The sequence below is a fragment of the Halomonas sp. TH-94 genome (genome assembly GCF_057473365.1).
The window spans coordinates 1-56,235 of record NZ_JBYCKL010000082.1 but is presented as its reverse complement, the minus strand read 5'-3'; the positions used below and the strand labels follow the sequence as shown (position 1 = coordinate 56,235).

54 protein-coding genes, 1 tRNA gene and 1 pseudogene (1 of these 56 only partly in view) are annotated in these 56,235 nt (G+C 62.2%); 43 read left to right on the top strand and 13 right to left on the bottom strand.

Annotation, left to right across the window (positions count from 1 at the left end):
• Both AC2VNO_RS15780 and AC2VNO_RS15775 read left to right on the top strand, forming a co-directional pair.
• Positions 1-324, top strand: part of the annotated coding region (locus tag AC2VNO_RS15780) for a preprotein translocase subunit SecA (RefSeq protein WP_486935013.1) (this coding region is incomplete at its 5' end). The annotated region extends 1,337 nt beyond the left edge of the window; 324 of its 1,661 annotated nt are in view.
• Positions 325-376: 52 nt separating this feature from the next.
• Complete coding sequence (locus AC2VNO_RS15775; RefSeq protein WP_486935012.1) at positions 377-1,138, top strand: efflux RND transporter periplasmic adaptor subunit; 762 nt, start codon at positions 377-379, stop codon at positions 1,136-1,138.
• 441 nt (positions 1,139-1,579) lie between these two features.
• Here AC2VNO_RS15775 and AC2VNO_RS15770 read toward each other — a convergent pair whose 3' ends face one another.
• The 4 genes from AC2VNO_RS15770 to AC2VNO_RS15755 form a co-directional block, all read right to left on the bottom strand.
• Positions 1,580-2,101, bottom strand: a complete 522-nt coding sequence (locus AC2VNO_RS15770) for a CAP domain-containing protein (protein WP_486935011.1) — start codon at positions 2,099-2,101, stop codon at positions 1,580-1,582.
• A 373-nt stretch (positions 2,102-2,474) separates the two neighbouring features.
• A complete protein-coding gene (locus AC2VNO_RS15765; RefSeq protein ID WP_486935010.1) occupies positions 2,475-2,648 on the bottom strand; it encodes a YqaE/Pmp3 family membrane protein in 174 nt (57 codons plus the stop codon).
• Positions 2,649-3,150: 502 nt separating this feature from the next.
• Positions 3,151-3,227 (bottom strand) — tRNA-Pro (locus tag AC2VNO_RS15760).
• A 170-nt stretch (positions 3,228-3,397) separates the two neighbouring features.
• Positions 3,398-3,751, bottom strand: coding sequence for a hypothetical protein (locus AC2VNO_RS15755; RefSeq protein WP_486935009.1), 354 nt, complete (start codon positions 3,749-3,751; stop codon positions 3,398-3,400).
• A 223-nt stretch (positions 3,752-3,974) separates the two neighbouring features.
• Here AC2VNO_RS15755 and AC2VNO_RS15750 point away from each other — a divergent pair, with 223 nt between their 5' ends.
• The 5 genes from AC2VNO_RS15750 (at position 3,975) to AC2VNO_RS15730 (ending at position 8,673) form a co-directional block, all read left to right on the top strand.
• A complete protein-coding gene (locus AC2VNO_RS15750) occupies positions 3,975-4,148 on the top strand; it encodes a DUF2970 domain-containing protein (RefSeq protein ID WP_486935008.1) in 174 nt (57 codons plus the stop codon).
• A gap of 183 nt (positions 4,149-4,331) precedes the next feature.
• Positions 4,332-5,447 carry a cytochrome c oxidase subunit II gene (gene coxB, locus AC2VNO_RS15745; RefSeq protein ID WP_486935007.1) on the top strand — a complete coding sequence of 372 codons (1,116 nt, stop codon included), beginning with the start codon at positions 4,332-4,334 and terminating at the stop codon, positions 5,445-5,447.
• Positions 5,448-5,531: 84 nt separating this feature from the next.
• A complete protein-coding gene (gene ctaD, locus AC2VNO_RS15740) occupies positions 5,532-7,169 on the top strand; it encodes a cytochrome c oxidase subunit I (RefSeq protein WP_486935006.1) in 1,638 nt (545 codons plus the stop codon).
• Positions 7,170-7,222: 53 nt separating this feature from the next.
• On the top strand, positions 7,223-7,816 hold the full coding sequence (locus tag AC2VNO_RS15735; protein WP_486935005.1) for a cytochrome c oxidase assembly protein: 594 nt from the start codon (positions 7,223-7,225) through the stop codon (positions 7,814-7,816).
• Complete coding sequence (locus tag AC2VNO_RS15730; protein ID WP_486935004.1) at positions 7,813-8,673, top strand: cytochrome c oxidase subunit 3; 861 nt, start codon at positions 7,813-7,815, stop codon at positions 8,671-8,673. Before AC2VNO_RS15735 ends, AC2VNO_RS15730 begins: the two co-directional genes overlap by 4 nt.
• Before the next feature lie 44 nt (positions 8,674-8,717).
• On the opposite strand, the gene AC2VNO_RS15725 is transcribed toward AC2VNO_RS15730, so the two are convergent.
• Positions 8,718-8,915, bottom strand: coding sequence for a DUF2909 family protein (locus AC2VNO_RS15725; protein WP_486935003.1), 198 nt, complete (start codon positions 8,913-8,915; stop codon positions 8,718-8,720).
• On the opposite strand from AC2VNO_RS15725, the gene AC2VNO_RS15720 reads away from it, so the two are divergent.
• The 14 genes from AC2VNO_RS15720 (at position 8,914) to AC2VNO_RS15655 (ending at position 22,063) form a co-directional block, all read left to right on the top strand.
• Positions 8,914-9,669: an SURF1 family protein gene (locus AC2VNO_RS15720; RefSeq protein WP_486935002.1), complete on the top strand. Its 756-nt coding sequence runs from the start codon at positions 8,914-8,916 to the stop codon at positions 9,667-9,669. The two genes, AC2VNO_RS15725 and AC2VNO_RS15720, sit on opposite strands and share 2 nt — an antisense overlap.
• Complete coding sequence (locus AC2VNO_RS15715) at positions 9,654-10,181, top strand: hypothetical protein (RefSeq protein WP_486935001.1); 528 nt, start codon at positions 9,654-9,656, stop codon at positions 10,179-10,181. Before AC2VNO_RS15720 ends, AC2VNO_RS15715 begins: the two co-directional genes overlap by 16 nt.
• A gap of 79 nt (positions 10,182-10,260) precedes the next feature.
• Complete coding sequence (locus tag AC2VNO_RS15710; protein WP_486935000.1) at positions 10,261-11,325, top strand: COX15/CtaA family protein; 1,065 nt, start codon at positions 10,261-10,263, stop codon at positions 11,323-11,325.
• A complete protein-coding gene (cyoE, locus tag AC2VNO_RS15705; protein WP_486934999.1) occupies positions 11,318-12,256 on the top strand; it encodes a heme o synthase in 939 nt (312 codons plus the stop codon). The genes AC2VNO_RS15710 and cyoE overlap by 8 nt, the downstream gene beginning before the upstream one ends.
• Positions 12,257-12,372: 116 nt before the next feature.
• Complete coding sequence (gene cysQ, locus AC2VNO_RS15700) at positions 12,373-13,134, top strand: 3'(2'),5'-bisphosphate nucleotidase CysQ (protein WP_486934998.1); 762 nt, start codon at positions 12,373-12,375, stop codon at positions 13,132-13,134.
• Positions 13,135-13,206: 72 nt separating this feature from the next.
• Positions 13,207-13,674, top strand: a complete 468-nt coding sequence (locus AC2VNO_RS15695) for a DUF2489 domain-containing protein (RefSeq protein ID WP_486934997.1) — start codon at positions 13,207-13,209, stop codon at positions 13,672-13,674.
• A gap of 251 nt (positions 13,675-13,925) precedes the next feature.
• Positions 13,926-14,627: an OmpA family protein gene (locus AC2VNO_RS15690; protein ID WP_486934996.1), complete on the top strand. Its 702-nt coding sequence runs from the start codon at positions 13,926-13,928 to the stop codon at positions 14,625-14,627.
• A 277-nt stretch (positions 14,628-14,904) separates the two neighbouring features.
• The gene (gene thrS / locus AC2VNO_RS15685; RefSeq protein WP_486934995.1) at positions 14,905-16,803 is read left to right on the top strand and encodes a threonine--tRNA ligase; all 1,899 of its coding nucleotides are present in this window, start codon (positions 14,905-14,907) and stop codon (positions 16,801-16,803) included.
• A gap of 32 nt (positions 16,804-16,835) precedes the next feature.
• Entirely contained in the window at positions 16,836-17,405 is a 570-nt protein-coding gene (infC, locus tag AC2VNO_RS15680) for a translation initiation factor IF-3 (protein ID WP_486935016.1), read from the top strand.
• Positions 17,406-17,489: 84 nt separating this feature from the next.
• Complete coding sequence (gene rpmI, locus AC2VNO_RS15675; RefSeq protein WP_010628692.1) at positions 17,490-17,684, top strand: 50S ribosomal protein L35; 195 nt, start codon at positions 17,490-17,492, stop codon at positions 17,682-17,684.
• 36 nt (positions 17,685-17,720) lie between these two features.
• Positions 17,721-18,074 (top strand): 50S ribosomal protein L20, encoded by a 354-nt coding sequence (gene rplT / locus AC2VNO_RS15670; protein WP_159552283.1) that lies wholly within the window; start codon positions 17,721-17,723, stop codon positions 18,072-18,074.
• Positions 18,075-18,223: 149 nt separating this feature from the next.
• Complete coding sequence (gene pheS / locus AC2VNO_RS15665; protein WP_228573606.1) at positions 18,224-19,243, top strand: phenylalanine--tRNA ligase subunit alpha; 1,020 nt, start codon at positions 18,224-18,226, stop codon at positions 19,241-19,243.
• 56 nt (positions 19,244-19,299) lie between these two features.
• Positions 19,300-21,696 (top strand): phenylalanine--tRNA ligase subunit beta, encoded by a 2,397-nt coding sequence (gene pheT / locus AC2VNO_RS15660; RefSeq protein ID WP_486934994.1) that lies wholly within the window; start codon positions 19,300-19,302, stop codon positions 21,694-21,696.
• Positions 21,697-21,757: 61 nt separating this feature from the next.
• Positions 21,758-22,063 carry an integration host factor subunit alpha gene (locus tag AC2VNO_RS15655; protein WP_228573608.1) on the top strand — a complete coding sequence of 102 codons (306 nt, stop codon included), beginning with the start codon at positions 21,758-21,760 and terminating at the stop codon, positions 22,061-22,063.
• 59 nt (positions 22,064-22,122) lie between these two features.
• On the opposite strand, the gene AC2VNO_RS15650 is transcribed toward AC2VNO_RS15655, so the two are convergent.
• Positions 22,123-22,335: a DUF2788 domain-containing protein gene (locus AC2VNO_RS15650; RefSeq protein ID WP_228573609.1), complete on the bottom strand. Its 213-nt coding sequence runs from the start codon at positions 22,333-22,335 to the stop codon at positions 22,123-22,125.
• A 165-nt stretch (positions 22,336-22,500) separates the two neighbouring features.
• Here AC2VNO_RS15650 and AC2VNO_RS15645 point away from each other — a divergent pair, with 165 nt between their 5' ends.
• Together AC2VNO_RS15645 and AC2VNO_RS15640 are read left to right on the top strand one after the other, a co-directional pair.
• A complete protein-coding gene (locus AC2VNO_RS15645; RefSeq protein ID WP_486934993.1) occupies positions 22,501-22,965 on the top strand; it encodes a flavodoxin domain-containing protein in 465 nt (154 codons plus the stop codon).
• Between the two features lies 1 nt (position 22,966).
• A complete protein-coding gene (locus AC2VNO_RS15640) occupies positions 22,967-23,335 on the top strand; it encodes a hypothetical protein (RefSeq protein ID WP_486934992.1) in 369 nt (122 codons plus the stop codon).
• Positions 23,336-23,381: 46 nt separating this feature from the next.
• Here the strand turns inward: AC2VNO_RS15640 and ppnN are convergent, their stop codons facing one another.
• Positions 23,382-24,746: a nucleotide 5'-monophosphate nucleosidase PpnN gene (ppnN, locus tag AC2VNO_RS15635; RefSeq protein ID WP_486934991.1), complete on the bottom strand. Its 1,365-nt coding sequence runs from the start codon at positions 24,744-24,746 to the stop codon at positions 23,382-23,384.
• A 205-nt stretch (positions 24,747-24,951) separates the two neighbouring features.
• On the opposite strand from ppnN, the gene AC2VNO_RS15630 reads away from it, so the two are divergent.
• Entirely contained in the window at positions 24,952-25,875 is a 924-nt protein-coding gene (locus AC2VNO_RS15630) for a LysR family transcriptional regulator (RefSeq protein WP_486934990.1), read from the top strand.
• A 75-nt stretch (positions 25,876-25,950) separates the two neighbouring features.
• On the opposite strand, the gene gcvP is transcribed toward AC2VNO_RS15630, so the two are convergent.
• Together gcvP and gcvH are read right to left on the bottom strand one after the other, a co-directional pair.
• Positions 25,951-28,845: an aminomethyl-transferring glycine dehydrogenase gene (gcvP, locus tag AC2VNO_RS15625; protein WP_486934989.1), complete on the bottom strand. Its 2,895-nt coding sequence runs from the start codon at positions 28,843-28,845 to the stop codon at positions 25,951-25,953.
• Between the two features lie 80 nt (positions 28,846-28,925).
• Positions 28,926-29,318: a glycine cleavage system protein GcvH gene (gcvH, locus tag AC2VNO_RS15620; protein WP_486934988.1), complete on the bottom strand. Its 393-nt coding sequence runs from the start codon at positions 29,316-29,318 to the stop codon at positions 28,926-28,928.
• Positions 29,319-29,802: 484 nt separating this feature from the next.
• On the opposite strand from gcvH, the gene AC2VNO_RS15615 reads away from it, so the two are divergent.
• Positions 29,803-31,206 carry an alanine/glycine:cation symporter family protein gene (locus AC2VNO_RS15615; protein ID WP_486934987.1) on the top strand — a complete coding sequence of 468 codons (1,404 nt, stop codon included), beginning with the start codon at positions 29,803-29,805 and terminating at the stop codon, positions 31,204-31,206.
• An 83-nt stretch (positions 31,207-31,289) separates the two neighbouring features.
• Positions 31,290-32,405, top strand: a complete 1,116-nt coding sequence (gene gcvT, locus AC2VNO_RS15610; RefSeq protein WP_486934986.1) for a glycine cleavage system aminomethyltransferase GcvT — start codon at positions 31,290-31,292, stop codon at positions 32,403-32,405.
• A 112-nt stretch (positions 32,406-32,517) separates the two neighbouring features.
• Here the strand turns inward: gcvT and AC2VNO_RS15605 are convergent, their stop codons facing one another.
• From AC2VNO_RS15605 to AC2VNO_RS15590, 4 genes are all read right to left on the bottom strand, one after another.
• Positions 32,518-34,629: a YjbH domain-containing protein gene (locus tag AC2VNO_RS15605; RefSeq protein WP_486934985.1), complete on the bottom strand. Its 2,112-nt coding sequence runs from the start codon at positions 34,627-34,629 to the stop codon at positions 32,518-32,520.
• Entirely contained in the window at positions 34,626-35,447 is an 822-nt protein-coding gene (locus AC2VNO_RS15600) for a capsule biosynthesis GfcC family protein (protein ID WP_486934984.1), read from the bottom strand. The genes AC2VNO_RS15605 and AC2VNO_RS15600 overlap by 4 nt, the downstream gene beginning before the upstream one ends.
• 14 nt (positions 35,448-35,461) lie before the next feature.
• A complete protein-coding gene (locus AC2VNO_RS15595) occupies positions 35,462-36,076 on the bottom strand; it encodes a YjbF family lipoprotein (RefSeq protein WP_486934983.1) in 615 nt (204 codons plus the stop codon).
• 137 nt (positions 36,077-36,213) lie between these two features.
• Positions 36,214-36,543, bottom strand: coding sequence for a hypothetical protein (locus tag AC2VNO_RS15590; RefSeq protein ID WP_486934982.1), 330 nt, complete (start codon positions 36,541-36,543; stop codon positions 36,214-36,216).
• A 796-nt stretch (positions 36,544-37,339) separates the two neighbouring features.
• Between AC2VNO_RS15590 and AC2VNO_RS15585 the strand changes: the two genes are divergently transcribed.
• The 17 genes and pseudogenes from AC2VNO_RS15585 to AC2VNO_RS15505 all read left to right on the top strand — a co-directional run.
• Positions 37,340-38,476, top strand: coding sequence for a polysaccharide export protein (locus AC2VNO_RS15585; protein WP_486934981.1), 1,137 nt, complete (start codon positions 37,340-37,342; stop codon positions 38,474-38,476).
• 9 nt (positions 38,477-38,485) lie between these two features.
• On the top strand, positions 38,486-38,944 hold the full coding sequence (locus AC2VNO_RS15580; protein ID WP_486934980.1) for a low molecular weight protein-tyrosine-phosphatase: 459 nt from the start codon (positions 38,486-38,488) through the stop codon (positions 38,942-38,944).
• Positions 38,945-38,982: 38 nt separating this feature from the next.
• Complete coding sequence (locus tag AC2VNO_RS15575; protein ID WP_486934979.1) at positions 38,983-41,181, top strand: polysaccharide biosynthesis tyrosine autokinase; 2,199 nt, start codon at positions 38,983-38,985, stop codon at positions 41,179-41,181.
• Between the two features lie 133 nt (positions 41,182-41,314).
• A complete protein-coding gene (locus AC2VNO_RS15570) occupies positions 41,315-42,631 on the top strand; it encodes a nucleotide sugar dehydrogenase (RefSeq protein WP_486934978.1) in 1,317 nt (438 codons plus the stop codon).
• Positions 42,632-42,659: 28 nt separating this feature from the next.
• A complete protein-coding gene (locus tag AC2VNO_RS15565) occupies positions 42,660-43,610 on the top strand; it encodes a Gfo/Idh/MocA family protein (protein WP_486934977.1) in 951 nt (316 codons plus the stop codon).
• Between the two features lie 8 nt (positions 43,611-43,618).
• Positions 43,619-44,215, top strand: a pseudogene (locus AC2VNO_RS15560) (acyltransferase); the annotation flags it as partial.
• A 51-nt stretch (positions 44,216-44,266) separates the two neighbouring features.
• Positions 44,267-45,352: a DegT/DnrJ/EryC1/StrS family aminotransferase gene (locus AC2VNO_RS15555; RefSeq protein WP_486935015.1), complete on the top strand. Its 1,086-nt coding sequence runs from the start codon at positions 44,267-44,269 to the stop codon at positions 45,350-45,352.
• A gap of 23 nt (positions 45,353-45,375) precedes the next feature.
• On the top strand, positions 45,376-46,821 hold the full coding sequence (locus AC2VNO_RS15550) for a lipopolysaccharide biosynthesis protein (protein ID WP_486934976.1): 1,446 nt from the start codon (positions 45,376-45,378) through the stop codon (positions 46,819-46,821).
• Positions 46,818-48,443 (top strand): asparagine synthase-related protein, encoded by a 1,626-nt coding sequence (locus tag AC2VNO_RS15545; protein ID WP_486934975.1) that lies wholly within the window; start codon positions 46,818-46,820, stop codon positions 48,441-48,443. The genes AC2VNO_RS15550 and AC2VNO_RS15545 overlap by 4 nt, the downstream gene beginning before the upstream one ends.
• 3 nt (positions 48,444-48,446) lie before the next feature.
• Positions 48,447-49,070: a GNAT family N-acetyltransferase gene (locus AC2VNO_RS15540; protein ID WP_486934974.1), complete on the top strand. Its 624-nt coding sequence runs from the start codon at positions 48,447-48,449 to the stop codon at positions 49,068-49,070.
• A gap of 27 nt (positions 49,071-49,097) precedes the next feature.
• Entirely contained in the window at positions 49,098-50,024 is a 927-nt protein-coding gene (locus tag AC2VNO_RS15535; protein WP_486934973.1) for a GNAT family N-acetyltransferase, read from the top strand.
• A gap of 5 nt (positions 50,025-50,029) precedes the next feature.
• Complete coding sequence (locus tag AC2VNO_RS15530) at positions 50,030-51,469, top strand: polysaccharide deacetylase family protein (protein WP_486935014.1); 1,440 nt, start codon at positions 50,030-50,032, stop codon at positions 51,467-51,469.
• A 20-nt stretch (positions 51,470-51,489) separates the two neighbouring features.
• The gene (locus tag AC2VNO_RS15525) at positions 51,490-52,797 is read left to right on the top strand and encodes a hypothetical protein (protein WP_486934972.1); all 1,308 of its coding nucleotides are present in this window, start codon (positions 51,490-51,492) and stop codon (positions 52,795-52,797) included.
• Positions 52,757-53,875, top strand: a complete 1,119-nt coding sequence (locus AC2VNO_RS15520) for a glycosyltransferase family 4 protein (protein WP_486934971.1) — start codon at positions 52,757-52,759, stop codon at positions 53,873-53,875. Before AC2VNO_RS15525 ends, AC2VNO_RS15520 begins: the two co-directional genes overlap by 41 nt.
• 11 nt (positions 53,876-53,886) lie before the next feature.
• Positions 53,887-55,137 (top strand): glycosyltransferase family 4 protein, encoded by a 1,251-nt coding sequence (locus AC2VNO_RS15515; RefSeq protein ID WP_486934970.1) that lies wholly within the window; start codon positions 53,887-53,889, stop codon positions 55,135-55,137.
• A complete protein-coding gene (locus AC2VNO_RS15510) occupies positions 55,134-55,730 on the top strand; it encodes a sugar transferase (protein ID WP_486934969.1) in 597 nt (198 codons plus the stop codon). Before AC2VNO_RS15515 ends, AC2VNO_RS15510 begins: the two co-directional genes overlap by 4 nt.
• Positions 55,723-56,235: PglD-related sugar-binding protein (locus AC2VNO_RS15505; protein WP_486934968.1), on the top strand; the 513-nt coding region annotated here is incomplete at its 3' end. The genes AC2VNO_RS15510 and AC2VNO_RS15505, both read left to right, overlap by 8 nt.

Here is a 56,235-nt window from a genome sequence, read left to right as displayed (position 1 = left end):
ATTTCGCTCGACGATGAGGTCAAGGCGGCGGGGGGGCTGCATGTCATCATTGCCGGCCATCACGATGCCTCGCGTGTAGACCGTCAGATAGCCGGCCGCTGCGCTCGTCAGGGCGATCCGGGCAGCGTGGAATTCGTCGTCAGTGAAGAGGATGCGCTGCTTGATGAGCTGGAGGGCTGGCAACGCCTACTGGGCCAGCTGCCGGCCCGCTTGAAACGAGCGCAGCGTCGCCGAGAGGCACGTCATGCCCGTGAGCGTGGGCGGCTACTCGATGCCGACTGGCGTGAAGACGAACAACTCGGCTTCAGTGGTAAAGCCGAATGAATAGAATCCCCAACGATATAGACGGCATGGCGCGTCACGACGAGGAAACCCTATGAGTCCGCTTGTTCATCGCAGTATCGCACTGCCGCTGTGCCTTGCCGCTACACTCGGGGCTGTGACGCTCCCGGCCCTGGGTCAGGATGTGGTCGAGCATGGTTTCGGGGAATTGAGTTGTCTGGTCGAGCCGGGCAGGCAGGCGACCCTCTCGAGCCAGGTTCCCGGCGTCATAGACGCCATTCAGGTCGAGCCCGGCGATGAGGTCGGTTCAGGCGACACGCTGTTCACGCTGAGGCGGGAGGTGGAATTGGCCAGTGTGGCGCTGGAGCGCGCTCGGGCCGACTATGCCGACCGTCGCGTACAGCGCAACCAGCGCATGATCGAGCGAGGTATGCTCAGTGAGAGCGAGCGTGACGAAATCGATACGGAAATGCGCCTTGCGCGTATGCAGGTCAACCTGGCCAATGCCCGGCTGGAACAGATGACCCTGCGTGCACCTTTTGCCGGTCTCGTCACCCAGCGCTGGGCGGAAGAGGGGGAGTACATCGATGCTACGCCGGTGTTGGAACTGGTGCAGCTCGACCCGCTTCGGATCGAAGCGGTCATGCCGCTGACGGCATACGGGGCCGTTGCCGTGGGGGATCGACTGACGATTCGATTGCTGGCGCCGATAGAGGAAGAAGCCGTGGCGCGCGTACAGCGCGTAGACAGCGTGATCGATGCCTCGAGCGGCACATTTGCCATCGGTTTGGCGCTGGACAACCCGAATGGTCAGATCCCGGCGGGCATCAATTGTCGGCTGGGGCTTGTCAACTGACCGTTTGCGCAGATTGGTGTGGGTGGTTCCGCGCACTGGAATGAGGCTGTAAGCGTTTTCCATGCTGCGATGCAGGGCTGAGCCGTGTTCCGTGACACGTGACACCCTTTCTTTGCCCTTATCGGGCAAAGTGTCGTGACAGAGGTGAAATGTCGACATGTCTGCGGCATTATGTTTCTGGAAGTGACAAAGGAGAAACCTCATGCCAACTCAACAGAACGCTGCGGGTCCCGCCTGTGAAGTGCTGAACCATTGGGTATCTCATGCCCTGGCTCAACAAGCGGCACAGGACGCCTTGGCGGCTTACATTCCCTGACGGTATCTATTTGGTAATTGGGCCAGGGAGGGTCCAGCTCTACTCCTCTCCAAGACCAGACTCCAAGACCAGTGACTTCTCGCTTTCCTGCCTCTGCTTTTCCTTCACTTACTTTTTAACCGCTGTCATCGCGGCCTGGCGAATACCTGCGTCCAGAAGGGCGAGTAGCGTGACTCTTCAGTTTCGTAGGAAGCCGCACCCATCTGGGTGAAGTTATCGCTCATGATATTGACACAGTGCCCGGGGCTTTCCAGCCAGCCTTCCATTGCACGCGCCACATCGGGCGGCCCGGCAGCGATATTTTCACCGACCGCCTGCCACTCATATCCGGTGTCGCTCACCCGCGCATCGACCCCTTCGTCCTCGGCATCGGTATGGCTGAAAAATTGATTTTCCGCCATGTTGCGCGAATGGTCGTGCGCGGCTTCGGCCAGGCGGCAGCTCCATTCCAGCGCTTCAACGGCAGTGAGCTCCTCATCGCCGCATTGACGCGCTTCGCTACGCGCCTCATTGACGCGCTCGAGCATTTCGCGCTGTGCGTCGTTGAGTTCGCATTCCGCAGCCGCAAGATGCGGTAGGGCTCCAAGGCCCAGCACGGCGATGACGTAAAGGGGGCAGTGCGTTGCATCGGGCCTTCCTCGTGGCACAGGATGTTCCATCACTGTAGTAGCAGGAACAGTAAGTATGAGGCATTGAGGCGCCGGGCCAACGCAGACCGCTCGGTTATCGTCGCGATCATTGCCCATGACAATGCCGATGAGGGCTGAGCGGGCAGGGTTCAAACAGACGAGGAGATATTGTCGTTGCGCTCGTCAGCGTCTTGTATGGCTTCGTGCTCGATTCCATGGCGTGCGACTACGACTAGGCCTGCTTTTTCCTCGGCCTCGCTCATGTCAACGACCCACCATTCCGGCGGCTGGTCAGAGGCTTCGTTGACTTGTACGGCTCTATAAACCCGATACCTCATGCGGTGCGCTCCTGTTGGCTGGTAGCTGAGAGGTAGAGCGTTCATGCAACCGGCTAGTGTTTCAGGATCACATAGAAGGCGTGGATGATCCCCGGTATGAAGCCCAGCATCGTCAGCAGTATATTCAGCCAGAAGTGTGGTTTCAGGCCTACTTCAAGAAAGACGCCGACCGGAGGCAGCAGAATGGCAAAGATCATCTTGATGGGGTCTGTCGCGGTGAAAGCCATGGCATTTTCTCCTTGAAAGTGACGCTCCCTATCGTGGCTTCAGTCTAGCTACATCAGGCGCGGTCCGCCCAAACTGGTTTTCAGCAAAGGCTCTGAACCGTACCGGCTTTCTCGGAGACCCGCTGGGTCTCTACCTTTTTGATGAATGCTGATTTTTATACAGCCTATTTAAGTGATCTCGTCGCATCTGTAAGCTATAGCCCACAATGTTTATGGGAAAAAGCTTACAAAATCCATCTGCCAACAAAAGGCGCAGCGTGGCAATCTTGATATGCGTCAGGGAGAGGTGCACAGGGAGCGGTGTGCCAGGGAGAGATGCAGCGGGATGAGGCCCGGCCGGGCAATCGGTCGGGCTTTCTGCTTTACGTAATCACTGAAAATGATCTGTGCAGTGGCCAACACTCGTAGTGTTGAGGTCCAGGCAGTTTGTTACCAGTGTTTACCATCAACGAAAAACCGCCACCCGGCATGACCCGTGAGTGGCGGCTTCTCTTGAATCCAATGGTCGGAGCGACAGGATTCGAACCTGCGACCTCTGCAACCCCATTGCAGCGCGCTACCAAGCTGCGCCACGCTCCGACTGTTCTTCAGGCCTGGGCCTTGAGAACGAGGCGTATACTAGCGCGTTCGGGTGCAAATGAAAAGCCTCTTTTGTACTTTCCTTTCAATCGCTTGCCATTATCGATGAGGACGCCTCTTTTCGTAACCGATGATGAAACGGGTTGTCGCTTTGAGCCGGCATGCCGCGATCAGATCTCTTCCCATATACGGCGACGGAACTCATGGGGCAGGGCGGCCACCTGCTTCATGCGCTCCAGGTTGTGTTCGGCGACTTCTCGGGCGACATCTTCATAACACTCCTTCATTTTTTCCGGATCGGCGCCGTGGGTCTCGTAGCAGCGGGCGATCTGCTGTCCGGCTTGTGAAAGAGCGGCGATAAAGTTGGCTTCCTGCAGCATCAGGTCCGATACGCTTTCCATCCAGGCCAACTGAAGTCGTGACATGGGTGCGACTCCCTGCAGCCACTGTTGCGACCACCATTGCAACATCGGTTGAGAGGCGTCGAGCGCCGGGTTGGGATGGGTGGGGGTTGTGCTGGCCATGGCGGTCTCCTCTAATACGTCGAAGTGAGTGTATGGGGCGGGCAGGCTGAACGGGGTTACTTCCAGTCTAGTCCAGCGGTGGTGGTGCTCCCACGTTTATTCGCTGCGTTGCGGTATGAATTTCGGCGATATTTTTTTGCTGTCGGAGAGCCGTTGCTCACCGGTCGTAGCCGGGATATGTCATGCTCTACGGCCGGTCGGAAATTCAAGGGGAAGCAGGACGATGTGGGATGTCATCAAGTCAGTGTTGGCCGCCTTCTTCGGCGTACAGCGCGACCAGCGGCGTCGTGAGGATTTCGAGAAGGGGAATGCGCTAGCTTTCATCGTCACGGGGATCGTCATGGGGCTGCTGCTGGTGGGGGTGCTGGCCCTGATCGCGATACAGGTAGCCGGCTGAACGAAGCGGTGGCGAACGTTGTTAAGCGCGTTAGCCTTAAGGTGAACGTTTGGCGAGTGACTTTCTAAACGTGTCTCCATATACTCGCTAGAAGAAGCGGCTAATGTTCTCAGGATGAGAACCCCTCACCCTGACTCCTGGGGGCGCCGTTATCGATACAACTACAAACATCGGGAGGCGTCGATGCGCACTCTGCTCGTCTGGTTGGCAGGGGGCTTGACCCTTGTCGGCTCGAGCCAGGTGGCTCTGGCTAGCGGTTGGAACATGCCGGTCGGGGTTACTGACCTCAGTAGTGAGATCTACAGTCTGCACATGCTGATCTTCTGGATCTGTGTGGTCATCGGCGTGCTCGTATTCGGGGTGATGTTCTATTCCCTGTTTCGCTATCGCCACTCCAAGGGTGCCAAGGCTGCCAATTTCCACGAAAACACCACCGTCGAGATCATCTGGACGGCGATCCCGTTGTTGATACTCATTGGTATGGCGGTACCCGCTACCGCGACGCTGAAGAAAATCTACGACCCTTCCGGTGCCGAGCTGGATGTCATGGTCACCGGCCAGCAGTGGCGCTGGCGCTACGAGTACTTGGGCGAAGACGTCGCCTTCAATTCCAATTTGGCCACACCTCGCGCGCAAATTCGCGGCGACGAGGAGCGCGGTGAGCACTATCTTCTCGAAGTCGATGAGCCGCTCGTGCTGCCGATCAATCGCAAGGTTCGCTTCCTGTTCACTTCCGATGACGTCATTCACGCCTGGTGGGTGCCCGAGTTTGCCGTAAAACAGGACACGGTACCCGGCTTCATCACCGAGAACTGGGTGCGCATCAACGAACCGGGTATCTATCGTGGGCAGTGCGCCGAGCTGTGTGGGGTCGACCATGCCTTCATGCCCATCGTCGTGCATGCCGTCGAGGAAGATGAGTTCGATACCTGGCTGGCCGAGCGTCAGGAGATGGCTGCGGAAGAGGCCATGGGCATCGATCGCGAATGGGAGTTCGACGAGCTGATGGAGCGGGGCGAGGGCGTTTACGGCAGCATTTGCGCTTCGTGCCACCAGCCTGAGGGGCAGGGGTCGCCGCCGGCCTTCCCGGCCCTGGCCGGCAACGAACAGATGCTCGCCGATGTCGAGTGGCACAAGGATGTCATCATCAATGGGGTGTCCGGAACTGCCATGCCGTCGTTCCGTACGACGCTCAACCCGGTCGAGCTGGCAGCGGTCATCACTTATACCCGTAACGCCTGGGGCAATGAGTCCGGCGATGCGGTGCAGCCGGCCGAAATCGCCGAGCGACTGCAATGATGATCGCCCTCACGGTGCCGGTGCACCGTGAGGGGCACCGACGAGCAGCGATATACAACAAGACAATGAATCTGGAGTATTCCGATGGCCCCTAAGGTACCTCCTCAGCCGACTCTCGAGCAGAGCGCCACCGCCGCGGAAGCGGGGCATGGACATGCCCACGAAGCCCCCCCGAAGGGCATCATGCGGTGGCTATTGACCACCAATCACAAAGAGATCGGGTCGATGTACCTGATCTTCTCGCTGATCATGTTCTTCATCGGCGGGATCTTCGCACTGGTTGTGCGTCTCGAGCTGTTCCAGCCAGGCCTGCAGTTCGTCAATCCCGAGTTCTTCAACCAGATGACCACCATGCATGGCCTGATCATGGTCTTTGCAGCGGTCATGCCGGCCTTTACCGGGTTGGCCAACTGGATGATTCCGTTGCAGATCGGCGCCCCCGACATGGCGCTGCCACGGCTGAACAACTTCAGCTTCTGGCTGCTGCCGGTAGCATTCGGGTTGCTGCTCTCCACCCTGTTCATGCCGGGTGGCGGGCCCAACTTCGGTTGGACCTTCTACGCGCCGCTCTCCACTACCTTTGCGCCGCCGTCCACGACCTTCTTCATTCTATCGCTGCACATCGCGGGTATCAGTTCGATTCTTGGTGCGATCAACATCATCGCCACCATCCTGAACATGCGTGCCCCGGGTATGCGCATGATGGACATGCCGCTGTTCGTCTGGACCTGGTTCATCACGTCCTTCCTGCTGATCGCGGTAATGCCGGTGCTTGCCGGTGTCATCACCATGATGCTGATGGACATCAACTTCGGCACCAGCTTCTTCGATGCGGCTGGCGGCGGCGATCCGGTACTGTTCCAGCACCTCTTCTGGTTCTTCGGTCACCCCGAGGTCTACATCATGATTCTGCCGTCGTTCGGAATCGTGTCGGCGATCATTCCCGCCTTTGCCCGTAAGCGCCTGTTCGGCTATGCCTCGATGGTATATGCCACGGCTGCCATTGCCGTGCTGTCGTTCCTCGTCTGGGGGCACCATATGTTCGTGGTGGGCATGCCGTTGGCGGGGCAGCTGTTCTTCATGTACGCCACCATGCTGATCGCCGTGCCCACCGGGGTGAAGGTGTTCAACTGGGTGACTACCTTGTTCCGAGGCTCGATCAGCTTCGAGCCGCCGATGCTGTTCGCGCTGGCATTCGTGGTGCTGTTCACCATCGGTGGCTTCAGCGGGCTGATGCTTGCCATCGCGCCGGCCGATTTCCAGTATCACGATACCTATTTCGTGGTGGCGCACTTCCACTACGTGTTGGTACCGGGCGCCATCTTCTCGATCATGGCCGCAGCCTACTATTGGTTGCCCAAGTGGACCGGCCACTACCCCAACGTGCGTCTGGCGCAGTGGCACTTCTGGCTTTCGGTGATCAGCGTAAACCTGACGTTCTTCCCGATGCACTTTGCGGGCCTGGCGGGGATGCCGCGTCGGATTCCCGACTACGCGCTGCAGTTCGCCGACTTCAACATGGTGTCATCCATTGGTGCCTTCATGTTCGGCTTCTCTCAGCTTCTGTTCGTTGCCGTGATCGTGCTGTGCGTGCGTGGCGGGCAGAAGGCTCCGGCGGCTGCATGGGGTGAATTCGCCGACGACCTCGAGTGGAGCGTGCCGAGCCCGGCGCCGCTGCATACCTTCGAAACGCCGCCGGTTTACCAGCGTCCGGTTCACTGATGCGCTTGCCTGGCCACTTCGCGTGGCCAGGTAAACGATAGGAGAAGTGAAGCATGACTCAGCAAGATACTGAGGCCAGGCAGGCGGGGGTGCGGCGTACGGTGTGGCGTAGCGTGGCCGCCTTGGTGGGTATGTTCGCCTTTGCCTTTGCCCTGGTGCCGCTGTACGACGTGTTCTGTCGCGTGACGGGAATCAATGGCAAGGTCGATACCACGGCTCAGGCGCTGGTACATGACGAGGTGGACGAATCCCGCATGGTCACCGTGCAGTTCATCACCCGCAACGGTTCGGGCTTGCCCTGGCGGCTCGATGTGGAGACCCGGCAGGTTCGCCTGCATCCGGGCCAGACGTCGGAAGTCAACTTCATGTTCAGCAATCAGAGCAGTGGCGAAAGCTGGGGCCGCGCCGTGCCGAGCGTTTCGCCGTCCACGGCGACCCGCCATGTGCGCAAGTCCAGCTGCTTCTGCTTCGAGGAGCAGATGCTGCAGGCGGGTGAGCGTCTTGAGTTACCGCTGGTGTTCCAGTTGGATCGGGACCTCCCCCCCGAGGTCAATACCGTCACTCTGGTCTATACCCTCTATCCCGTAGAGGGCAAAACCCAATCGCTGCAGGCCGGGGTCAAGCGCGACGAAGGAGGTGAGGCATGAGTGGTGGCAGCTATTACGTACCCGCAACCAGCAAATGGCCCGTGCTGGGCTCCCTGGCGCTTGGGGTGATGATGATCGGTACCGGCATGGTGCTGGTACACGGTCGCGGTACGCTGATTTCACTGGTAGGTCTCATTGCGGTCATAGCCGTCATGGCGCTGTGGTTCCGCGATGTGATCGTCGAGTCCCGCAGTGGGCTTTACGACGCGCAGATGGATCGCTCATTCCGCTGGGGCATGGGTTGGTTCATCTTCTCCGAGGTCATGTTCTTTGCGGCCTTCTTCGGCGCGCTGTTCTATGTGCGCACCTTTGCCATACCGTGGTTGGGGGGGGAAGGCACAAAGGGGGCCACCGCGCTACTGTGGCCGGAGTTTACCGCGCACTGGCCGCTGCTGAGTCCGCCCGATGCATCCGTGTCAGGACCGGCTCAGGTATTCAGCCCGTGGCATCTGCCCCTGGTGAATACCCTGATCCTGATCTCTTCGAGCATCACCCTGACCGTGGCCCATGAAGCGCTGAAGGAAGGCAAGCGCAAGGTATGCCGTAACTGGCTGGCGGGCACCATCCTGCTGGGTCTCACCTTCATCGTGATCCAGGGGGTGGAGTACTACGAGGCCTACGCTCACTACGGCATTACCCTGCAGGCCGGGATCTACGGCGCGACCTTCTTCATCCTGACGGGCTTCCACGGGGTTCACGTCATTGTCGGCACGTTGATCCTCATCGTGATGCTGTTCAGGGTGATGCGACATCACTTTGCTGCCGAAGACCACTTCGGTTTCGAAGCCTCGTGCTGGTATTGGCACTTTGTCGATGTGGTGTGGGTGGGGCTATTCTTGTTCGTCTATGTCTTTTGACCTTGCGCCCCATGCGCGTCGCGTGGGGCTTGCAACCTGGGCGCTCAAGCCACGCCCAGGTTGCCGAAGTAGAAGCCGTAGAACAAGAGGGCCAGCAGTAGTGCCGCCAGGGCGACGCGAATCTTCAGCGATACGAGAAGTCGCCTCGAACTGGAATCGTCGCGCAGCAGGAAGCCTACGCCGGCGGCCAGGCTGGTCAGCATGGCCAGAAACACCACGGCAATCAGGGTCTTGAGAAGCATGAGTCACTCCATCAGGGGGCAGGGGGCAATCGGGTGGCGTTTGAGCGCCTGGTACGTGTTCTGGTTGCTGCTCGTGGCACTAGGACTGTTCCTTGGACTATGGCAGTGGGACCGGGCGGACGACAAGCGTGAATATCTGGCACGTCTCGACGCCGCCCCAACGCTCGAAGCACCCAGTGCTTCTCCGCCGGAAGGGACTCATCTCACTCTGCGTGGCCATTATCTGCCCGATTCGACCCTGTTTCTCGATAACCGCACCCACGAGGGGCGCCTCGGGGTGGCGGTACTGACGCCCCTGCAAACCCATGACGGCCGGCTGTGGCTCGTTCAGCGCGGGTTTCATCCCACCGGACCCACCCGTGAGACGCCGGAAGTGGAAACCCCGGAAGGCGAGGTCGTCGTTGAAGGACGCTGGCAGCCCGCCGGGGCTAGTACACCGCTGTTCGGTCCCAACCGGGAGGGGAGTCGTCTCCAGCGTATCGAACTGGTGGCTTGGGAGGACCAAATGGACTTTGCCCACCCGGGCTGGATGCACCTCGAGCGCGGGGACGGTTTGCTCGTACCGTGGTGGCAGCCGTCTGTGGTACCCCCTAGCCGCCATGTGGGCTATGCCGTGCAGTGGTGGGGGCTGGCGCTGGCGGCCTTGATCGTGATGGTATTGGGAGGGCGCAGGCTGGCGAGCGATCGTCGCCGTGCTGCGCCAGATGCAGGACCGGATGCATTCGAGGAGAACAAGCCTTGCAGGAAGCCGTGAGAATTCGACACCAGCGCTTCAAGCTGCTGGCCTTGATTGCGATATTCGCCGTTCCCGTCATTGCCGCATGGGTGATGGTGCAGTGGCGGGTCGGGATACCGGAACAGCGCACGGCGCACGGGGAGTTGGCTCCCGAAGTGCCGTCGTTGGCGCAATGGCCCCTGGCGCAATGGCAGGGCGCGCTGGATGAGGGTGACTGGGTCCTGGCTTTTGATTGCAGCGTGGCCTGTGAGGAAGGTGCCGACCGCTGGTGGCGGCTGCATCGTGCGCTGGGGCGTGAGGCGCCCCGCGTGACTCGGCTGCGAATTGGCGGAGAGGGGGAGCTTTTACCCGGCGAAGTCGCGGCCCAGTGGCAACACGTGCCCGACTGGCACTCGCCTGGCCGGGTCTGGGTGCTCGACCCCCGAGGGCAGGCCGTGTTGACTTATCATCGCGAGGTCGAACAGCGTGATGTCATGGACGATCTCAGCCATCTGTTACGCATGAATCCCGAACGCAGAACGGCGCCTTAGCCAATACCGACATAGCTGATCGAAGTCAGCGCGCTATTCGATCATGGAGGCGAAAAACGACATCATGCAGAGCGCTTCGATGCACAACGTTACCGTTCAGAGAGAGTCGGCGCGGCTACGCCTGCTGCTGCGCCTGAGCTTGGCGGGGGTCGTCTTTACCACGGTGGTGATCTTGATCGGTGTCTGGACCCGATTGGTTGATGCCGGACTAGGCTGCCCCGACTGGCCGGGTTGCTACGGGCGCCTGGTGGTGCCCGATGCCGAGCGTGCCATGGCGCACTCTCCCGATGCACCGTTGGAAACCTTCAAGGCCTGGGTGGAAATGATCCACCGCTACGTGGCTTCGGCGCTGGGGCTGCTGGTCGTTTCACTGCTGGTGCTGGGCGCAGGCTTGCGTCGTCGCGCCGGCTATCCCTGGATGACGAGCGTCTCACTGCTGGTCGTGATCCTGCTGCAGGGGGCCTTCGGTGCCTTTACCGTTACGCTCAAGCTGTGGCCCCAGGTGGTGACCCTGCACCTGCTGGGAGGGTTGGCGGTGCTGCTGCTGTTCCTTTGGCTGCACTTGAGCCTGCGCCGCTTCGCCAAGGGGGCGGTGAACGCGGCGTCACCCAGGCGGCGGCTGACGCCGCTTTGGGGGTTGGCGATCGCGCTTCTGCTGCTGCAGCTCGCCCTGGGCGGTTGGGTATCCAGTAACTACGCGGGTATTGCCTGCCAGGGGTTCCCGACCTGCAATGGCCAATGGTGGCCTGAGATGGACTGGAGCGAGGGCTTCCACCTGACTCAGACCGTGGGGCCCAACTACCTGCATGGCCAGCTGCATGCCGATGCGCGTACCGCCATTCATCAGGGGCATCGAATCGGTGCGCTGCTGCTGGGGCTGGCCCTGATAGTCCTGGCAGTGCGCTATTGGGGAGAAGCGCGAATGCGCCCCTGGCTTGGTGGGCTCGTGATCGCCTATGGTGTTCAATTGGGGCTTGGCATTGCCAATGTGCTGATGTGGTTGCCCTTGTGGCTGGCTCTCCTGCATACGGCAGGTGCCGTGGCGCTGGTCTTGCTGCTGGCGCTGGCCATCTGGCAGTGGCGGGAGTCGGCCGTATCGGCTGAAGATTCTTTACGACGGGACAAGGAGTGGGTGCATGTCTAACGCGCTGATGCGACGTGGCGGGGTGAAGCGCGTGCTGCTGGAGCAGCTGGATGCGGCCGAATGGAGCTGGCAGGATCTGCTCACGCTATGCAAGCCCAGAGTGGTAGTGGTCATGCTGGCGTGTGCGCTCGTGGGAATGGCGCTGGCTACCCCGACGCTGCCTTCGCTAGCCACGGTGGTGTTCGGGCTTGCCGGTATCGGCATGGCGGCCGGCGGTGCGGCGGCCTTCAATCACATCGTGGACCGTCGTCTCGATGCCATGATGCTGCGTACCTCTCAGCGTCCCTTGGCGTCCCAGCGCATGCCCACGGCTTTGGCGCTGGGCTGGGCAACGCTGCTGTCGATTGCGGGCATTTCCTTGCTGCTGTGGCAGGTCAACGCCTTGACGGCCTGGCTGACGTTGGCCTCGTTGATCGGCTATGCGCTGATCTACACTGCCTTTCTCAAACGCGCCACGCCGCAGAACATCGTCATTGGCGGCGTGGCCGGTGCGGCTCCGCCGATGCTGGGGTGGACCGCGGTGACCGGACAACTGGGGCCCGAGCCGCTGCTGCTGGTATTGATCGTGTTTGCCTGGACCCCGCCGCATTTCTGGGCTCTGGCAATCCATAAGCGCGACGAATATGCGCGTGCGGGTGTGCCCATGCTGCCGGTGACCCATGGCGAGGCCTTCACGCGGCTGCAGGTGTGGTTGTATGGTTGGCTGACCGTCGCCGTGACCCTGCTGCCTTTCGCTATCGGCATGAGTGGGGCGGTCTATCTGGTAGGGGTCATGGCGCTCAACCTTCGCTTTATGTACTGGAACTGGAAGGTCTGGCGCGGGGTGGATGCCCAAGCCCCGCTGGCGGCTTTCTGGTTCTCGATACGCTATATTCTCGGGGTGTTCGGTGTGCTGCTGCTGGATCACTATGCCAGTCTGTGGGTGATGTAGCCGTCATCGGCAAGAAACGACAAGGCGCCCGGCATTAACTGTCGGGCGTCTTGCGTTTGCGCGCCTGGATAAGGGAGGTGTGAGTGACTGACACGGGTAGTTCATGGCCTGTTTCGATGCCCGACATTACTGCGCTCATCGAACTTTGCGAAGCTGCGGGTCGGGAGATCATGCGGGTGCGAGAAGGCCGCTTCGATGTCGTTCGCAAGCAGGACGGCAGCCCGGTAACGGAGGCCGACATGGCGGCACATCGCTGTCTGGCCGACGGTTTGCCTAAGCTGGAGGCGATCCCGCTGCTCTCGGAAGAGCAAGCCGGCATTGGCTGGGCGCAGCGTTCTACCTGGCAGCGCTACTGGCTGGTCGATCCACTTGACGGTACACGCGAGTTCGTCGACGGCTTCGATGATTTCACCGTCAATGTGGCGCTGATAGCTCATGGCAAGGTGCTGCTCGGTGCGGTCCACGCCCCGGCGCTGGGCAGAAGCTGGGCCGGTGGAGCGGGCATCGGTGCCTGGTCGTGGTCGCGGGGTGGCTGTCGTGAAATGGCGGTGCGACCCACACACCCGCCTCGAATCCTCGCCAGTCGCGCGCATCTCGATACCCAGACCGAGGCGTGGGTGGCACAGTTTGCCGATGCCACCCTGGAGCGCTGCGGCAGTTCAGTGAAATTCTGCCGCATCGCCGAGGGTGAAGCCGACCTCTACCCGCGTTTCGGCCCAACGAGTGAATGGGACACGGCAGCCGGTCAAGGCGTGCTGGAAGGGTCGGGTGGCACCGTCATCGATCTGCATGACGGGAAACCGCTGCGCTACAACCAGCGTGACAGTCTGCTCAATCGCCCCTTCGTGGCGTGCAGTGACCGGGTCTATCTGAATTGATGACGTCCTTGCCTGTGCTTCGCCGCAGCTTGCGTTACAATTTCGCCTGGAACCCAACCCCCTGGAGAATCGATGACGACGACAACGGCTATGATCCTGTTCGCCGTGGGCCTGGCCATCATTGCCGGCCTGGGCGCTTACGCCTACACCCTGTGGAAGGAGGTGAAGCGCCGCGAGGAGTTTCGCGTCGACGAGCTGCGCCGTGCGCATGACAACTGCCTGGCGAATCTCGAAATCGTCGCTTCGTCGCTGCTGCAAGAGCAAGTCGACATTACCGAGGGGGCCTGGCGTTGCAAGGTGTTGCTCGACATTATCGACCCGAGCCTGAATGAAAGGCCCGGACTTCAGGCCTTTGGCGAAGTCTATGCTCGCACCCAGCACCTGCATACGCACTCTGCGCGCAAGGAGTTGGCGCCGCGCGATCGCATGCAGGAAGATCGCGAGCGACTCGAAGTCGAGGAGCAGTGGCGTCAGCCGGTGCTGCAGGCTGCGGAAGAGGTGCTCAAATTCAGGCGTGGCTGGCCGGACAGCCTGCATTGAAACTATACAAATGCTTTACAGCAAGGTAATGTTGGCAGCGCTTTTGAAACTCCGGAAAGCTAATTATTTAGCTGTTCGTGGGTTAAAAATGACAGAAACTGGCCCACGAGCATTGAACGGAGTGCGAAGGCGCTTTGAGCGGGGCGGATAAAGGCCTACACTTTAAGCCGTTGGGTCAATGATTGTCCTGACCATCGGGGTATGAGTTCTTTAGCATAACCCGAGATGAAAAATCAAGAAGGAGTCTTGTAATGAAAAAATCGACGACTGGCTTGCTGTTGGGTTCTGCACTGGTACTTGGCCTCTCTGGCTGTGCCACGGATTTTCAAAGGGGCGGTGAAAGGGCTGGCGGTACGGCTACGGCTTCTACCGGCGATGCCTGGTACCAGCAGCCCGTGGTTTGCGGCATTGCTGGCGGCCTGATTGGCGGCAGCATTGGCTATGCCGTCAGCGGTAGTTCGGACGAGGATCAGGGTATTGCCGTTGGCGGTGCCACCGGTGCAGCTATCGGCGCTCTGCTGTGTGCCGACCGCACGCCGCCGCCCCAGCCGGTAGCCGAGCCCGAGCCGATGCCCGAGCCCGAGCCCGCGCCGCCCCCGGTAACCGAGTTCGAGGCCGTGACGCTGGATAGCGAAGTCACCTTCGCCTTCGATTCCGACGAGATTCGTCCGGGTGCGCACCAGACGCTTCAGCAGGTCGCCACCACCCTGCGTGAGAATCCCAACCTGCGCGTACGTATCGAAGGTCACACCGACTCCGTCGGTTCTGCGCAGTACAACGAAGGCCTGTCTCAGCGTCGTGCCGACTCCGTACGCGCCTTCCTGGCCGCCCAGGGCATTGCGGAAAACCGCATGACCACTCGCGGCTTCGGTGAGGAGCGTCCGGTCGCCACCAACGATACCGACGAAGGCCGGGCTCAGAACCGTCGCGTCGAAATCGTCAACTGGGATTGACGGTAGCGTTACCGGACAGCTAGCCCGGTATCGTTAAGACAGGGGCACCTTCGGGTGCCCCTGTTGCATACGTGCTCTTGGTCGCGGGCGAGCGTGGCGGAGCCTTGGGCTCTTCTGTTAGTCTTGTCGGCTGCCGTGACGTGCAGCGAGGCCGGTTGTTCGGCACTCGTATCGCCCAAGGTGATGGGTGGGCTGCACGCCGAGCGCATTTCCGCTTCGCTATCAACCGCGACATGTGATCCCTGGTATGGATCACCACTGCGCAAAGGACGTTTTGATGCCCATCGTGACCCTGCCGGACGGCAGCCAAAGAACTTTCGACGAACCCATCAGCGTAATGCAGCTCGCCGAGTCCATCGGCCCCGGGCTGGCCAAGGCCTGTGTTGCCGGTAAGATCGGCGGCGAGCTGGTGGATGCTGCCGACCTCATCGAGCGAGACGCCGAGGTGGCGATCATCACCGCCCGCGACCTTGAGGGGCTTGAGATCATTCGCCACTCTTGCGCGCATCTCATTGGGCATGCAGTCAAGCAGCTCTATCCCGAGGCCAAGATGGCGATTGGTCCGGTGATCGACGACGGTTTCTATTACGACGTCGACTTCGGTCGCTCGGTGACGCCGGACGATCTGGCCGCCATCGAGTCGCGTATGCAGGAGCTGATCGATAGCGAGTACGACGTGGTCCGTGAATACGTCGACCGCGACAAGGCGATGGCCACCTTCGAGGAGCGTGATGAGCCCTACAAGCAGGAGATCATCCGTGACATCCCTCAGGGTGAGACGATTCGCCTTTATTACCACAAGGAATACACCGACATGTGCCGGGGTCCTCACGTCCCCAACACCCGGCATCTGAAGGCGTTCAAGCTGACCAAGCTGGCCGGTGCCTATTGGCGTGGCGATGCCAGCAAACCGATGCTGACGCGTATCTACGGCACGGCCTGGGGCGACAAGAAGCAGCTCAAGGCCTACTTGCAGCGTCTGGAAGAGGCGGAGAAGCGCGATCACCGCAAGCTGGCCAAGCGCATGGATCTCTTCCACCTTCAGGAAGAGGCGCCGGGCATGGTGTTCTGGCACCCCAACGGCTGGACCATGTACCAGGCGCTGGAACAGTACATGCGCCGCATCCAGATCGAACACGGCTACCAGGAAATTCGTACGCCCCAGGTGGTCGATCTTTCATTGTGGAAGAAATCCGGCCACTGGGGTCACTACAGCGACCTGATGTTCACCACCGAGTCGGAGAAGCGCGAGTACGCAATCAAGCCGATGAACTGCCCCTGCCACGTGCAGGTGTTCAATCAGGGGCTCAAGAGCTACCGCGATCTGCCGCTGCGCCTGGCCGAGTTCGGCAGCTGCCACCGCAACGAGCCTTCCGGTTCCCTGCACGGTTTGATGCGAGTGCGCGGCTTCACTCAGGATGACGCGCACATCTTCTGTACCGAGAAGCAGATTCAGAGCGAGGCCGAGGCCTTCATCGCACTGACGCTCAAGGTCTACAAGGAGCTGGGCTTCGACGACGTCGAGCTGAAGCTGTCGACCCGTCCGGAAGACTTCATGGGCGAGCCGGCGCTGTGGGATCGAGCCGAAGAGGGCCTCGAGGCGGCGCTCAACGCGACCGGCTTGAAGTGGGAGCTGCAGCCGGGTGAGGGAGCTTTCTATGGTCCCAAGATCGAGTTTGCCCTGCGCGATTGTCTCAACCGCGTGTGGCAGTGTGGTACTCTGCAACTCGACTTCAACCTGCCGGGTCGCTTGGGCGCTCAGTTCGTAGACGAAGACGGTGAGCGCAAGACGCCGGTCATGCTGCATCGGGCGATCCTGGGTTCCTTCGAGCGCTTCATCGGCATCCTGATCGAGCACTACGCTGGGGCCATGCCGCTGTGGTTGGCGCCGGAGCAGGCGGTGGTGATGATCATCACCGATGCGCAGCGCGATTATGCCCTGGAACTCGAGCGCCGCTTGCAGAAAATTGGTCTTCGCGTCAAGGCGGACTTGAGGAACGAGAAGATCGGCTTTAAAATCCGCGAACATACATTGCAGAAGGTTCCCTATCTCCTGGTGGTTGGAGATAAGGAAGTCGAAGCCGACTCGGTTGCCGTGCGCACGCGCACTGGCGAAAACCTGGGCACCATGACCGTCGATACCTTCATTGAGAAGGTTCGGGTCGAAGGTTGGTGAGCACAGGTTGGTAAAGACAGGTTGGTAACGACATCGTCAATTACCGGAACGGAGACGGAACGATCAAGCGAAGCAGCCAGCGCGCACGTCCACAGGACAAGCGCCCCCCAATGAACGAGCGGATAACCGAGGATCAGGTACGCCTGATCGACAGCGACGGCGAGCAGCTGGGCGTAGTGCCCACCAGCGAAGCGCTCGAGCGTGCCGAAGCAGCCGGACTAGACCTCGTCCAGATTTCCAATGCCGATCCGATCGTCTGCAAGATCATGGATTACGGCAAGTTCGTCTTCGAGCAGAAGAAGCAGAAGGCAGCTCAGAAGAAGAAGACGAAGCAGATTCAGGTCAAGGAAGTCAAATTCCGGCCTGGCACCGACGAGGGCGACTATCAGGTGAAACTGAAAAACCTGATGCGCTTCCTCGAAGGTGGCGACAAGGGCAAGGTCACGCTGCGTTTTCGCGGTCGTGAAATGGCGCACCAGGACATCGGTCGCAAGCTGATGGAGCGGATTGCCGCGGATCTCGAGGAAATCGGAACCGTGGAGGCCTTCCCCAAGATGGAAGGGCGCCAGATGATCATGATCATCGCCCCCAAGAAGAAGTGATCCGAAGGCCAGCCAAACGGGTGGTCGGTACAAACCGGCCGCCGGCCCCGGATTTTCTGAAAAAACTCGAGCGGAGTTAGACTCATGCCGAAAATCAAGAGCAACAGCGGCGCTGCCAAGCGCTTCAAGAAGACGGCCAACGGCTTCAAGCACAAGCAGTCGTTCCGTAGCCACATCCTGACCAAGAAGTCGACCAAGCGGAAGCGTCACCTGCGTGGTACGAAGCTTATCCATGACGCCGACAAGGCCCTGATTCAGCGCATGCTGCCGAATCTGTAAGCCTTAGATCGCCCATTTAAACGTCAGGAGAAAGCCATGACTCGTGTCAAGCGTGGTGTCGTCGCACGTCGTCGTCACAAGAAGATTCTTAAGCTGGCCAAGGGCTACTACGGTGCCCGTTCGCGCGTTTTTCGCGTAGCCAAGCAAGCCGTCATCAAGGCCGGTCAGTATGCCTATCGCGACCGTCGTCAGCGTAAGCGCCAGTTCCGCGCTCTGTGGATCCAGCGTATCAACGCCGGCGCACGTCAGCACGGCCTGTCCTACAGCCGCTTCGTCGGTGGCCTGAAGAAGGCCGGGATCGAGATCGACCGCAAGGTGCTGGCCGATCTGGCCGTTCACGAGAAGGCTGCGTTTGCCGCCATCGTCGAGAAGGCCAAGGCTGCCCAGTAAGTGACATCGGCCAATGGCGTCGAGCCGGCCTGAATGGTTTCGACACGATGCCAGACCGTCGCAGGGGAAGAGCAGCCGCTCTTCCCCTGTTTTTTTACAGCGCGCCACTGACGCGTCAACTGCAGGATAACGAATTCGGAGCTCAGCGGATGGACCATCTACCGACATTGGTCACCGAGGCCCGTCAGGCCATTCAGGCCGCCGAGAGCATCGCGGCGCTCGATGAGCTGCGGGTGCGCTACCTCGGCAAGAAAGGCGAGATCACCGCCCAGCTCAAAAGCCTGGGCAAGCTGCCGGCAGAGGAGCGTCCGGCAGCGGGGGAGCGCATCAACCAGGCCAAGCAGGCCCTGGCCGAAGAGCTCGACGGCCGCCGTCAGGCGTTGGCCAAGGCGGCGCTCGAGACGCAGTTGGCGGCGGAACGCATCGACGTGACCCTGCCGGGGCGTGGCCAGTCCAGCGGTGGGCTTCATCCGGTCACCTTGACCCTGGAGCGCATCGAGGGCCTGTTCAGCCGCATTGGCTACGATGTCGCCGTGGGTCCTGAAGTCGAGGACGACTACCACAATTTCGAAGCGCTCAACATTCCCGCCCATCACCCGGCGCGGGGCATGGCGGACACCTTCTATTTCGATGCCACGCGCCTGCTGAGGACGCATACCTCGCCGGTCCAGGTGCGCACGATGAAGGAGCAGGCGCCGCCGATCCGCATCGTCTGCCCGGGGCGGGTCTACCGTAGCGACTCCGACCTGACCCATACGCCGATGTTTCATCAGGTCGAAGGGCTGCTGGTGGATGAGGACGTGAGCTTCGCCGACCTCAAGGGCACCATCGAGGACTTCCTGCACGCCTTCTTCGAGCGTGACGATCTCTCGGTGCGTTTCCGCCCCTCCTACTTCCCGTTCACCGAGCCCTCCGCCGAAGTCGATATCCAGTGCGTGATGTGTTCAGGCGAAGGCTGTCGCGTCTGCTCTCATAGCGGCTGGCTGGAAGTGATGGGCTGCGGCATGGTGCATCCCGAGGTCTTCCGTCACTCGGGAATCGATTCCGAGCGCTACAAGGGCTTTGCCTTCGGCATGGGCGCGGAGCGACTCGCCATGCTGCGTTACGGCGTCAACGACCTGCGCATGTTCTTCGACAACGACCTGCGCTTCCTGCGTCAGTTCGCCTGAGTGGATCTGGAAGCGCCCAGGTGTGACTCGAACATCGGCCGAATACAGGATTGACCATGAAATTTTCCGAACAGTGGCTGCGTGAATGGGTTTCGCCGCAGCTTGGGGTGCAGGACTTGGCCGACCAGATCACCATGGCCGGTCTCGAAGTGGATGCGGTCGAGCCCGTCGCTGCGGCCTTCAGCGGTGTGGCGGTGGCGGAAGTCGTGGGCAAGCAGCAGCACCCCGATGCCGACAAGCTCAACGTGTGCCAGGTGGTCGATGGCAGCGGCGAGCAGGTCCAGGTCGTGTGCGGTGCGGCCAACGTGGCGATTGGCCAGAAGGTGGCGTTTGCGCGTGTTGGTGCCGTGTTGCCCGGCGAAGACAAGAACGGCGGTTTCAAGATTGGGCAGGCCAAGCTGAGAGGCGTCGAGTCGCACGGCATGATCTGCTCCGCCTCCGAACTGGGGCTTGCCGAGGAGACGTCCGAGGGAATCCTGGTGCTTCCCGCCGATGCACCGGTCGGTGAGGATTTTCGCGCCTGGATGGGCCTCGATGACCACACCGTCGAGGTGGACCTGACGCCCAACCGCGGTGACTGCTTGAGTCTCAAGGGGCTGGCGCGTGAGGTGGGGGTGCTCAACCGTATGGCGCTGACGGCGCCTGTCATCGAGGCGGTCTCGGCCACTCATGACGAGACTTTTCCGGTACGCGTGGAGGATGCCGAGCGCTGCCCGCGTTACATCGGCCGGCTGATCAAGGGGGTCGATGTCACGGCTGCCACTCCACTGTGGATGATAGAGCGTCTGCGTCGTAGCGGTATTCGCTCCATCGATCCGGTGGTCGACGTGACCAACTACGTCATGCTCGAACTGGGCCAGCCGCTGCACGCCTTCGACCGTGACAACCTGCATGGTGCCGTCGTGGTACGGCTGGCACGGGAAGGGGAGCAGCTGGTGCTGCTCGACGGCCAGCAGATCGCGCTGGGTGCCTCGACGCTGGTGATCGCCGATGAGCGAGGGCCGCTGGCCATTGCCGGCGTGATGGGTGGCGAGAGCTCCGGTGTGGGTCCGGCAACGCGCGACATTTTCCTCGAATCCGCCTTTTTCTCTCCGTTGGCAGTGGCCGGACAGGCGCGCTCCTATGGGCTGCACACTGATGCCTCGCACCGCTTCGAGCGTGGTGTCGATCCGCGCTTGACCCGCGAGGCGGTGGAGCGTGCCACGGGGCTGCTGCTCGAGATTACCGGGGGGGAGCCTGGGCCGCTGGTGGAGGTTTTCAGCGATGCCGATATGCCACCCGAGCGTGAGGTCACTCTGCGCGCGGCTCGGCTCGAGCAGGCGTTATGCAAGTCCCTGCCCTCTGAGGAGGTGCAGGATATCCTCGAACGACTGGGAATGGCGGTCAGCACCACCGAAGCTGGCTGGCTGGCACGAGTGCCGAGCTGGCGTTTCGATATCGCCATCGAGGAAGACCTGATCGAGGAAGTCGCCCGTATTCACGGCTATAACCGCTTGCCGGTGCGGCGTCCTGCGGCTCGTCTGGCACTGCGCCCCGACAACGAGGCGCGCACACCGTTGGCCCGGTTACGGCGCCAAATGGTGGCGCGAGGGTTTCAGGAGGCAATCACCTACAGCTTCGTTGCCCCCGAGCTGCAGCAGGCACTGTTGCCCGATGCGGTGTCGCCGCGTCTGGCCAACCCGATTTCCAGCGACCTGGCGGTCATGCGGGCGAGCCTGTTCCCCGGCTTGATCCGTGCGCTGGAGTACAACCTCAATCGCCAGCAGACCCGGGTGCGCTTGTTCGAGACGGGGCTGGTATTCCGCGGCGATCTGGATGCACTGGAGCAGACGCCCATGGTCGGTGCGCTGGTCTGCGGTACCCGGTCGCCGGAGGGGTGGGCAGGCGATCGCGACAGGGTCGACTTCTTCGACCTCAAGGGCGACCTGGAAAGCCTGATGGCCCTGGGCGGCGAAGACGATGCCTGGCGCTTCGAGCCGGGTGAGCACCCTGCGCTGCATCCGGGTCAGAGCGCGCGAGTGGTGTTCCGCGGTGACCCCGTGGGTTGGATCGGCGCCCTGCACCCGGCGGTCAAGGCGGAACTTGGCCTCAAGACGGAAGTGTTCATGTTCGAAGTGCGCCAGGAGGCGCTGACCCACGGAAGCCTGCCGGCCTTCGAGCCCCTGTCACGCTATCCGGAAGTGCGCCGCGACCTGGCCTTCCTGCTGGATGAACGGCGCTCGGTACAGTCGCTGCTGGATTGTGTGCGGCAGAAAGCGGGACAGTGGCTCCAGGAGCTTCGGCTGTTCGACGTTTATCAGGGCAAGGGGGTGGCCGAAGGTAGTAAGAGTGTTGCCTTGGGCTTGACCTGGCAGCATCCTTCACGCACGCTGAATGACGAGGAAATCAATCAGTTGGTCGATGCCATCGTCGCCGAGTCGCAGCAGCATCTGGGAGCGGAACTGCGCGGGTGAGCGCAGACGAGACCGGAGGCAGTAATGGCGGCGGGCTGGACCGCCACTCTAAGGAGGTGACATGGGAGCGTTGACCAAGGCGGAACTGGCCGAACACCTCAATGCCGAGCTGGGGCTGACCAAGCGGGAAGCCAAGGCCATGGTAGAGGCATTCTTCGAGGAGATACGGGCATGTCTTCGCGAGAATGAGCAGGTCAAGCTGTCGGGCTTCGGCAACTTCGACCTGCGCGACAAGCGCGAACGGCCGGGGCGTAACCCGAAGACGGGAGAGGAAATTCCCATTTCAGCTCGCCGTGTGGTGACCTTCCGGCCCGGACAGAAGCTCAAGAGCCAGGTGGAGCGTTACGACGGCCCGCAGCCCAGCTGATGCGAGGTTCAGGGTGCCATCCCGAGGGTGGCACCCTGGCGGCGTAGGGCGATTGACGGCTAGAGGCCGCCGCTCTCCATGAGCCAGGTGATGACCACCTTGAAGATATATCCCATCATGCCTGCGCCAAGTACCACGAACAGCATCAATGTGCCGAAGCGCCCGGCCTGGGACTTCTTGGCCAGATCCCAGATGATGAAGCCCATGAACACGATCAGTCCGCCGATCAGCAGCGGTGTGATCCAGGCTTCGAACGTATGCGTCTGCAGCATGCCGCCTCCTCGAACTAGAGACCGAGTATTATACTCGGACACTCTTCCTGCTGCCTGCGACAACGCGTCGCTTAGCGGTGGCATGCCCCGGCACGGTAGTAGCGGAGCTGGGGCATCTTATCGTTGGCAAAAGCCTCAAATGAATAGATCAGGTCAATTCCCGACATGCCAATTCTGAAGATTTTCGTTGGAACCATGTATGGCGGCGCTCTCGATGTCGCCGAGCAGGTCAGCCCCTTGTTCGAGGCGGCTGGCTACGAGACCGCGGTCATCGAACAGCCTACCCTCGAGGACCTGACGGATGAGCGGCCCGATCTGGTGCTGTTCTGCCTCTCTACCACCGGTAGTGGGGATTTCCCCGGGAATTTCGTCCCTTTCGCTCGCGCGCTTGATGAGCGCAGCCCGTCTCTGGTCGGGATCCGCTACGGTTTGATCGCCATGGGCGACAGCTCCTACGGCGAGACCTTCTGTGGAGCAGGGCGCCGGCTCGACGAGATGCTCGAAGGGCTTGGTGCCACGCGGCTGGGAGAGCGGCTGGAGATCGATGCCATGGAAACGTTCATGGCCGATGACGCCGCGCTGCCATGGGCCGAGGAGTGGATCGAAACCCAGCGGTTGCAGGTGGCTTGATATGAGTGCCGAGCCGACTGCCGAACGACTGAGCCTGCTGGCGGGTCTGCTGGTATTGATGCTGGCGACCGTGCCGAGATACATCGCCGGAGGTCACGAGAATCGTCTGTCGCTGATCGTCATCGCCATTGCGGTGGTGGCGGCAGTGGCCATCATGAACTGGCGCCTGCTGGATGCCCGCGAGCGCGCACGTCTGCCTCGATTGGCCAAGCGGTTTGGTCTGGCGTTAGTGGTGGGTCTGGCGGTGATGGGGCTGTGGCACATGCTGTTCACCGCCTGGATCAGCTGGGAGCTGTTGATCGCTCATGGCGCCACCCTTGGCTTGCTGTTGCATGCCGTGGTGCTGTGGTGGCGCCCCGTCTCACAGTAGGAAGACCCCATGATGGCGTCGTTTCAACGGCCCGTCATAACGACCGTCATACCAATCGATAGCACGGCTCGTATTCCCTGCCGGGCAGCTTCATGCGGCCCTGGGCTACGAAGGAGCCGAGCAGCTCGTCCAGGCGGCGCATCAGCTCCGGCTCGGCGTGCAGCCGGAAGGGGCCGTGCGCCTCGATGGCTCGTAAGCCCTGTTCCTTGACGTTACCCGCCACGATGCCCGAGAACGCCCGGCGCAGATTGGCCGCAAGCTCGTGAACCGGTTGGTTGCGGTGCAGCGCGAGTCCGGCCATGGCGGCGTGGGTGGGCTCGAAGGTCTCCTGAAAATTGCGGGCAATGGTAAGACGCCAGTTGTAGTGAAAGGCGTCCTGCTGAGCCCGGCGGAATTCGGTGACGCCATCGATGCCCTTGCGCATGCAGCGTGCCACCTCGATGGGGTCGTCGACGATGATGCGATACTTGCTTCGAACCGACTCGCCCAGGGTGTAAACGAGGAACTCGTCGATGCGCTGAAAGTAGTCGGCGGAGTTGGCCGGCCCGGTGAAAATCAGCGGCAGCTCCATGTCGGCATTGTCCGGATGCAGCAGAATCCCAAGGAGATAGAGAATTTCCTCTGCGGTTCCGACGCCGCCGGGAAAGACCACGATGCCGTGGCCGAGGCGCACGAAGGCTTCGAGACGCTTCTCGATGTCGGGCATCACCACCAGCTCGTTGACCAAGGGGTTGGGCGCCTCTGCGGCGATGATGCCGGGCTCTGAAATGCCCAGATAACGGCCATCGAGGATACGCTGCTTGGCATGCGCCAGGTTGGCCCCCTTCATCGGTCCTTTCATCGCGCCGGGGCCGCAGCCGGTGCAGATGTCCAACTCGCGCAGGCCCAGGTGGTAGCCCACGTCCTTGGTGTATTCGTACTCTTCGCGAGTGATGGAGTGGCCGCCCCAGCACACCACGATTCCGGGGTCGCGCCCGGGCTTCAGCGTACCGGCCTTGCGCAGGATGTGGAACACCGCGTTGGTGGTGCCCTCCCCGGTGGTGAGATCGAAGCGACGATGCTGCTGGATCTCGTTGTAGACATAGACGATATCGCGCAGCACCGAGGAGAGGTGCTCGCGAATGCCACGAATCATCTTGCCATCGACGAAAGCCTGGGCGGGGGCGTTACTGAGCTTGAGACGTATGCCGCGGTCCTGCTGGATGACCTCGATATCGAAGTCGTGATAGGTCTCCATCAGTACCAGGCTGTCATCTGTCATGTTGCCGGAGCTGAGCACGGCCAGCGCGCAGCGCCGCAGCAGGTCGTGCAAGCCGGCCTTGGAGGTGTCGCGCAAGCGATTGACCTCATGCTGCGAGAGAACTTCCAGGCTTCGCAGCGGTGAGACGATGGCGGAAATGGTATCTGGCATGAAACGATCCTTGTGGTGTCGACTTGCATCCCTGACCAAAACTACCGGCACGGCGCGGTGCATGCTCGGCCAGGGAGTCATACGTCTTTCAATATGTTGTCTCTGGATGCTATCACGCCGGTTGAAATGGCGCAGCGCTGCGTGGCCAGGGCTTGGGTGGTAAGATGAGGGCTTCCGGTCTCGGCCTATTCTGCAAGCGATTCTCATGTTCAACGCACTGTATTTTCGTACCTTCATCACCCTGGTCGAAACAGGCAGCTTCACACGGACTGCGCGTCATCTGGATATGACCCAGCCCGGCGTCAGCCAGCATGTGCGCAAGCTCGAACAGTATCTCGGCAAACTTTTGCTGGAGCGCCAGGGGCGACGTTTTACCCTGACCGAGGCCGGTAGGCGGGCGTACGACTACGGCTTGAGACTGTTTGCCGAACACGAGCAGTTCCGCCACTCGCTGGATGACGATGCGCTGGACACCGGCGAGTGTCGCATAGCGTCACCTGGCAGTGTGGGGCTGATGTTCTACCCCTACATACTCGGTCAGCAGCAGATGTCGCCGGGTCTGACGGTGAGCTACAACTTCGCCTTCAGTCATGAGATCGTCTCCGATGTGCTGGCCGGCCGCCATGATCTTGGTATCGTCACCGAGCCCATTCGCCACCCTGAACTGAACTGCAGCCTGTGGCATCAGGAGCCGCTGTGCCTGGTGGTGCCGGCCGATTTTGCCGGGACCACGCTCGCCGAACTGGTGGGTATCGGCTTCATCAACTACTCCGACGGTGTCAGCCATGCCGGAGCGCTACTGCGCAGCAACTTCCCGGGCGAGTTCCGCTCCATGAGCCAGTTTCGGCGCCAGGGCTTCACCAATGAGGTGGGCATGGTGCTGGACGCGGTGGCTCGCGGGCTGGGCTTTACCGTCGTATCACGGCTGGTGCTTGAAACCTCCCCCTGGCAGCGCCAGGTCAAGGAGCTGGATCTCGCGGTGACCGAGCACGAAACGCTGCATCTGGTGAGCCGTACGGGCACGACGATACCGCGCCGCTATGTTCGCTTGCTCGATGGCTTTCGTGAGCAGCGCATGCGCGAGCGCTTCGGGTATGGTGATTTTGGCGAGATCCCACCGCTGACGTAACGGCTCAGCCGATGATGAAAATGAAACGGCCCGCCATTCGGCGGGCCGTTTCATTGGCACAAGGTCCGGCCAGTATCAGTCGCGATACTCGTCGATGCTGGGGCAGGAGCAGATCAGCTGACGGTCGCCGAATACGTTATCGACGCGGTTGACCGCCGGCCAGTACTTGGCTGCCTTGACCGCCTGCGAGGGGAAGGCGCCGATTTCGCGGGAGTAGGGACGATCCCAGGCCGGATCCATCACATCGGCCATGGTGTGCGGCGCGTTCACCAGCGGGTTGTCGTCGGCCGGCCACTCGCCGCTTTCGACCCGGGCCATCTCCTCGCGGATGGCGATCATGGCGTCGCAGAAGCGGTCGATCTCGTAGCGCGACTCCGACTCGGTGGGTTCCACCATCAGCGTGCCGGGCACCGGGAAGGACATGGTCGGTGCATGGAAGCCGTAGTCCATCAGGCGCTTGGCGATGTCCTCCTCGCTGATGCCGGATGCCGCCTTGAGCGGACGTATGTCGATGATGCACTCGTGGGCCACGGTGCCGTTGACACCGCGGTAGAGCACCGGGTAGTGCTGCTCGAGCCGCTTGGCTACGTAGTTGGCGTTGAGAATGGCCAGCTCGGTCGCCTGGCGCAGACCGCGCGCACCCATCATCTTGATGTAGGCCCAGGAGATCGGCAGGATCGAGGCGCTGCCATAGGCCGCCGCGGAGACGGCTCCGCAGTGCTCTTTCACACCGGCGATGGGGGTCACCACGTGGTTGGAGACGTAGGGTGCCAGGTGCGCCTTGACGCCGATCGGGCCCATGCCCGGACCGCCGCCGCCGTGAGGGATGCAGAAGGTCTTGTGCAGGTTCAGGTGGCTGACGTCGCCGCCGAAGTCGCCGGGCCGACACAGGCCGACCTGGGCGTTCATGTTGGCGCCGTCGATGTAGACCTGGCCGCCATGGCGATGGACGATGTCGCAGGCCTCGCGGATACCCTCCTCGAACACGCCGTGGGTCGAGGGGTAGGTGAGCATGATCGCAGACAGGGCTTCGCTGTGCTGCTCGGCCTTGGTGCGCAGGTCCTCGAGATCGATATTGCCGTTGCTGTCGCACTCCACCACTACCACCTTCATCTGCGCCATGGCGGCGGAGGCGGGGTTGGTGCCGTGGGCGGAGCTGGGTATCAGACACACATCGCGATGACCGTCTCCCTGAGCCTCCTGGTAACGGCGAATGGCCACCAGGCCGGCATACTCCCCCTGGGCTCCTGAGTTGGGCTGCATCGAGATATGGTCGTAGCCGGTGACCTCGACCAGGAAGGCCGCCAGCTCGTCGATCATCTGCTTGTAGCCGACCGCCTGCTCCTGAGGCACGAAGGGGTGCAACTGACCGAATTCGGGCCAGGTGATCGGGATCATCTCGCTGGTGGCGTTCAGCTTCATGGTGCATGACCCCAGCGGGATCATGGCATGAGTGAGCGAGAGATCCTTGTTCTCGAGGCGCTTGAGGTAGCGCAGCATCTCGGTTTCACTGCGGTACCGCTTGAAGTTCGGGTGCGACAGGAATTCCGATTCACGACGACTGCCGGCCGGGATGCCGCTGAGGCCCTGGGTGGCAATGCGCTCATCCAGCGTGGTGATGGAAAGACCGTGTTCTTCGCCGAGCAGTACGTCGAACAGTACGTCAAGGTCGTGGGCGGTAGTGGTCTCGTCGAGGCTCACGCCGATGTCGCCGCCTTCGAAGTAGCGCAGGTTGATCTCGTGGGTCATCGCCCGGCCGTGGATCTTGCCTGCGTCGACGCCGGTCAGGCGAAGGGTGTCGAACCAGGTGTCGTGCACCAGGCGCACGCCTTTTTCCTTCATCCCTTCGGCCAGGATGGTGGTCAGGCGATGGATTCGGGTGGCGATGGTGGTCAGGCCCTCGGCACCGTGATAGACGGTGTAGAAGCCGGCGATGTTGGCCAGCAGCGCCTGGGCGGTACAGATGTTGGAGGTCGCCTTCTCGCGACGGATGTGCTGTTCGCGGGTCTGCATGGCCATGCGCAGGGCGGTGTTGCCCCGGGCATCCCGCGAGACGCCGATGATACGTCCTGGAATCGAGCGCTTGAGCTGGTCGGTGGTGGCGAAGTAGGCGGCATGCGGGCCGCCGTAGCCCATCGGCACGCCGAAGCGCTGAGTGTTGCCGACGACGATATCGGCACCGAGCGCGCCCGGCTCTTTCAGCAGCACCAGGCTCATGATGTCGGCGGCCACGCAGGTCATTACGTTGCGTTCGCGGGCGGCTACCAGCAGCGGGGCCAGGTCGTGCACACGGCCGCTCTCGCCGGGATACTGCAGCAGCGCACCGAAGACGTCATGCTCGGCCAAGCTCTCAGCCGGACCGACGATCAGCTCGAAGCCGAAGTAGTGGGCGCGCGTGCGCACGACATCCAGCGTTTGCGGCAGGACGTCATCGGCCACGAAGAAGGCGTTGCTCTTCGACTTCTTGTTGGATCGCTGACACAGCGCCATGGCTTCAGCGGCAGCCGTGGCCTCGTCGAGCAGGGACGCGTTGGCCAGCTCCATGCCGGTGAGATCCATCACCATCTGCTGGAAATTGAGCAGGCCTTCCAGGCGGCCCTGGGCGATCTCGGGCTGATAGGGGGTGTAGGCGGTGTACCAGCCCGGATTCTCCAGCACGTTGCGCTGGATCACGGCCGGCACGTGAGTGTTGTAATAGCCCTGGCCGATGAACGTCTTGAAGACCTTGTTCTGCCTGGCCAGTCGCTTCAGGTAGTCCAGCGCCTCGGCTTCGCTGCGCGGTGGGTCGAGGTCCAGCTCGCGCCCGAGGCGGATGTCTGCCGGCACCGTGCGCTCGATGAGTGTGTCGAGGCTGTCCATGTCCAGCGCCGCCAGCATGGCGGCAACATCTTCGGCTCCGGGGCCGTTATGGCGACGGATGAAGGCGTCATGATCGGCCAGGTCGGCCAGGCGGCGGTTGTCGTTAACCATGGAGAACCCTGTAGGTGATAGGTAAGTGCCGGCAAGGGAAAAAGCCCGGCCGCATGGCCGGGAGCCTCTACGTGTCGCTATCAGGCGTCGCTGTCGACCACGGCTTGGTAAGCCTCGGCATCGAGCAGAGCTTCGATGGCTGTCTTGTCCTCGACGCGCACCTTCATGATCCAGCCGCCCTCATAGGGCGCTTCGTTGACGGTTTCGGGCGCATCTTCGAGAGTCTCGTTGACCTCGACGATTTCACCGGCCAGCGGCGCGTATAGGTCCGAGGCGGCCTTGACCGATTCGATCACACCGAACTCCTCGCCCTTCGCCAGGTTGCGCCCCACTTCGGGCAGCTCGACGAACACCACATCTCCCAGGGCTTCCTGGGCATGGTCGGTAATGCCGATGGTGACGGTACCGTCGCCATTGTCCAGCACCCACTCGTGGCTGTCGTTGTAGCGCAGGTTGGCAGGAATCGAGCTCATGATGATTTCCTATAAGAAAAAGGTTTTCTGAACAGGGGAATGCTAACGCCATTGTCGCCGTTTGGCGAGTCCGAAGGTTTTGCTCACCACCCGCGGCTAGACGCTACGCAGTGTTAGCGTGGCGTCAACTGCCCTGAACGTCCAGTCCTGCAACCAACGCCCCGCTCATGCCAGGGGTATGCGGCGATTCGACAGTCTTGGCAGCCCTCACTACGCTATGTCCAGGCTGTGGCGGGGCCGTTGGTCGAATCGGTATGGCGCGATGGGGTGTGAGAGGTTTGGCGTTGTTTCCGATACGAAACAAGCGGTACTCTATTGACCGCGAAGCGTTGACGATCAGGACACAGTAGTCATTTCGGCGCGCTGGTGTAATCCTGGCGGTTTCCGCTAAGGTACGCCGTCTCACCGCATGGATCCTTCGGGGGAACGTCCTGAGCGCGGTGAGATGCCTTGATAACACTCCATACAACAGAGGGAAGCGTTCGTGGAAACTTTGACAGCGATATTCGACGCCATCAACGGTGTGGTCTGGGGACCGTTGATGTTGATACTGCTGCTGGGGGTGGGTTTGTACCTGCAGATCGGACTGAAGCTGATGCCCATCCGCAAGTTGGGCACCGGCTTCAAGCTGATGTGGCAGGGGCGTGAAGGCAAGCCCGTGCCGGGCGAAGCGAAGAAAGCGGAGGACGAAGGGGAGATCTCTCCGTTCAATGCCTTGATGACGGCGCTCTCGGCCACTATCGGTACCGGTAATATTGCCGGTGTGGCAACGGCCATTGCGCTCGGCGGCCCTGGCGCCATTTTCTGGATGTGGATCACGGCGCTGGTCGGCATGGCAACGAAGTTTGCCGAAGCCGTTCTCGCCGTTCGCTACCGTGAGACAGACAGTACGGGCTATCACGTCGGTGGTCCGATGTTCTACATCAAGAACGGTTTGGGCAAGAAGTGGCTGTGGCTCGGTGGCGCCTTTGCCTTCTTCGGGGCGGTGGCGGCATTCGGTATCGGCAACACCGTGCAATCGAATTCGGTCGCCGATGCGCTCGACTCCACCTTCGGCATCCCGCACTGGCTGACCGGCGTGGTCATCATGGTTATGGCTGGCGCCGTGATCCTGGGGGGCATCAAGCGTATCGCCAAGGTGGCGGGCAAGCTGGTGCCGATCATGGGGATTGCCTATGTGGCGGCTGGCCTCGTGGTGCTGGTGGTCAACGCCGGACAGATCGGCGAAGCCTTCAGCATGATCTTCTATTACGCGTTCAATCCCCATGCGGCTGCAGGGGGCTTTGCCGGCGCGGCGGTCATGGCCGCCATTCGCTTCGGTGTGGCGCGCGGCATCTTTTCCAACGAGGCGGGACTCGGCAGTGCGCCTATCGCCCATGCTGCCGCCAAGACACGCAACCCGGTGCGTCAGGGCATGATCGCCATGCTCGGTACCTTCATCGATACCATCATCGTCTGCACCATTACCGCGCTGGTCATCCTGACCTCTACGGTATGGATCGAGGGTGAGGCCGGTGCATCCTTGACGGCGCTGTCGTTCGACGCTGCGCTGCCCGGCTGGGGCAATCAGATCGTGTCGCTGGCCCTGGCGGTATTCGCCTTCACCACCATTCTTGGCTGGTCCTTCTACGGCGAGAAGTGCTTCCAGTTCCTGTTCGGTACCCGTTCGATCATGCTCTATCGGGTGCTGTTCGTGCTGGCGATCCCGCTGGGCGCCATGGCGCAGCTCGGTTTCATCTGGCTGATGGCCGATACCTTCAATGCCCTGATGGCGATTCCCAACCTGATCGCGCTGGCCCTCCTCTCGCCGGTGGTGTTCAAGGTCACACGGGATTACTTCGATGGCAAAGAGGTGCTGCCGGGCGAGGATCTCGACCACAAGGCGTAATGATGGCAAGCGGTGAGGCGACACGGTGTCGCCTTACCGCTCTCCGGCCGGCCCCTTGCCTCACACTCTCACGAGGAAACTCCATGAGCGATCTCAAGCGGACTCCGCTGTATGACCTTCACCTTGAACTGGGTGGAAAAATGGTGCCCTTTGCCAGCTACGACATGCCGGTGCAGTTCCCGCTGGGGGTGAAAAAGGAGCACGAGCACACTCGCAGCGCCTGCGGTCTGTTCGATGTCTCTCACATGGGGCAGCTCCTGCTGCGTGGGCCCCGGCCGGCCGAGGCGCTGGAAACGCTGGTCTGTGCCGATATCGTCGGTCTGGCACCAGGCATGCAGCGCTATGCGCTCTTCACTGGTCGGGAGGGAGGCATTCTCGACGATCTGATGGTGGCCAACCCGGGCGACGGCACGCTGTATCTGGTGGTCAATGCGGCATGCAAGGACCAGGACGTAGCCTTGCTGGAAATGGGGCTAGACGACGACCATCACGTCGAGGTGCTGGACCGCGCACTGCTCGCACTGCAGGGGCCCAAGGCCGTGGAGGTGATGCGCCGACACTGCCCGGAAGCCTGCGAAATGGTATTCATGCAGCAGGGCCGCTTTACCATGGCCGGCGTTGCCGTCTGGATCAGCCGTAGCGGCTACACCGGTGAAGATGGCTTCGAGATTTCAGTGCCTGCCGACGAGGCCGAAGGGTTGGCTCGCCGGCTGCTGGCCGAGGAAGAAGTGGAAGCGATAGGCCTGGGCGCCCGCGACTCGCTGCGCCTCGAGGCAGGGCTTTGTCTCTACGGTCACGACATCGATATCGAAACCACGCCGGTGGAAGCGGGACTGATATGGGCCATCGGCAAGGACCGTCGACATGGCGGCGAACGCTCGGCGGGGTTCCCGGGGGCGGATGTGATACTGCATCAGGTCGATGCCAAGGATCACCGCCGCAAGCGTGTCGGCCTGCTGGGTGAGGGGCGCGCTCCCGTGCGAGAGGGGGCCGAGCTTTATGGCGAGGATGGCCGGCATATCGGCAAGGTGACCTCGGGAGGCTTTGGCCCCAGCGTGGGCAAGCCGGTCGCCATGGGCTACGTCGATATTGCGTATGCCGAGCTTGGCACCATTGTCGAAGCCGAGGTTCGTGGCAAGCGGCTTCCCATGGTGGTGAGCCGGATGCCCTTCGTGACGCCAGGCTACTATCGCGGCTGAATCGCGGCTGACGTCCGTTCCCACATTTATACCGTTAACTTGCATGCAGCCACCGTCGTCTGGGCGGTGGCTTCGTCGTTTATGTGCGCCGCTCACCCTGGCATGTCTGCAGTCAACGCATCAGCTCGGCGTGCTCATCCCAATAGCGGCCCATGCTGCGCTCTTCGGTGAGATCGAAGAGTGTCTGACGCCTCGCCAACTGGGCGCCGCCATCCCGTGTTAGCGGACGCCAGGCCACCTGGGCGCGTTGTCGGGTGGAGCGCACGAAGAAAGCGTCCAATGGCAATGAGAGATAGATCCCTTTGTCGAAGCTACCTTCGCCGAAGTCGCTGCCTGCATCGGTGAAGGTAGCCCAGCCGCCCAGGCGTATGCCGGAATCGAACTCCCTGGAAACATCGAAGGTGACGCCGATATCGCCTGCCAGATAGCGGCCGATGCTGGCTTTCAGCAGCACATCTTCGACATCCGTCTGCCAGTAGCCGGTCAGGTGGCCCGTCCAGGTGCTGTAGTCGAGCATCTCGAATCGCTGATCGAAGTCTCGCTGCCTGACCCAGTTCACGTCGAGCCCCAGGGCCACGTCACTGTTGAAGGGGCGGTAGAGAATTTCACCCCCCGCACCGGCGAACATCGTTTCGAGCAGGCCCCCGTAGCCCATGACGAACCAGTCGTCACCCAACTGGGAGGTGTGCGTGTACTGCAGGTTGGAGATGCCGATATCGGTTTCCGCCAGGTAGTCGCCGATATGAGTGCGTACCCTCGGCAGGTCTGAAGGGCCGATATAGCGATACTTCCCCAGGTTGTCGTCTACCGTGTAGGTCAGCGTGGCCGACAGCCAGTCGTTGCGGCCCAGCCGGTATTCGCTGTCCAGGTTGGCCGAGAGGCGATAGAGATAGCCGTCGGGGCCACCGAAGTTCTGCTCCAGCTGGGGCTCGAGGCTATACGAGAATGCCCTTGAGGATGTCTCGTGCAGCACGCTTTGTGGCGCGGGCTGCTGGCCGACATGAGCATAGATACCGTGACGGTATCGGTTGGCTTGGGCGCTCGACGTGGCTGCAGCGGCCATGGCGTGGCGGTCGTGAACGCTCTCGCGCAGGGGCATGCCCCGCTCGTGCCAGCGAAAGCGGAAGGTGTCCACATCACTGTCGAGGTGATTGTGCAACAGACGTCCGGCACGATATTCGCTTTCGGCGAGCGATGGGTAGCGCGTGGGTTCGCCTTCAATGACGAGGCTGCTGCCCGACTGGTAGATGCGATAGACGCCCACGCCTGCATTGGCGTCCAGTTCGCGACTGAGCCCGCTCCAATCATCGCTATGTTCGGCAGGCGGTTCGCCGAGTTCGACCGGGGGTGGGTCACGCTTCACTTGCGAAACGGTGGCAAGGTTGGTGCTGAAGCTGATGCCGAGCATGGCGGTATTGCCGCGCTGCCAGCCGGCCTTGAGTTCGATGGTGTCCGACAGGCGCAGGCGAGCCCCGAGGTTTACTCGTGAGTCCTGCTGCTGATGGTTGCGCTGGGGTTCGCGCTGGTAATCGTTGCCTTCCAGCTCCAACTGGAGCACCAGTGGGCGCCAGGGGGTCTGGTACTCTATCCCGCCGAACATGGCGCTGCGTCCGCTGAACAGACTTCCCAGATTCACGCTGCCGCCGTCGCCTCCCGAGGTGAATCCGGAACGGCGCTCGAAGCGATCGTCGAGCCGGCTCAGCGGGTTGGTGAAATCCTCTTGATTCCCCAGATAGCCCCAGCCGATACCCAGGGTGAAGTCGAAGTCGTGCCAGCGCTTGCTGGCGACGAGGTATTCGCCAGCAAACAGGCCGGTGCCGCCGATGTCGCGCGCGCCGACCGCAACCTGTGGCCAAGAGCGGCTCTCCTCTCGTAGCCGCAGCTTAAGGTCGATCCCCTTGTCCAGGTTGTTACGATCCCCGATGGCGGCAAGGTACTGGCGATTTTCCACTTCGACGTAGCGAAAGCCGGCTTCGAGCCAGTCGGTAGGCTGAAAGAAGAGGTTGTAGCGGCGGTAAGGCGCGGTGCGTGAAAGCGAAAAGGCAAAGCCGCCCAATGGCGCCATTCGGGCAGAGGGAGTCTGCATCAGCCCTACGCCGCCAAAGTCACCCTGACCCATGCCCAGGCGAGACGCTGACGTGTCGGCCATGGCACAGGTGAGTGAAGAGGTGACAGCGAAAGCGAGGGCCGACAAACGTAGTGTGGAAGTGGAAGTCCGCTTCATCGAGCAGCTTCCCCCTTGGCCATTGGCTCCCTGTCTGCCAGGGTTATCGATTGGCAGGTATCGCTCGGTAACCGGGTCGCCAGGTAGGCGGGCAGGTTGCGGTTGACCCAGTCGGCTTCCTGAGTGGAACCGGGCAGCGCCAGCACGATACGACTGCCCGGCACGAGAGCGGAATTGCCCGCATTCCAGGCGGCTACACCAATACGGCGGGGGGCGCCCAGGGGCGCAATTACCCAGGCCTCGTCCGCCATGGACCAATGTCCGCTGGGTAGGCTGCGCAACAATCCTCTCAACCCAAGGCCGGGTTTCCAGCGTTGACGGCTCACACCGTCGAAATGCCAGACTTCGACCCAGTCGGGTACGCTGCAGTAACCCGCGTCAGCCAGCGACGCCAGAGTGGGATCGTGTCGAGGAGAGGCGAGTAGCGAGGCCAGGTCGGCGCGAGCCGGCGTGCGGCCGGCTTTGTCCTGCAGGCCGACGATGGTTTGCTGCCACTCGAGCGCGCCCCGCGCAAGGCTCTTTCTCCCGGCCAGGGCATGCCAATCGCTGAGGGTTGCCAATTCTTCGATCAGCCGCAGCCCCTGCTGCCGGTGAGGCTCGCGGTGCGCTTCAAGCCAATAGTAAGCGTAAGCGACTGCGGCGGGCTGCGTCGGTTGCTCGAGCCACAATTCCGATAGCCTCGACGGGTGGGGTGACGTGTGCGTTTGGGCATCGGCCAGGATCTGCAGCGGCAGGCTGAGTGCCAATAGCGCGCCCAGACAGGTGATGTGACGACGTCGGGCATGGGCATGGGCATGGACGTGGTGACGTGGGGTCATGCTCGTTCTCTTGATCACGGCAGTGAGCCAACATCGGGCGGCATCGTACGCCCGGCGTCGCTTACGGTTTCTTCGGCATCGCTCCACCAGGGTCGCGCCACCTGCCATTGCAGGCGTGGACCTTGCGGCCAGAGCGTCATGTCACCCCCCCAGATCCACGGGGTTCCCGGCTCTCGCCAGAACTTCCCGCGGGTAGTCGTATTGCTGCCGATCCACTCGAGTCGCTCGAGACAGCGCTCCAGGGTCAGTCGGGTCAAAGGCAGGTCAACGGGGGCAGGGGGCTCACAGGTCACTGTCGCCAGCGCCTCGTCCTGCCACTCCTGGCCATCACGGTCCTGCCAATGCGCGTGTACTCTGTAGCGGGCCTGGCCTTCGCTGGATGAGTGCCAGCGCCCAAGCAGCACCGCATCGAAGCCGGCTGTGCTGGCGGGCATGCCATCGCGCAAATGCAGCGTCGTCCGATCGCCAGCCTGCCAAAACGTATCCTCTCCGTGTCCGCCGGTGCGATGCGCCATGATCAGCAGCGCCCGGTTGCTATCCTTTCTCGCCAACAACGATGCATACGGCAGGGCCTCGGCTTGGGCCCTGAAATCCGCCGTGTGGCGATGGCCGAATAACGTTTCGCCCATGGGTGTAAGTTGTCCACCTTGAGCACAGCCAGCCAGCGCGCTGACCACGCCCAGCCACGCCAGGCCTCGAAGCAGGACCGCCGCAAGGCGGTCCTGGGTCGGCACACGAATTTCTCTGCACCGTCTGTCACCGTTCATCAGCGGGTACCGGTACCTGTGCCGGTTCCCGTTCCGGTGCCTGTGCCGGTAGCGCCAATGACGACTCCGATACCGGCCGCGCCGCGATTGACGGCTCCGGCAAGTGCCTGGCCGGAATTTCCTGGCGCCTCTCCTGCTGCGCCGCGACCGGTGGTAAGCCCACCGCCGGCGACGGCACCAGGTGCCGGTGTATTGGCAGAATTGCCAGGGGCCCCTTGAGTGCCTTGTGGCAAGGGGGCCTGCTGCGCCATCGCCATTGGCGTGAGGCCCAGCAAGGCCACCCCCGCCAGGACGGCGGCACATGACCTTGCCATTTTGGTTGTTGACATAGGGCGTTTCTCCTTTGTAGCGCCGGTCACATCCGGCGGGACGGGTGGCCGGATAATGCGTCCCAATGGATAAATCGGGACAGACTGCCCGGCCTGCCTGCGGGTGCAGGCAATTTCGACAGACTTAATGAAAGTTAGCCGGCGAGTCCTGGCGGGCTGGACAACAAGAATATAGCGCGAAATAAATAACGCAATCCCTTCTGCATTAAAAGCCGACGGTAAGTAGAGTCCTTTTCTGTTCGTGTAACAATGTAAAAAAATGTATAAAAAGGGCTGTCAGGGATGACAAGTCAAAAAAAAGCGGTATTCTAGCCTCGCTCTTGGGGTGTCTTGCATGGATGATAAGACCCCGCCCCTCATCCTGACTCCTTGAGTTGACACCGCATTGCGGCGCAGGCCGCATGCTATTTTTTCGCATATATATCAATATGTTATGTCTGGTTTCGAAGGTTCCCATCAAACTTCGGGGCGGTAGCGTGCTTGGTTGAGATAATTTCAATTGGGTTTAAGGCTTGGAAAGAGGTATTAGTGTCAGCAAATAAAGACACGGCTTGTAGGATATTGACGACAGTGAGGGTCGGCGCTGTCGCTAAACTTCGACAATATCGTCATAAAGGTAAGGGTGGCGTTGAAAGAGCAGTGTAATCGCTTTGTCATTAGGTGTGTCACTAATTGGAGACGCCGAGTGATTGTAATAAGAGACAGTCGGTGGTCGCTCAGAGAGACACTTGTAAAGTTGCTCAAAATATAACAGGGCAGGGGGCAGGTTAATGTTGGTCATGCGAGTGAACATTCAATGAAACATTACTCCTTGCGTACGCGAGTGGGCCGCGCCCTTTTGTCCTGTAGTGTGGTGCTCCTTGGCGGGTGTGCCTTCGCCCCCGGTGGGCATATCGGTTATCAGACCGATTCCGCTCCCATCGATGAGCTGGTGGACATTCAGCCGATCACCTTCGGGCTGGTGCGTTCCCAGCAGCAGGATGTCCATGGCGCTGAAGACGTTGCCAGGATCAGCGAGAGCCTGCAGCAGGACATCAATGGCTATGACTACTACATCGGCAAGGGGGATGTGCTCAGCGTCATCGTCTACGGTCATCCGGATCTGACGATCCCGGCGGGCGGGGAGCGCAGTGCCGCCGAGTCGGGCAATACCGTTCACAGCGACGGCACGATCTTCTATCCCTTCATCGGTCGCATCCCTGTCGAGGGACGTACGGTACGTGATGTGCGCGATGTCATTGCCCGCGGTCTCGAGCCCTATGTCGCCATGCCTCAGGTCGAGGTCCGGGTGGCCCAGTACAACTCGCAGCGAGTGAACGTGACCGGTGCGGTATCCGATCCCGGCCCGCTGCCGATACGCAACGTGCCGCTCACCGTGCTGGATGCCATCAGCATGTCGGGTGGGCTGGCAGAGCATGCCAACTGGCATGACGTTCTGCTGACCCGTGACGGTGAGGAAACCCGCCTTTCGATTCACGAAATGCTCAACCGAGGTCGGCTCGATCGGAACCTGCTGTTGCGTCATGGCGATGTGCTGCATGTGCCGGATAACAGCGACCAGAAAGTCTATGTGATGGGAGAGGTGCGCGAGCCGCGTAGCCTGCCTATCGGCACGAGCCAGCTGACGCTGACCGATGCACTCTCTCAGGCCGGCGGTATCAACGAGGGCAACGCCAATGCGTCGGGCATCTTCGTCATTCGTCGAGCACCGATAGAGAGCGACAAGCTGGCCACCGTCTATCAGCTCGATGCCCGCAACGCGACCGCCTTGATGCTGGGCGCCGAGTTCGCCCTTGAACCTACCGATGTGATCTACGTCACCACCACCCCGCTGGGGCGCTGGAACCGGGTGGTGCGTCAGCTACTGCCTACGGTCAGCGGCATTTACCAGACCACCCGTACCGGGCGTGAGCTGGAACGGATCGGCGAGTAGGAGGGAAGAATGTTCCAGCAAATACTCGTGGTGTGCACCGGCAATATCTGTCGCAGCCCGGTAGGCGAAGCTCTGCTGAAGCAGTTGCTCCCTGGTCATCGCATTTCATCGGCCGGACTGGGGGCTCTCGTCGACCATGGTGCCGAGCCTACCGCGGCGCAGCTGGCAGCTGCCGATGGCCTCGATCTCTCCGCCCACCGGGCACGTCAGCTCGATGCCGGAATGGTGAGGGAGGCCGACCTGATTCTGGTCATGAGCGAGGGGCAGCGCCTGGCCATCGCCGATCGCTTCCCCTTTGCCACGGGCAAGACGATGCGCTTTGGCCGTTGGCTGCCGAGCCGGGAAGGCGAGGGAGAGGACATTGCCGACCCTTATCGCAGGGACGAAGAGGTCTTTGTACACGTCCATCGTCAGCTGACCGAAGCAGCTCGTCTGTGGCAGGCCAGGCTGGGCAGCTCACGAAGCTGACGCCAACGTTTTACCTTTTCACTCCAGGAACTGTATCGATGGTGAAAGAGACCAAGACGGGTTCGCGCCCGGGGCATGACGATATCGATCTGGGCAGGCTGGTCGGCGTTCTGCTGGACAACAAATGGCTGATCATGTTGGTCACGGCGATATTTGCCGTAGCGGCCGTGGTTCACGTGCAACTGGCAACGCCGATCTATCGTGCCGATGCCCTCGTGCAGGTGGAGGGCAAGACCGGACTGAGTAACCCGCTGTCTGAAGTGCGCTCCCTTCTTGGTGATGAGCCCAAGACCGATGCCGAGCTGGAAATCCTGCGCTCGCGCATGGTGCTGGGGCAGGCGGTGGACCAGGAGCGGCTCGATATCTCCGTGATCCCCACCCGGTTTCCCTTCGTCGGGGACTTCCTGGTCCGTCGTGGAATGGAGCGGCCTGAGTTCGTTCGCCGCAGCGTATGGGCCGGTGAATATCTCAACGTGGGTGAGCTGCGGGTCGATCACGAGTGGCTGGGGCGAGCCTTGTTGCTGGTGGCCGGCCAGGAGGACAGTTACCGGCTGTATCACGGCGACACTTTGCTCGGTGAGGGGTGGGTCGGTGTGACTGAGGTATTCGAGGACGGTGCCATCGAGCTGCGTGTAGCAGAGCTTTCGGCCGGGGAAGGCGCCGAGTTCACCGTGGTGCGTCGCACACGTCTCGCCGCCATCAACCAGTTGCGCGCCCGCTTCAGCGTGACCCAGCGCGGTCGCGACAGTGGCGTGTTCAGTATGACGCTGCTGGATGAGGATCCGCGGCGCGCCCAGCGTACCTTGAGCGTCATCGCTCAGATCTACCTGACGCAGAACGTCGAGCGGCACAGCGCCGAGGCCGAGCAGAGCCTGGTATTTCTCGAAGAGCAGGTGCCTTTGGTACGCACCGATCTGGCCTCTGCCGAGGATGCGCTGAACTCCTTCCGTATGGCGCACGAGAGTGTCGATCTCAGTATCGAGACGCGCTCGGTGCTGGATCGTGCGGTGGACATCGATGCTCGTCTCAGCGAACTGGAGATGGAGCAGGCCGAGCTGAGCCGTCGCTACAACGCTTCGCATCCGCTGTACGCCGCCATGATGGAAAAGCGCAACAACCTCGAGCGCGATCGGGAGCGGCTCAACGAACGTATTCAGGATTTGCCTGAAACCCAGCAGCAGATCCTGCGCATGTCGCGTGACGTCGAGGTGACCCAGCAGGTCTACGTTCAGCTGCTCAACAAGATCCAGGAAATGGGCATCACCAAGGCAAGTACCGTGGGCAACGTGCGCATTCTCGACGATGCCGTGGCTCAGCCGGGGCCGGTGGAGCCGCGTAAACCGGTCACGGTGGTGATGATCACTCTTGTCGGGGGCTTCCTGGTGGTGGCTTTCGTCATCGTTCGCAGCATCTTCAATCGCGGTGTGGAGAGCGCCGAGCAGCTCGAGGACCTGGGGCTGCCGGTCTATGCCACCGTGCCTCTCTCCGACGATCAGCAAAAACTGGTGCGGCGCGTCAAGCGGCGCAACCGGCGCCATGGGCGTGACGTGGCCTGTGGAGTGCTGGCGCAGAATGCACCTGACGATACGGCCATCGAGGCGCTGCGCGGCCTGCGTACTTCACTGCACTTCGCCATGCTCGAAGCCGGCAACAACCGCATCATGATCACCGGACCGAGCCCCAATATCGGCAAGAGCTTCATCAGCGTCAACCTGGGAGCCGTGGTGGCTCAGGGTGGCCAGCGCGTCCTGGTGCTCGATGCGGACATGCGCAAGGGGCATGTACACACCGCCTTCAACGACGACAGCAAAGGTGGCCTTTCCGAAGTGCTGGCCAACAAGGCAGCGCTCGATGATGTGATTCGTCAGTCGCCGATCAATGGGCTGAGCTACGTGGCGCGCGGCAAGGCGCCGCCCAACCCGGCGGAACTGCTGATGAGCGATCGCTTCGCCGCGCTGTTGGACGCGCTGAGTGAACGCTTCGATCTGGTGATCGTCGATACCCCGCCCATCCTGGCCGTGACCGATGCCGCCATCATCGGGCACCAGTGTGGCACCACGCTGATGGTGGCGCGCTTCGCTCTCAACCCACCGCGTGAAATCGATGTCGCCGTGCGGCGCCTAGAGAGCAGCGGCGTCAAGGTCAAGGGCGGCATTCTCAATGCCATCGAGCGCAAGGCTGCCACCAGCTACGGCTATGGCTACTACCACTATGCCTACAAGACCACCCAGACCTGAACGCTGATTGCGTACGAGTTTCTGTACAGGCCCTACGTGCAGGGCCGTTCCCTGGCGTGAGGCCGTGGTGTCGCAGCGAACGCGCGGCCGGCTCGAGCGCCGATCACTACCACTCGAAAACCATGGAAGCGTCATGACCACTATCAAAGATCGTCTGATTGGCCGGCTCGAGCGCAAGGAAGCCGTGATCGGGATCGTCGGGCTCGGCTATGTGGGGCTGCCCCTGATGCTGCGCTACAGCGAGATCGGCTACCGCGTACTGGGTATCGACATCGATGCGGGCAAGGTGGACAAGCTCAATACCGGACGCAGCTATATCGAGCATATTTCCTGCGAACGTATTGCCAAGGCCAGGGATGCCGGTTTTGAAGCCACCGCCGACTTCGCCCGTGCCAGTGAGGTAGATGCCCTGATCCTGTGCGTGCCCACGCCGCTCAACAAGTACCGTGAGCCCGACATCAGCTTCGTCATCAATACGGTCGATGCGCTCAAGCCCTACCTGCGCGAAGGCCAGATCATCTCGCTGGAAAGCACCACCTATCCCGGAACGACGGAAGAGGAGCTGTTGCCCCGAGTCGAGGAAGGGGGCTTGAAGGTCGGCGAAGAGCTGTTCCTGATTTACTCCCCCGAGCGGGAAGACCCGGGTAATCCGGACTTCGAAACCCGCACCATCCCCAAGGTGGTCGGTGGGCATACCCCGGCATGTCGCGAAGCCGGCGTGGCGCTCTATCGCCCGGCCATCGACCAGGTGGTACCGCTCAGTTCGACCCGTGCCGCCGAGATGACCAAGCTGCTCGAGAACATCCATCGTGCGGTGAACATCGGCCTGGTCAACGAGATGAAGATCGTTGCCGACCGCATGGGTATCGACATCTTCGAGGTGGTCGACGCGGCCGCCACCAAGCCGTTCGGTTTCACGGCTTATTATCCGGGGCCGGGACTAGGGGGGCATTGCATCCCCATCGACCCCTTCTACCTGACATGGAAGGCCCGCGAGTACGGTCTGCATACCCGTTTCATCGAACTCTCCGGCGAGATCAACCAGGCCATGCCCGACTACGTCGTGGGCAAGCTGGTCGAAGGGCTCAACCAGCGCGGCCAGGCGCTGAACGGCAGCCGCATTCTGGTGCTCGGCATCGCCTACAAGAAGAACGTCGACGACATGCGAGAGTCGCCGTCGGTCCATATCATGGAGCGTATTCGCGACCGCGGTGCCGAGGTCGCTTACAGCGATCCTCACGTGCCGGCCTTTCCGACGATGCGTGAGCACCACTTCGATCTCGAGAGCGTCCCGCTTTCGCCGGCCGCCCTGGCCGAGTATGACGCCGTGATACTCGCCACCGATCACGACCGCTTCGACTACGACATGATTCGCGCCCACGCTCGGCTGATCGTCGACACCCGTGGCATCTACCGCGGCATGGCCGACGAACGCGTCATCAAGGCCTGACATCATGTCCAACGCACAGGTAAACGCCATGAAATACTTTGCTTTGATCGGCGCCGCCGGTTACATCGCGCCACGTCACATGAAGGCCATCAAGGAGACCGGCAATCACCTCGCCATGGCCTATGACATCAACGATTCGGTGGGCATCATCGATTCGATCTCTCCGGAGAGCGAGTTCTTCACCGAATTCGAACGCTTCATCGAAAGTGCCTGGCAGCGCAAGCGCGACCCCTACACGGCACTCGACTATGTTTCGGTTTGCTCGCCCAACCATTTGCACCATGCGCACATCGCCGCCGGTTTGCGTCTTGGCTGCAACGTCATTTGCGAGAAACCCCTGGTGCCCACGCCGGCCTTGCTCGACGAGCTGGAGAGGGTGGAGAAGGAGACCGGTCGGCGCGTCTACAACATCCTGCAGCTGCGCCACCATCCGGCCATCCTGGAGCTCAAGGAGCGGGTCGCCAGCACTCCCCGGGACGACAAGTACGACGTCGAGCTCACCTATATCACTTCACGCGGCAAGTGGTATCACGAGAGCTGGAAGGGCGACCCGCGCAAGTCCTTCGGCGTGGCGACCAACATCGGCGTGCACTTCTTCGACATGCTGCACTACGTCTTCGGCGATCTCGAGCGCAACGTGGTGCACTACCTGGACGACCAGCGTGCCGCCGGCTACCTGGAGTACAACAAGGCGCGGGTACGCTGGTTTCTGTCGATCGACAGCAACGACCTGCCGAGCAGCGTGCAGGGGGAGCAGCGCACCTATCGCTCGATCCTGTGCGAGGGGCGCGAGATCGAGTTCTCGGGCGGCTTCACCGACCTGCACACCGTCTCCTACCAGGAGATCCTGGCCGGCCGCGGCTTCGGGCTCGACAGTGCCCGCCACTGCATCGAGACCGTCGACACGATTCGCAATGCCTCTCTGGAGTTTCCGGAACGCCAGGAGGCGCACCCTTGCCTCAAGCGGCATCTGATGTGAGGTGCGAGATGCAGACTCAAGCGCAAGATAGCCTTCATCACGGCGTGCAGATTCACCCAAGCGCCATCGTCGATCCCGGAGCGCAGATCGGCGAGTCCTCTCGCGTCTGGCACTTCGTGCACGTTTGCGGCGGTGCCCGCATCGGTCGCGGCGTATCGCTGGGGCAGAACGTCTTCGTCGGCAACCGGGTCGTCATCGGCGACCGCTGCAAGGTACAGAACAACGTCTCGGTCTACGACAACGTCACCCTGGAGAACGGCGTTTTCTGCGGGCCCAGCATGGTCTTCACCAACGTCTACAACCCGCGTTCGCTGGTGGAGCGCAAGGATGAATACCGCAGCACGTTGGTGCGGGAAGGGGCGACCCTGGGTGCCAATTGCACCATCGTCTGCGGCGTCACCATAGGCCGCTACGCCTTCATCGGGGCTGGGGCGGTCATCAACCGGGATGTACCCGACTTCGCCCTGATGATGGGGGTCCCCGCCCGTCAACAGGGATGGATGAGCCGTCACGGCGAGCGTCTCGACCTGCCGCTCGAGGGCGAGGGCGAAGTGACCTGCCCGCACACCGGCGATCGCTATCGACTCGAAGGCGGCACGCTCAGTTGCCTGCCGGCGCAGCAAGATTCCACCCCATCCGTGAAGGACGACGGCCGCATGGAATTCATCGACCTCAAGGCCCAGCAGGTGCGCATCCGTGAGCGCATCAATGCCGGCATCCGCAGTGTCCTCGAGCACGGCAAGTATATTCTCGGCCCGGAGGTCGATGAGCTCGAGGCGCGGTTGGCCGAGTATGTCGGCGTTCGGCACTGCATCACCTGCGCCAACGGCACCGATGCCCTGCAGATCGCTCAGATGGCACTGGGTATCGCCCCCGGCGACGAGGTGATCACTCCCGGCTTCACCTACATTGCCACCGCCGAGACGGTGGCGCTGCTTGGCGCGCGTCCGGTCTACGTCGATATCGACCCGCGCACCTACCTGCTCGACCCTGCCAAGCTCGAGGCGGCGATCACGCCGCGAACCCGCGCCATCATCCCGGTATCGCTGTACGGACAGTGCGCCGACATGGATGCCATCAATGCCATCGCGGCTCGGCATGGCATTCCGGTGATCGAGGACGGCGCTCAGAGTTTCGGTGCCACCTACCGCGGTCGTCGCTCCTGCGGCCTGTCCAGCATCGCCACGACGTCCTTCTTCCCCAGCAAGCCGCTGGGCTGCTACGGCGACGGTGGCGCTCTGTTCACCGATGACGACGAGTTGGCCACGGTGCTTCGCCAGATTGCACGACACGGTCAGGGGCGTCGCTATTACCACGTCAGGATCGGTGTCAACAGCCGCCTGGATACGCTGCAGGCCGCCATTCTGCTGCCCAAGCTCGACATCCTCGACGAAGAGCTGTTGCTGCGTGAGAAAGTGGCCGAGCGTTATGGTCGCCTGCTACGCGCCCATGGCTTTACGTCGCCCTACGTCGAGCCTCACAACACCAGTGCCTATGCCCAATACACGGTGGAGGTCGACGACCGTGAAGTGGTGATGGCGCGGCTGGCCGAGGCGGGCATTCCCACCGCCGTGCACTATCCGATTCCGCTCAACAAGCAGCCTGCCGTGGCCGATCCGGGTGTGGATCTGCCGATCGGCAATCTGGCGTCGCGGCGGGTGGTGAGTCTGCCCATGCATCCCTATCTCAGCGCCGAGGATCAGGAACGGATCGTTACGGCACTGGGCGAGGCGGTGGCCTGAGCCGCCGGTCAGGGAGATATCCAGTGCTAAATCGGCTCGTCATACCGGCAAGGAAGCTCCTGCCGACTCAAGCCTTCGCCCGCGGTGTCAGCGTGCTGGTGGGGGGGACGGCAGGGGCGCAGCTGCTGACCCTTCTCGCCGCGCCGCTGCTGACCCGGCTCTACGGCCCGGAAGACTTCGGCCTGCTGGCCGTATACGGCGGGCTGCTGGCGCTGTTCACCGTCGTGGCCGGCGGTCGTTATCAGCTGGCGATTCCGCTGCCGGAAACGCAGCGGGAGGCAGCGGAGGTGCTGGCTCTCAGCCTGCTGCTGGTATCGCTGACTACGCTGGGCGCACTGTTGCTGGTAGGGCTGGGGGGCAGGGGGCTTGCCGAACTGCTTGGCGTGCCTGCCTTGACCCCATGGCTGTGGCTATTGCCCCTCGGCGTGGCCTTTGCCGGCACCTACCAGGCCGTTACCCACTGGGCGGTGCGCACCCGGGCGTTCTCGACCATTGCAGCTACCCGGATAAAGCAGTCCCTGGCGCTGTTGTTCATCCAGCTCGCGGCGAGTCCCATCGGAGCCGGCGGGCTGCTGCTCGGCCATGCCGCCGGGCAAGGTGCTGGAACGCTGACCCTCGCAAGGCCGGCGCTGCGTGCCATCAAGGAGCACCGCATCAGCCCGGTCGGGATGTGGTCGGCGGCACGGCGCTATCGCAAGTTCCCGCTCTTCTCCACCTGGTCGGGGCTGTTCAACACGCTGGGCAAACAGCTGCCACCGTTGCTGTTTGCGGCGCTGTTCAGTCCGCTGGCAGCGGGGCTCTACGCCCTGGCCCATCGCGTATTGGCGATGCCCATGGCGCTGATCGGCGAGGCCGTGGGCAAGGTGTTCTTTGCCAGCGCTGCCGAGGCACATCGACGTGGTGAGCTGGGCGCGCTGGTCGCCAAGGTTCATTCCGTGCTGGCGCAAGTCGCCATGCCGCCGGCGATCGTCCTGGTTCTCATCGGCCCCGACCTGTTCGCCCTGGTGTTCGGCGAACGCTGGCGCGAAGCGGGCGAATTCGCCCGCTGGATGGCTCCTTGGCTTTATCTGGTGTTCGTCACGTCACCGCTGAGTCATCTGTTCTCGGTGCTCGAGCGTCAGGGGCAGGGACTCATCTTCCAGACGGTCCTGCTCGTCGTGCGTGTGGCGGCCATCGCCATCGGCGCGGCGGCGGACGATTTACTGCTAACGGTGGCGCTCTTCTCGCTTGGCAGTGCGGCGTGCTGGATCGGCTTTCTGGGCTGGGTGGCCTATCTGACCGGCAACCGGCCTCTTACCTTGGCGCTTTCCACCGTCACGGCCTTGCTGATCGGCCTGGGGCTACTGGCGCCGCTGATCGTCGTCGAGTTCCTTGAACCGGTATGGCTGCCCTGGGGTGCTGCGCTACTGCTCAGCGCCGCACTGGTGGGAATGCGTTATCTACTTCTGTTCCGTAAGGCATATAAATGAGTTCGATCCACTGTCACTTAACCTCCCCTCGCTGGCAGGAGTGTGAATACTCGGGCTGTCGCGGCTTCGTGCGCGGCACTGTCTGGCAGAACGGGCACCGCCTGTCTCCCAGCGGTAGCGTCAAGCAGCTGGACCTGAACGACGACGTGCAAGACTGGCGCAAGCGTATGGGCGATCTCAACGGTTTCTACGCCATCGTCCGTCATACCGACAATGCCATGGTGGCTGCGGTCGACCGTGTTCGCTCGATCCCGTTGTTCTACGGCGTCCATGCCGGCAACGTCTTTCTCAGCGACGATGCCGACTGGGTTCGCCAGCAGGTGGGCGAAGATCGCATCGATGAAGAGGCGCGGGCAGAATTCGAACTAGCCGGCTACGTGACCGGCAGCGACACGCTGTTTCGTCGGGTCAAGCAGCTGCGTGCCGGTGAGGCGCTGTTCGTCAGCGATACCGACCTAGGCCTAAAGCTCTCCTTGGAGCGTTACTTCCGCTTTCAGTACTACGGCATGTCCGACCGTGACGATAGCCGTCGCCTCATCCGGCTCGAGGAGATCGTCGACGAGGCCTGCGAACAGATGATTCGTATGGCCAACGGGCGCACCATCGTCGTGCCGCTCAGCGGTGGCTACGACTCGCGGCTGATCGCCACGTTGCTTGCTCGCCGTGAGTATCCTCGCGTACTCACCTACGCCTATGGCCATCGCGACAATCATGAGGCCAAGGTTAGCCGTGAGGTGGCCCACAGCCTTGGGCTGCCATGGACGTTCGTCGAGTACAGCCAACAGGCGTGGAGCGGTGTGGCCGACAGCGAGGAGTACTGGAATTATCAGCAGTGGGCTTCAGGCTGGAACAGCATTGCCAACATGCAGGACTGGTTGGCCGTCAAGCTGCTGACCGAGCAAGGCAAGGTGGAACCGGGTTCGCTGTTCGTTCCCGGCCACTGCTGCGTCACGGGCTTTCTCCTTTCGAGCGTGTTCGAGGCCAAGCGCTCGGGCCGCCTGATGGAAGTGGGCGAGCTTAGCGAGGCGATCCGCCAGCGACACTTCTCGCTGAACGTGAGCGCCGAGGGTCGGGCACGTTTCCAGCAGCGCGTGCACTCCCGCCTGGCCCAGGATTACACCCTGGATGAGGCGTTGGATCCCGACGAGTTCATTCGCCAGTTCGTGCTGTTCGGCTGGCAGGAGCGCCAGGCCAAGTTCATCGTCAACTCCGTGCGCTGCTTCGAATTCTATGGCCACGACTGGTGGATGCCGCTTTACGACCACGACTTCATGACCTTCTGGCAATCGGTGCCGCGCCATTGGCTCGAGCAGCGCTCCGGTTACGTCACCTTCGTCGAGAATCTCTTTGCCGAGGTCAGCGGCCACAAGGCGCCGCTTGGCAATGCCGCTCACCAGTCGCGGCAGAGCCTGCGGGCCCGACTGAGCCGCTTGGACGTCTTACGCCGGGGCCCGGGGATGCGTATGAAGCGTCTGCTCAAGCGCGTGATGCCTGGGCTGGCTCAGGGAAACACCCTGGCCTCCACGGGGCGTTTCCCGGCAGATACCTTCGAGCGTCTGCGCTCGGAAGGGTATTCCCACAACGGCGTGGCGGCCCAGATGTTCCTCGAGAGGTTTGGCTGAGCCATGACATTTTCTACGCTGGCTCGATACCTGCGAGTGGGCCTGGCATCGGCGTCGCTGATTGTGCGAAACCTCGCTCAGGTCCGCCATTTCAAAGCCGTTCCGCTGCGCTGCCATGGGGCCTATCGACTGTGCGGCATGAAACGCATGCATCTGGCAGGGGCTCTGGCCCTGTATGCCGAGCTGCATGACGGCAAGCCGCTCGATCTCCCACGTCGCTGTCTCTATCGCCTGGCAGGCGGTCGGCTGGGCGTGGTGGCGCTGGATATCGAAGGCCAAGTGGTGGGGGCGGCCTTCTATGGCTTCACCCCCCGTGACCAGGCCGAGGGCAGGGTGCACTCGAGCTTCAGCGGCGTTCACCCGGCTCACCGGGGTCGCGGCCTGGCCACCGAGCTGCGGCGCAGCGCCATCCTTCATTTTCGTGAATACGGGGTGCGTGGCTACTCCGCGCGTATCACTGCCGACAATATCGCCTCTCTCAAGCCCAGCCTGCGTCTCGGGTTTCGTATCGTCGAGAGCTATATCGACGAGGCTACGGGTGAGCAGCGCTTCTACCTGGTCTGCGACTTCGATCAGGACTATCGCGAAGTACCGCCGGCTGGCGCACCGCTCGAGATAGGGCGTTAGAGCCGGAGACGGAAAGGAAAGCCGTACATGATCATCGATCCCTTGTTTCATCCTGGATGGATTCAGTTCAACGAGCAGCGCTGGTCGCTGACTGCCGAGCCGCTAGTGCTGACACCCGAGAAGGGGGATGCCTGGCGTCTCGAGACGGTGCTGTATCGCAACCGGCAGGGCCGCTTGGTGACCCCCCCGCGCAACCCTCATTTGCCCATCGACTTTCAATGCGCGAGCGAACGGCCGGCCTCGCGCAACCGGCGCAAGCGGCTGGCATTGACCGCGCTGGCAGAGCACCTGCAGGAATGCGATTTCGGCGGCAGCCTGAGCCTTTCCTCGGTGGCGGATGACGTCCGTCCTTTCGAGTGGGCCAACATGTCGGCGCGGCCGCGCTACACCTACCACCTCGATATCGCTACACGCGAGGAGGCCATCGATCCCAACGCGCGCAAGAAGGCGCGCAAGTGCCGCCGGCTTGGCTACCGCTGTGAAGTCTCCCAGGACTATGCCGCAGTCGCCGATTGCCTGGCGGGTCCGGAAGCGCGCAAGGGCTTCGATTATCGCCTCGATGCCGCCGAACTCGCGCGGCTGGCCGAACTGATGGGGCCGGAGCATTTCGTCTGCTTCCTCGCTTTCAACGCCGCGGGCGAAGCGATGGGTACCCGCGTCTGCCTTTATGCGGCAGGGGGGCACGCCCTGGCCTGGTCGGCAGGAATGAAGACCGAGGCGATGAAGGACGGCGTCAACAACCTGGTCGCCGAGGAGGCGTTGGAGTACTTCGCCGGGCAGGGCTGCAGCGTGTTCGATTTCATCGGTGCCAACATCGCGCCGGTGGCGGAAATGAAGGAGGCATGGGGCGGACGACTCGTGTGCCACTACTCGATCAGTCGACGAGGGATCCGTCAGTTGGCCCGTGAGGCATATGTCACGGCTCGCACAATGATGAAGAGGGAAGCCAAGTGAACGAGATGACCGCACTCTACGACCGGAATTCCCAGGCGGGGCTCGAGGCTACGCTGCATGCCCCATCTCTCCAGCCGTCCCATGCGCTGGCGGCCGCGGCCAGTGAACCCGTGCTGGCCTGGCTGGAACAGGTCCTGCTGGAGCGCTTCGGGCTCCCGCTGCGGCTGGAGCGCGACGGTCCCGAGCGACTCTATCTGCGGCTTGCCGAGGCGCCCGGTCACATCCTGTTCGATCGCCTGCAACCCGGTTTCTATCTGAGCGGGATAGAGCTGCCACACACCCAGTGGGATGCCGCCGCCGAAGGGTTCAGCGCGCCGCTGGGAGTGCCGCTGCCTGCTCCCGGCGCTGCCAGCCTCCCTAGGCCTTTGGTCGAGCCGATGACGGGTGGCCTGACGATCCACTACGACATCCTCGGCCTGACGTTCTGGATGCTGTCGCGCCTGGAGGAGGTCGATGCCCAAACGCTCGATCGCCATTGTCGTTTCCCTGCCAGTGCCTCCCATGCCGGGCGCTACGGATATCTGGATCGCCCGGTGGTCGATGAATGGCTGGCCGTGCTGGGTCAGGTCATCCGCTGCCAGTGGCCCAAGGTGAGTTTGCGTCAGCACCAGTTCCGGCAACGCCCTACCCACGACGTGGACCGCCCGAGCCGCTACGGCTTCGCCCGGGATGTGCGATTGGCCAAGGTGATGCTCGGCGATGTGCTGCGCAACAGGCGCCCGCAGGCGCTGCTGGTCGCCCCCTGGGTGCGTCTGTGTAGTCGGCGGCGCCTGCACCGGTGGGACCCGCTCAATACCTTCGACTGGCTCATGGACGTCTCCGAACGTCACGGCCTGACCAGTGCCTTCTATTTCATCTGCGGGCGCACCGATCCGCGCAAGGATGCCGACTACGAGCCGGAGCATCCGGCGTTGCGTGATCTCATGCGGCGTATTCACAAGCGCGGCCATGAAGTCGGTCTGCACCCCAGTTATCACACCTTTCGTAATCCCAAAGAGCTGGCCAACGAGGCCGAGCGCCTTCGCCGGGTTTGTGCCGAAGAGGGTATCGAGCAGGAGCAGTGGGGTGGGCGCATGCACTACCTGCGCTGGCAGATGCCGCTGACGCTTCAGGGTTACGAGCAGGCCGGCCTCGATTACGACACCACGCTGGGCTATGCCGAAGCGCCTGGCTTTCGCTGTGGCACCTGCTTCGAGTATCCGGCCTTCGATCCGGTCAAGGGGGAAGCGCTGGCCCTGCGTATTCGGCCGCTGATCGCCATGGAGGCTTCGGTGATCTCGCCGCTCTATCAAGGACTTGGCACGGGAGAGGCGGCATTCGAATGCTTCAGTCTGCTCAAGGCCCGCTGTCGCGCCATGGGCGGCACCTTCACCTTGCTCTGGCACAACTCGGAGCTGACCACATCGGCGCAGCGTGAGCTCTACGAGCGCGTGCTGGCGGATTGAGCGAGCCGGGAAATCTATCCATGATCCTGTCTGGCACTGTATTGACCGAGCGCGCTTCGGCCGTCGGTTTCTTCGTGCTGTTCCCCGGTTTCATTCTCTATCACACCCTGGTGGCGATGGGGATGATCCCGGCCTTTCTGGGCGGTCTGTTCGGCGTGGTTTCGGTGATGATGTTCATCGTTTACTGCGCGCTGCTGCCCTCCCAGCTCCACCTGCTGCTGAGTGCCAGCCGCGGCTATGCGCTGCTGACCTTCGCCTTCTTCGCCTATGTCCTGCTGTGGGCCGTGGTCAATTACGGTCTGGTGGGGGGTGGTGTGATGCGGGCGGCAACGATCCAGACCGTCGAGACGCTGGTGCTGTGGCTGGTGCTGTTCGTAATGGGCTATCGCCTGCCGATGGGTTCACCGCGGCTGTCGCGAGCTTTCTGGGTTGCCTTCGGGCTGATCGCCGGGTACCTGCTGATCCATGTTGCGACCACCGGGCAGTGGATGTTCTTCGCCCGGCGCATGCTGGAGGCGGACGGCGGGGAGAACGTTTCCACCTATCAGGGATATGCACGCAGCGCGCTGGTGTTGCTGGTCTTTCTGATCGCGATCAGTGAACGGGCCCTGGTGCGGGCCGGCCTGATCGTGCTCGGGGCCTTCGTCATGTTCGTGCTGGGAGCGCGCTCCGAGCTGTACGCCTTCCTTTCCCTCTCGCTGCTGCTGCTGCTGCTGTGGGCGGGCATGAGCGTGAAATACATGCTGACCTTGCTGGCGGTTGCCGCCGCCTTGATCGCTCTGGTGGTCAGCCAGTTCGAGGCACTGGCCAGCAGTCGGCAGCTGCAGATCCTCGACCTGTCGGGCACGAGCTCATGGCTGGCGCGCCAGAACCTGGGTCAGCGTGCCGTGGAGCAAATCACGGCCAGCCCGCTGCTGGGTCGCTTTGGCGGCCACATCACCTCCGCGGACATGACCGGGGGGTATGCGCACAGCATGCTGTCGGCCTGGGTCAACTTCGGGCTGCTGGGCTTCCTGCTCTATCTCGGCCTGACGGCCACTGCCTTTCTTGGTGCCGCCCTCCGCCTGCTATCCGCTGGCGATTGGTCGGGGCGCTGGGTATTCGCCTTTTCCATCAATTTCGTCTGCCTGCTGCTGATCGTGCTGGCCAAGCCGGTGTTCTGGCCACTGCCGGCGCTGGGGTGGGGGGCGTTCGCCAACGCCTTGGTCGCCTCGCGACTGCAGCAGGACGGCCATGACGAACCGAGGCAGCGTAAGGCTGCAAGGGATCAACAAGGACGCAATGACAATGAAAGTGGTACACCTGACCTCAGCCCATCCGCGCTTTGATACCCGCATCTATCACAAGCAGTGCCGCTCCCTGGCGGCCGATGGCTACCCGGTCACCCTGGTGGTGGCCGACGGCGAAGGCGACGAGCAGCGCGATGGGGTAACCATCATCGACGTCGGTCGTCTGCCTGGCCGTCTCAACCGCGTGCTGAAGACCACGAACCGGGTCTTTGAGCAGGCCAGGCGGTTGGATGCCGACATCTATCATCTCCACGACCCCGAGCTGATGCCCGTAGGCCGCCGTTTGAAGCGGCTGGGCAAACAGGTGATCTACGACGCCCACGAAGACCTGCCGCGCCAGATGTTGGCCAAGCACTATCTGGGCAAGTTTTCACGCCAGGTACTGTCGCGCGGCGTCGATGCCTACCAGCGCCGCGTTTGTCGCCATTTCGACGCCGTGGTGGCGGCGACGCCGTATATCCGCGACCGCTTCAGTGAGTTCCATCCGCAGGTCGTGGACGTCAACAACTTCCCCATGCTGGGTGAGCTCGACGGTGCGCCCGATGCGCGCATGACGGCTGCCGTGGGTGAGTCGCCGGCAGTCTGCTATGTCGGCGGCATTGCTGACATTCGCGGCATACGCGAAATCGTACGAGCCATGGAGAACGTCGGTCAGGACTGCCGGCTGCAGCTCGCCGGCGACTTCAACCAGCTCTCCCTCGAGCAGGAAGTGATGACCTATGCCGGCTGGGCGCGGGTCGAGGCCCACGGCTATCTCGACCGTAACGGCGTGCGTCAGGTGATGGCCAGTTCCATTGCCGGCCTCGTCACGCTGCACCCGATCATCAACTACCTCGATGCCTTGCCGGTGAAGATGTTCGAGTACATGAGCGCCGGCCTCCCGGTGATCGCTTCGGACTTTCCCCTGTGGCGCGAGATCGTCGAGGGCAGCGACTGTGGAATCTGTGTCGATCCTCTCGATCCTGCGGCCATTGCCGGTGCCATCGATTTCATTGTCACTCATCCCGAGCGCGCCCGGGAGATGGGGCGTAACGGCCAGCGGGCCGTGGTCGAGCGTTACAACTGGCAGCAGGAGGAGCGCAAGCTGCTGGCTACTTATCGCACCCTGCGTCGCTGATCGAGGAAGGCATGAAACACGTCTGGATACTGAATCACTACGCCAAGCATCCCGATGCGGCCGGCGGAGCCCGCCATTACCAGCTGGCTCGACATCTGCCGGCCCACGGTTGGCACGCCACCCTGATCGCGTCGAGCGTCGATCACCCCAGCGGTGAGCAGCGGCTCGAGCAGGGCGAGGGGTGGCGACAGGAGGTGTGCGATGACGTGCGCTTTCTCTGGCTACGCACCTCAAGCTACCGCGGTAACGGCGGGGGGCGAATGAAGAACATGCTGGAGTATGCCTGGCAGGCGATACGTCCGTCGCGCCTGGCCGGGCTGGAGCGCCCCGATCTGATCATCGGTTCCAGCGTCCACCCGTTCGCGGCATTGGCAGGATGGTGGCTGGCACGTCGCCATCGCGTGCCCTTCGTGTTCGAAGTGCGTGACCTCTGGCCCCAGACCTTGATCGACATGGGACGGCTGCGAGAGGGCGCCGTCGTGACCCGAGCGTTACGGGCACTGGAGATCTTTCTTTATCGCCGGGCGCGGCGCGTGTTGACCCTGCTGCCTCGAGCGGTGGACTACATCGCCCCGCTGGGTGTTCCCGAGGCGCGGGTCGAGTGGCTTTCCAACGGAGTCGATCTGGCCGAGTTTCCCGACCCCGGACCACCGCCGTCGAGGCCGCGCGGCATGCCCTTGACGCTGATGTACTTCGGCAGTCATGGGGAGGCCAACGGTCTTTCCGACCTGCTGGAGGCTATGGCGATCGTCAGGCGCGACGCCGGCGACGGGCCGGTTCCGGTTCAGCTGCGTCTGATCGGCGACGGTCCCGCGAAGGATTCTCTTGAACGGCAAGCCGGCACTCTCGGCCTCGATGGGCGCTGGGTACGCTTCGAGCCCCCGGTACCCAAGCGCGAGATACCGGCGCTGGCACGCGAGGCCGACGCCTTCGTCATCACCGTACGAGACCTGCCCGAGCTTTATCGCTTCGGTATCAGCATGAACAAGCTGTTCGATTACATGGCCGCCTCGCGCCCTGTGATCATCGCCTCGGCGGCAGTGAACGACCCGGTTGCCGAGGCCGGTGCCGGCATCACGGTGGCACCCGAAGACCCGCTGCTTCTCGCCGAAGGGATCAAACGGTTGGTGGCGCTATCGCCCGAGGAACGCGCCCGCATGGGGCGGTCGGGACGGGCGCACATGGAAGCCGTCTACGACTACCGGATTCTGGCCGGACGCCTGGCCGGCATCATGAATGACGTCATGGAAGAGAAACGATGAAACGACTGTTCGATATCGTGGCCGCTCTGCTGGCCTTGGTCCTGCTTGCGCCGCTGATGCTCGTGGTGGCCTTGCTCATACGGCTGAAACTGGGTTCTCCGGTTCTCTTTCGCCAGACCCGCCCCGGCCGGCACGGACAACCCTTCGAGATGATCAAGTTCCGCACCATGCTCGATGCCGTCGATCGCGTCGGCAACCCGCTCCCCGATGCGGCGCGGCTGACCCCGCTGGGCCAGCGGTTGCGCGCCAGCAGCCTCGATGAACTTCCCGAGCTGTGGAACGTGCTCAAGGGCGACATGAGTCTGGTCGGCCCACGTCCCTTGTTGATGGAGTACCTGCCGCTCTATTCCCCGCGTCAGGCCCGCCGTCATGAGGTGCGCCCCGGGGTGACCGGCTGGGCCCAGGTGAACGGCCGCAACGCGCTCTCCTGGGAACAGAAATTCGAACTGGACGTGTGGTACGTCGACAACCGCTCGCTGTGGCTCGACATGCGAATTGTGCTGCTCACCGTCAAGAAGGTGCTGGTACGCGAAGGCATCGCTCACGACGGGGACGTCGCCATGCCGCGCTTTCGTGGAGGTCATCATGAGTAATCGCGGACGCCTTGCCATTCTCGGTGCCAGCGGTCACGGCAAGGTGGTGGCGGACATCGCCATCCATGCCGGCTGGCAGGACATTACCTTTTACGACGATGTGTGGCCGCGCAAGACCCGTCTCGAGCATTGGGACGTCAGGGGTACCTTGGCCATGCTGCTGCACGATCTGCCGCACTTCGACGGGGTGGTCGTGGCGATTGGCCACAACGGCATACGCGAAGCCAAGCTCGATGCGCTGCTGAATCATGGTGCCCGGGTGGTCTCGCTGGTTCACCCGCGAGCGACGGTCAGCCCCCTCGCACAGCTCGGGGCAGGTAGCGTGGTCATGGCCGGTGCGGTGGTCAACGCCTTTGCCGAGCTGGGAATGGGCACGATCATCAACTCGGCCGCCACCGTGGATCACGACTGTCGTCTGGAGGCCTGTGTCCATGTCGCTCCGGGGGCCAACGGGGCGGGCGTTGTGGAAATTCGCCGCACCAGTTGTATAGGGGCTGGCGCCGTG

What these genes read in the sequence shown, in the direction of transcription:
- pheS (WP_228573606.1), top strand. Translation starts at nt 18,224, where the DNA reads ATGGACCATCTACCGACATTGGTCACCGAGGCCCGTCAGGCCATTCAG.
- AC2VNO_RS15510 (WP_486934969.1), top strand. Translation starts at nt 55,134, where the DNA reads ATGAAACGACTGTTCGATATCGTGGCCGCTCTGCTGGCCTTGGTCCTG.
- AC2VNO_RS15725 (WP_486935003.1), bottom strand. Translation starts at nt 8,915, where the DNA reads ATGCTTCTCAAGACCCTGATTGCCGTGGTGTTTCTGGCCATGCTGACC.
- AC2VNO_RS15755 (WP_486935009.1), bottom strand. Translation starts at nt 3,751, where the DNA reads ATGGCCAGCACAACCCCCACCCATCCCAACCCGGCGCTCGACGCCTCT.
- pheT (WP_486934994.1), top strand. Translation starts at nt 19,300, where the DNA reads ATGAAATTTTCCGAACAGTGGCTGCGTGAATGGGTTTCGCCGCAGCTT.
- AC2VNO_RS15775 (WP_486935012.1), top strand. Translation starts at nt 377, where the DNA reads ATGAGTCCGCTTGTTCATCGCAGTATCGCACTGCCGCTGTGCCTTGCC.
- AC2VNO_RS15515 (WP_486934970.1), top strand. Translation starts at nt 53,887, where the DNA reads ATGAAACACGTCTGGATACTGAATCACTACGCCAAGCATCCCGATGCG.
- rpmI (WP_010628692.1), top strand. Translation starts at nt 17,490, where the DNA reads ATGCCGAAAATCAAGAGCAACAGCGGCGCTGCCAAGCGCTTCAAGAAG.
- thrS (WP_486934995.1), top strand. Translation starts at nt 14,905, where the DNA reads ATGCCCATCGTGACCCTGCCGGACGGCAGCCAAAGAACTTTCGACGAA.
- AC2VNO_RS15720 (WP_486935002.1), top strand. Translation starts at nt 8,914, where the DNA reads ATGAGTCACTCCATCAGGGGGCAGGGGGCAATCGGGTGGCGTTTGAGC.
- AC2VNO_RS15520 (WP_486934971.1), top strand. Translation starts at nt 52,757, where the DNA reads ATGAAAGTGGTACACCTGACCTCAGCCCATCCGCGCTTTGATACCCGC.
- AC2VNO_RS15695 (WP_486934997.1), top strand. Translation starts at nt 13,207, where the DNA reads ATGACGACGACAACGGCTATGATCCTGTTCGCCGTGGGCCTGGCCATC.
- AC2VNO_RS15575 (WP_486934979.1), top strand. Translation starts at nt 38,983, where the DNA reads ATGGTGAAAGAGACCAAGACGGGTTCGCGCCCGGGGCATGACGATATC.
- AC2VNO_RS15655 (WP_228573608.1), top strand. Translation starts at nt 21,758, where the DNA reads ATGGGAGCGTTGACCAAGGCGGAACTGGCCGAACACCTCAATGCCGAG.
- AC2VNO_RS15735 (WP_486935005.1), top strand. Translation starts at nt 7,223, where the DNA reads ATGACTCAGCAAGATACTGAGGCCAGGCAGGCGGGGGTGCGGCGTACG.
- AC2VNO_RS15640 (WP_486934992.1), top strand. Translation starts at nt 22,967, where the DNA reads ATGAGTGCCGAGCCGACTGCCGAACGACTGAGCCTGCTGGCGGGTCTG.
- ctaD (WP_486935006.1), top strand. Translation starts at nt 5,532, where the DNA reads ATGGCCCCTAAGGTACCTCCTCAGCCGACTCTCGAGCAGAGCGCCACC.
- AC2VNO_RS15650 (WP_228573609.1), bottom strand. Translation starts at nt 22,335, where the DNA reads ATGCTGCAGACGCATACGTTCGAAGCCTGGATCACACCGCTGCTGATC.
- AC2VNO_RS15565 (WP_486934977.1), top strand. Translation starts at nt 42,660, where the DNA reads ATGAAATACTTTGCTTTGATCGGCGCCGCCGGTTACATCGCGCCACGT.
- cysQ (WP_486934998.1), top strand. Translation starts at nt 12,373, where the DNA reads ATGCCCGACATTACTGCGCTCATCGAACTTTGCGAAGCTGCGGGTCGG.
- AC2VNO_RS15630 (WP_486934990.1), top strand. Translation starts at nt 24,952, where the DNA reads ATGTTCAACGCACTGTATTTTCGTACCTTCATCACCCTGGTCGAAACA.
- gcvT (WP_486934986.1), top strand. Translation starts at nt 31,290, where the DNA reads ATGAGCGATCTCAAGCGGACTCCGCTGTATGACCTTCACCTTGAACTG.
- AC2VNO_RS15585 (WP_486934981.1), top strand. Translation starts at nt 37,340, where the DNA reads ATGAAACATTACTCCTTGCGTACGCGAGTGGGCCGCGCCCTTTTGTCC.
- AC2VNO_RS15710 (WP_486935000.1), top strand. Translation starts at nt 10,261, where the DNA reads ATGCACAACGTTACCGTTCAGAGAGAGTCGGCGCGGCTACGCCTGCTG.
- AC2VNO_RS15595 (WP_486934983.1), bottom strand. Translation starts at nt 36,076, where the DNA reads ATGGGCGAAACGTTATTCGGCCATCGCCACACGGCGGATTTCAGGGCC.
- AC2VNO_RS15540 (WP_486934974.1), top strand. Translation starts at nt 48,447, where the DNA reads ATGACATTTTCTACGCTGGCTCGATACCTGCGAGTGGGCCTGGCATCG.
- AC2VNO_RS15570 (WP_486934978.1), top strand. Translation starts at nt 41,315, where the DNA reads ATGACCACTATCAAAGATCGTCTGATTGGCCGGCTCGAGCGCAAGGAA.
- AC2VNO_RS15750 (WP_486935008.1), top strand. Translation starts at nt 3,975, where the DNA reads ATGTGGGATGTCATCAAGTCAGTGTTGGCCGCCTTCTTCGGCGTACAG.
- gcvP (WP_486934989.1), bottom strand. Translation starts at nt 28,845, where the DNA reads ATGGTTAACGACAACCGCCGCCTGGCCGACCTGGCCGATCATGACGCC.
- AC2VNO_RS15545 (WP_486934975.1), top strand. Translation starts at nt 46,818, where the DNA reads ATGAGTTCGATCCACTGTCACTTAACCTCCCCTCGCTGGCAGGAGTGT.
- AC2VNO_RS15690 (WP_486934996.1), top strand. Translation starts at nt 13,926, where the DNA reads ATGAAAAAATCGACGACTGGCTTGCTGTTGGGTTCTGCACTGGTACTT.
- AC2VNO_RS15530 (WP_486935014.1), top strand. Translation starts at nt 50,030, where the DNA reads ATGACCGCACTCTACGACCGGAATTCCCAGGCGGGGCTCGAGGCTACG.
- cyoE (WP_486934999.1), top strand. Translation starts at nt 11,318, where the DNA reads ATGTCTAACGCGCTGATGCGACGTGGCGGGGTGAAGCGCGTGCTGCTG.
- AC2VNO_RS15555 (WP_486935015.1), top strand. Translation starts at nt 44,267, where the DNA reads ATGGAATTCATCGACCTCAAGGCCCAGCAGGTGCGCATCCGTGAGCGC.
- AC2VNO_RS15765 (WP_486935010.1), bottom strand. Translation starts at nt 2,648, where the DNA reads ATGGCTTTCACCGCGACAGACCCCATCAAGATGATCTTTGCCATTCTG.
- AC2VNO_RS15645 (WP_486934993.1), top strand. Translation starts at nt 22,501, where the DNA reads ATGCCAATTCTGAAGATTTTCGTTGGAACCATGTATGGCGGCGCTCTC.
- gcvH (WP_486934988.1), bottom strand. Translation starts at nt 29,318, where the DNA reads ATGAGCTCGATTCCTGCCAACCTGCGCTACAACGACAGCCACGAGTGG.
- coxB (WP_486935007.1), top strand. Translation starts at nt 4,332, where the DNA reads ATGCGCACTCTGCTCGTCTGGTTGGCAGGGGGCTTGACCCTTGTCGGC.
- AC2VNO_RS15600 (WP_486934984.1), bottom strand. Translation starts at nt 35,447, where the DNA reads ATGACCCCACGTCACCACGTCCATGCCCATGCCCATGCCCGACGTCGT.
- AC2VNO_RS15580 (WP_486934980.1), top strand. Translation starts at nt 38,486, where the DNA reads ATGTTCCAGCAAATACTCGTGGTGTGCACCGGCAATATCTGTCGCAGC.
- ppnN (WP_486934991.1), bottom strand. Translation starts at nt 24,746, where the DNA reads ATGCCAGATACCATTTCCGCCATCGTCTCACCGCTGCGAAGCCTGGAA.
- AC2VNO_RS15605 (WP_486934985.1), bottom strand. Translation starts at nt 34,629, where the DNA reads ATGAAGCGGACTTCCACTTCCACACTACGTTTGTCGGCCCTCGCTTTC.
- rplT (WP_159552283.1), top strand. Translation starts at nt 17,721, where the DNA reads ATGACTCGTGTCAAGCGTGGTGTCGTCGCACGTCGTCGTCACAAGAAG.
- AC2VNO_RS15535 (WP_486934973.1), top strand. Translation starts at nt 49,098, where the DNA reads ATGATCATCGATCCCTTGTTTCATCCTGGATGGATTCAGTTCAACGAG.
- AC2VNO_RS15730 (WP_486935004.1), top strand. Translation starts at nt 7,813, where the DNA reads ATGAGTGGTGGCAGCTATTACGTACCCGCAACCAGCAAATGGCCCGTG.
- AC2VNO_RS15525 (WP_486934972.1), top strand. Translation starts at nt 51,490, where the DNA reads ATGATCCTGTCTGGCACTGTATTGACCGAGCGCGCTTCGGCCGTCGGT.
- AC2VNO_RS15590 (WP_486934982.1), bottom strand. Translation starts at nt 36,543, where the DNA reads ATGTCAACAACCAAAATGGCAAGGTCATGTGCCGCCGTCCTGGCGGGG.